The sequence below is a fragment of the Paenibacillus caseinilyticus genome (assembly GCF_027533645.1).
Taxonomy (GTDB): Bacteria; Bacillota; Bacilli; order Paenibacillales; family NBRC-103111; genus Paenibacillus_G; species Paenibacillus_G caseinilyticus.
On sequence record NZ_JAQAGY010000009.1, the window covers coordinates 230,687 to 272,186 of the forward strand.

General features: G+C 57.0%; 37 protein-coding genes, 2 pseudogenes and 1 riboswitch (1 of these 40 only partly in view). Of the genes and pseudogenes, 21 read left to right on the forward strand and 18 right to left on the reverse strand.

All coding sequences use genetic code 11. The features are described from left to right. The 6 genes from O9H32_RS16090 to O9H32_RS16115 form a co-directional block, all read left to right on the forward strand. On the forward strand, positions 1-186 hold the 3' end of the coding sequence (locus O9H32_RS16090) for a formate/nitrite transporter family protein (protein WP_269867135.1). The gene continues 606 nt to the left of window position 1, outside the view; the window shows 186 of its 792 coding nt (coding positions 607-792); its start codon lies off the left edge, out of view; the stop codon is at positions 184-186. 71 nt (positions 187-257) lie between these two features. Continuing rightward, positions 258-1,175: an L-lactate dehydrogenase gene (locus tag O9H32_RS16095; protein ID WP_269867136.1), complete on the forward strand. Its 918-nt coding sequence runs from the start codon at positions 258-260 to the stop codon at positions 1,173-1,175. Positions 1,176-1,404: 229 nt separating this feature from the next. Further along, positions 1,405-1,551, forward strand: coding sequence for a cytochrome c oxidase subunit 2A (locus O9H32_RS16100; protein ID WP_269867137.1), 147 nt, complete (start codon positions 1,405-1,407; stop codon positions 1,549-1,551). Positions 1,552-1,567: 16 nt separating this feature from the next. Continuing rightward, complete coding sequence (locus O9H32_RS16105) at positions 1,568-2,047, forward strand: cytochrome c oxidase subunit II (RefSeq protein ID WP_269867138.1); 480 nt, start codon at positions 1,568-1,570, stop codon at positions 2,045-2,047. Positions 2,048-2,062: 15 nt separating this feature from the next. Then, a complete protein-coding gene (locus O9H32_RS16110; RefSeq protein WP_406627330.1) occupies positions 2,063-3,745 on the forward strand; it encodes a b(o/a)3-type cytochrome-c oxidase subunit 1 in 1,683 nt (560 codons plus the stop codon). Positions 3,746-4,025: 280 nt separating this feature from the next. Continuing rightward, a riboswitch (cyclic di-GMP riboswitch) is annotated at positions 4,026-4,123 on the forward strand. Between the two features lie 65 nt (positions 4,124-4,188). Further along, positions 4,189-5,718: a GGDEF domain-containing protein gene (locus O9H32_RS16115; protein WP_269867139.1), complete on the forward strand. Its 1,530-nt coding sequence runs from the start codon at positions 4,189-4,191 to the stop codon at positions 5,716-5,718. Between the two features lie 139 nt (positions 5,719-5,857). Here the strand turns inward: O9H32_RS16115 and O9H32_RS16120 are convergent, their stop codons facing one another. Beyond that, positions 5,858-6,250, reverse strand: coding sequence for a DoxX family protein (locus O9H32_RS16120; RefSeq protein ID WP_269867140.1), 393 nt, complete (start codon positions 6,248-6,250; stop codon positions 5,858-5,860). Between the two features lie 171 nt (positions 6,251-6,421). Continuing rightward, on the reverse strand, positions 6,422-7,192 hold the full coding sequence (locus O9H32_RS16125; RefSeq protein WP_269867141.1) for an SDR family NAD(P)-dependent oxidoreductase: 771 nt from the start codon (positions 7,190-7,192) through the stop codon (positions 6,422-6,424). Positions 7,193-7,400: 208 nt separating this feature from the next. On the opposite strand from O9H32_RS16125, the gene O9H32_RS16130 reads away from it, so the two are divergent. Beyond that, positions 7,401-8,381 carry a peptidoglycan-binding protein gene (locus O9H32_RS16130; RefSeq protein ID WP_269867142.1) on the forward strand — a complete coding sequence of 327 codons (981 nt, stop codon included), beginning with the start codon at positions 7,401-7,403 and terminating at the stop codon, positions 8,379-8,381. A 152-nt stretch (positions 8,382-8,533) separates the two neighbouring features. Here O9H32_RS16130 and aroC read toward each other — a convergent pair whose 3' ends face one another. After that, positions 8,534-9,589: a chorismate synthase gene (gene aroC / locus O9H32_RS16135; protein ID WP_269867143.1), complete on the reverse strand. Its 1,056-nt coding sequence runs from the start codon at positions 9,587-9,589 to the stop codon at positions 8,534-8,536. A 17-nt stretch (positions 9,590-9,606) separates the two neighbouring features. After that, on the reverse strand, positions 9,607-10,953 hold the full coding sequence (aroA, locus tag O9H32_RS16140) for a 3-phosphoshikimate 1-carboxyvinyltransferase (protein ID WP_269867144.1): 1,347 nt from the start codon (positions 10,951-10,953) through the stop codon (positions 9,607-9,609). A 103-nt stretch (positions 10,954-11,056) separates the two neighbouring features. Between aroA and O9H32_RS16145 the strand changes: the two genes are divergently transcribed. The 5 genes from O9H32_RS16145 (at position 11,057) to O9H32_RS16165 (ending at position 16,093) form a co-directional block, all read left to right on the forward strand. Further along, positions 11,057-11,962: a LysR family transcriptional regulator gene (locus O9H32_RS16145; RefSeq protein WP_269867145.1), complete on the forward strand. Its 906-nt coding sequence runs from the start codon at positions 11,057-11,059 to the stop codon at positions 11,960-11,962. Positions 11,963-12,089: 127 nt separating this feature from the next. Further along, complete coding sequence (locus tag O9H32_RS16150; RefSeq protein WP_269867146.1) at positions 12,090-13,610, forward strand: spore germination protein; 1,521 nt, start codon at positions 12,090-12,092, stop codon at positions 13,608-13,610. Position 13,611: 1 nt separating this feature from the next. Next, the gene (locus tag O9H32_RS16155) at positions 13,612-14,703 is read left to right on the forward strand and encodes a GerAB/ArcD/ProY family transporter (RefSeq protein ID WP_269867147.1); all 1,092 of its coding nucleotides are present in this window, start codon (positions 13,612-13,614) and stop codon (positions 14,701-14,703) included. Next, on the forward strand, positions 14,700-15,938 hold the full coding sequence (locus O9H32_RS16160) for a Ger(x)C family spore germination protein (protein WP_269867148.1): 1,239 nt from the start codon (positions 14,700-14,702) through the stop codon (positions 15,936-15,938). Before O9H32_RS16155 ends, O9H32_RS16160 begins: the two co-directional genes overlap by 4 nt. After that, on the forward strand, positions 15,935-16,093 hold the full coding sequence (locus O9H32_RS16165; RefSeq protein ID WP_269867149.1) for a hypothetical protein: 159 nt from the start codon (positions 15,935-15,937) through the stop codon (positions 16,091-16,093). Before O9H32_RS16160 ends, O9H32_RS16165 begins: the two co-directional genes overlap by 4 nt. A gap of 19 nt (positions 16,094-16,112) precedes the next feature. On the opposite strand, the gene O9H32_RS16170 is transcribed toward O9H32_RS16165, so the two are convergent. From O9H32_RS16170 to O9H32_RS16180, 3 genes are all read right to left on the reverse strand, one after another. Beyond that, a complete protein-coding gene (locus O9H32_RS16170; protein WP_269867150.1) occupies positions 16,113-17,375 on the reverse strand; it encodes an LbetaH domain-containing protein in 1,263 nt (420 codons plus the stop codon). Positions 17,376-17,550: 175 nt separating this feature from the next. Continuing rightward, on the reverse strand, positions 17,551-17,727 hold the full coding sequence (locus O9H32_RS16175) for a hypothetical protein (RefSeq protein WP_269867151.1): 177 nt from the start codon (positions 17,725-17,727) through the stop codon (positions 17,551-17,553). 437 nt (positions 17,728-18,164) lie between these two features. Further along, entirely contained in the window at positions 18,165-18,665 is a 501-nt protein-coding gene (locus O9H32_RS16180; protein ID WP_269867152.1) for a DinB family protein, read from the reverse strand. 462 nt (positions 18,666-19,127) lie between these two features. Between O9H32_RS16180 and O9H32_RS16185 the strand changes: the two genes are divergently transcribed. Continuing rightward, positions 19,128-20,822, forward strand: a complete 1,695-nt coding sequence (locus O9H32_RS16185; RefSeq protein WP_269867153.1) for a methyl-accepting chemotaxis protein — start codon at positions 19,128-19,130, stop codon at positions 20,820-20,822. Between the two features lie 26 nt (positions 20,823-20,848). Beyond that, complete coding sequence (locus O9H32_RS16190; protein ID WP_269867154.1) at positions 20,849-22,087, forward strand: extracellular solute-binding protein; 1,239 nt, start codon at positions 20,849-20,851, stop codon at positions 22,085-22,087. Positions 22,088-22,182: 95 nt separating this feature from the next. Here the strand turns inward: O9H32_RS16190 and O9H32_RS16195 are convergent, their stop codons facing one another. From O9H32_RS16195 to O9H32_RS16215, 5 genes are all read right to left on the reverse strand, one after another. Next, a complete protein-coding gene (locus O9H32_RS16195) occupies positions 22,183-23,421 on the reverse strand; it encodes an extracellular solute-binding protein (RefSeq protein ID WP_269867155.1) in 1,239 nt (412 codons plus the stop codon). Then, complete coding sequence (locus O9H32_RS16200; RefSeq protein WP_269867175.1) at positions 23,418-24,746, reverse strand: diguanylate cyclase; 1,329 nt, start codon at positions 24,744-24,746, stop codon at positions 23,418-23,420. Before O9H32_RS16200 ends, O9H32_RS16195 begins: the two co-directional genes overlap by 4 nt. Before the next feature lie 166 nt (positions 24,747-24,912). Beyond that, on the reverse strand, positions 24,913-25,410 hold the full coding sequence (locus O9H32_RS16205) for an S-layer homology domain-containing protein (RefSeq protein WP_269867156.1): 498 nt from the start codon (positions 25,408-25,410) through the stop codon (positions 24,913-24,915). 39 nt (positions 25,411-25,449) lie between these two features. Then, positions 25,450-28,965, reverse strand: a complete 3,516-nt coding sequence (locus O9H32_RS16210; RefSeq protein WP_269867157.1) for a fibronectin type III domain-containing protein — start codon at positions 28,963-28,965, stop codon at positions 25,450-25,452. A 335-nt stretch (positions 28,966-29,300) separates the two neighbouring features. Further along, a complete protein-coding gene (locus O9H32_RS16215; protein ID WP_269867158.1) occupies positions 29,301-32,555 on the reverse strand; it encodes a carbohydrate binding domain-containing protein in 3,255 nt (1,084 codons plus the stop codon). A gap of 277 nt (positions 32,556-32,832) precedes the next feature. On the opposite strand from O9H32_RS16215, the gene O9H32_RS16220 reads away from it, so the two are divergent. Then, positions 32,833-33,582, forward strand: coding sequence for a response regulator transcription factor (locus O9H32_RS16220; RefSeq protein ID WP_269867176.1), 750 nt, complete (start codon positions 32,833-32,835; stop codon positions 33,580-33,582). 74 nt (positions 33,583-33,656) lie between these two features. Here the strand turns inward: O9H32_RS16220 and O9H32_RS16225 are convergent, their stop codons facing one another. Then, positions 33,657-34,448, reverse strand: a complete 792-nt coding sequence (locus O9H32_RS16225; RefSeq protein WP_269867159.1) for a PaaX family transcriptional regulator C-terminal domain-containing protein — start codon at positions 34,446-34,448, stop codon at positions 33,657-33,659. Between the two features lie 125 nt (positions 34,449-34,573). On the opposite strand from O9H32_RS16225, the gene O9H32_RS16230 reads away from it, so the two are divergent. Continuing rightward, positions 34,574-35,269 carry a metal-dependent hydrolase gene (locus O9H32_RS16230; RefSeq protein ID WP_269867160.1) on the forward strand — a complete coding sequence of 232 codons (696 nt, stop codon included), beginning with the start codon at positions 34,574-34,576 and terminating at the stop codon, positions 35,267-35,269. A 194-nt stretch (positions 35,270-35,463) separates the two neighbouring features. Here O9H32_RS16230 and O9H32_RS16235 read toward each other — a convergent pair whose 3' ends face one another. After that, a complete protein-coding gene (locus tag O9H32_RS16235) occupies positions 35,464-36,141 on the reverse strand; it encodes a TetR/AcrR family transcriptional regulator (protein ID WP_269867161.1) in 678 nt (225 codons plus the stop codon). A 147-nt stretch (positions 36,142-36,288) separates the two neighbouring features. On the opposite strand from O9H32_RS16235, the gene O9H32_RS16240 reads away from it, so the two are divergent. Together O9H32_RS16240 and O9H32_RS16245 are read left to right on the forward strand one after the other, a co-directional pair. Beyond that, entirely contained in the window at positions 36,289-37,041 is a 753-nt protein-coding gene (locus O9H32_RS16240; RefSeq protein ID WP_269867162.1) for an SDR family oxidoreductase, read from the forward strand. 42 nt (positions 37,042-37,083) lie between these two features. Beyond that, positions 37,084-37,938, forward strand: a complete 855-nt coding sequence (locus O9H32_RS16245; RefSeq protein WP_269867177.1) for an SDR family oxidoreductase — start codon at positions 37,084-37,086, stop codon at positions 37,936-37,938. A gap of 13 nt (positions 37,939-37,951) precedes the next feature. Here O9H32_RS16245 and O9H32_RS16250 read toward each other — a convergent pair whose 3' ends face one another. From O9H32_RS16250 to O9H32_RS16260, 3 genes and pseudogenes are all read right to left on the reverse strand, one after another. Further along, a complete protein-coding gene (locus O9H32_RS16250) occupies positions 37,952-38,290 on the reverse strand; it encodes a VOC family protein (RefSeq protein WP_269867163.1) in 339 nt (112 codons plus the stop codon). Positions 38,291-38,462: 172 nt separating this feature from the next. Further along, complete coding sequence (locus O9H32_RS16255; protein ID WP_269867164.1) at positions 38,463-39,170, reverse strand: DNA alkylation repair protein; 708 nt, start codon at positions 39,168-39,170, stop codon at positions 38,463-38,465. A gap of 112 nt (positions 39,171-39,282) precedes the next feature. Continuing rightward, a pseudogene (locus tag O9H32_RS16260) lies at positions 39,283-39,507 on the reverse strand (beta-ketoacyl-[acyl-carrier-protein] synthase II); the annotation flags it as partial. Position 39,508: 1 nt separating this feature from the next. Here O9H32_RS16260 and O9H32_RS16265 point away from each other — a divergent pair. Both O9H32_RS16265 and O9H32_RS16270 read left to right on the forward strand, forming a co-directional pair. Then, entirely contained in the window at positions 39,509-39,685 is a 177-nt protein-coding gene (locus tag O9H32_RS16265; RefSeq protein WP_269867165.1) for a hypothetical protein, read from the forward strand. Positions 39,686-39,688: 3 nt separating this feature from the next. Further along, positions 39,689-39,991, forward strand: a pseudogene (locus O9H32_RS16270) (MmyB family transcriptional regulator); the annotation flags it as partial. 193 nt (positions 39,992-40,184) lie between these two features. Here O9H32_RS16270 and O9H32_RS16275 read toward each other — a convergent pair. Continuing rightward, positions 40,185-40,823 carry an NAD(P)H-dependent oxidoreductase gene (locus O9H32_RS16275; protein ID WP_269867166.1) on the reverse strand — a complete coding sequence of 213 codons (639 nt, stop codon included), beginning with the start codon at positions 40,821-40,823 and terminating at the stop codon, positions 40,185-40,187. Positions 40,824-40,958: 135 nt separating this feature from the next. On the opposite strand from O9H32_RS16275, the gene O9H32_RS16280 reads away from it, so the two are divergent. Further along, the gene (locus O9H32_RS16280) at positions 40,959-41,309 is read left to right on the forward strand and encodes a winged helix-turn-helix transcriptional regulator (RefSeq protein WP_269867167.1); all 351 of its coding nucleotides are present in this window, start codon (positions 40,959-40,961) and stop codon (positions 41,307-41,309) included. Positions 41,310-41,500: the final 191 nt, after the last annotated feature.

Consider the following 41,500-nt stretch of genomic DNA (forward strand, 5'->3'; position numbering starts at 1 on the left):
ATTGCCAATATGTGCACCTTCGCCATTGCGCTGGTGCTGCAGCATCCGGGAACGATCACCTGGAGCGGTGTGTTCACCAATCTGATCCCCGTAACGATAGGCAATTTCATCGGCGGCGCACTCTTGATGGCAGCCATGTATTACTACGTAAATAAGCCTTTTATGGACGAGGAAGCACAGGAATGACCGGAGGGCCTCAGATCTCCGTGATCCCCTGTGTTCCGCCACACCAATCCGAACGGAAGGAATGAACGCATATGAAAAAAGCCACACGGATCGCTCTAATCGGCGTAGGCGCGGTGGGATCGACTACCGCCTACACCCTGCTGCTCCGCGAGAGGGCGGATGAGCTTGTGCTTATCGATGCCAACCACGAGAAGGCGATCGGCGATGCGCTGGACATGAACCACGGGCTGCCCTTCCTGGGCCGCACGAAGGTATGGGCCGGCACGTATGAGGACTGCAGCGAAGCGGAGATTATCGTGATCACCGCGGGCTCCGCACAGAAACCGGGCGAGACGCGCATCGATCTGTTGAAGCGTAACGCTGCTATCTTTGACAGCATCATCGGCGAGATTCTGAAGTACAATACGCACGGTATTCTGCTCATTGCCACGAATCCGGTCGATGTTATGAGCTACTTGTCGCTGCAGAAGTCGCAGTGGCCCGCTCACCGGGTGATCGGGACAGGAACGCTGCTCGACAGCGCCCGCTTCCGCTATCTCATCGGCAAGCACCTCAGCATCGACCCCCGGAGCGTGCATGCCCATATTATCGGGGAGCACGGCGACTCCGAAGTACCGGTCTGGAGCCTCGCGAACGTCGCGGGAGGCGAGCTTGGGATCGGGGACGAGGCCAGGGAGGAGATCTTCACGAACACCCGGGATGCCGCTTACCAGATCATCTCGGCCAAAGGCGCCACCTTCTATGCGATCGCGCTCGCGATCGACCGCATCTGCACGGCGATTCTCCGCGATGAAGGCGCAGTGCTCAACGTCTCGACCTTGCTCCAGGACTATCACGGGGTCTCGGATGTGTACCTCGGGGTTCCGTGCATCGTGGACAGACAGGGTGTCCGCTCGGTCATGCAGCTGCAGCTGTCGGAGCCGGAGTCCGAAGGACTGCAGCGCTCGGCGAAGAAGCTGCGGGAGATTATCAGCTCGCTCGGCGTGTAGGAAATGAACAGCCGGCGGCTTCCACCGAAGCCCGGCCCGGTCACGCTTATACCGCGTGGCCGGGCCGGGCTTTTTGGGGCTGCCTGCAGGGCATGCTCGTTGGTTCAGGCATTTAGGGTAGATTTCATTATCTTCCCTTCTATGGGGATAATTGGGTCTATCCCCCGTGCATACTAACGCTAGTCGCAATATAATCCGGTTTGTGCTGGGGAGAGGAGGCTTGGAGATCATGTCCGAACAGGAACAGGGGAGCGGTGGAGACCCGACGGATCCCCGCGAGACATTGAGAGGAACATTTGTCTCGGTATTGTTCATTGGCGCTTTCTGCCTTGTACTGTGGCTCCTCTTCTTTGTCATTTACATCCGCCAAGCTTAATCCAAGGAGGAGACGTATGGAACACCGTCATTCGATGCCCCGTTACGAGAAAATTTGGCTGCTGACCGGCAGCGTTTCCCTGATTGTCTTCCTGGTCATCCTCGGGGTGATGGCCTTCGGGATGGGACTCGACGCGCCGGGTCATATGCAGACCATCGCCCCGAAGGAAGTCGCCGTCACCGCGCCGTTCAATCAGCCCGCCCTGAAGATGACCGCCCCCGGGGAATACGATGCATACATGGTGGGGCAGATCTTCGCGTTCAATCCCGGGGAGCTTCAGATCCCGGCCGGCTCGAAGGTTCACTTCCACATTACGAGCCCGGATGTCGTACACGGATTGCTCATCCCCGGCACGAACGTGAACATGATGATCGTCCCGGGACACATTACGGAATTCGAGTATACGTTCAAGCGAAAGGGCGATTATCCTCTCCTATGCAATGAATACTGCGGGATGGGACATCACCTCATGATGGGCCGACTGCGCGTAACGTGAGTTCAGGAGAACACCTTGACATTGAAGGAGGAGATTCACATCAACACGAAGCCGTTCCTGTTCGACCGCAAGGACCGGAGTCTGATTCTGGCCCACCTCGGCATCGCCTTCCTGGCCCTGTTCATCGGCGCCATTGCCGGTCTGCTGCAGGGGCTGCAGCGTACCGGATTCCTCACGCTGCCCCCGCCGATCGGCTATTATCAGCTGCTGACCGCGCACGGCGTGATGATGGCGCTGATCTTCACCACGTTCTTCATTATCGGCTTCCTGTATTCGGGCGTCTCGCGGACGCTCGGCGGCGCGATGACTCCCGGCTCCCGCCGCTCGGCCTGGATCGGCTACTGGCTGATGGTCATCGGGACCGCCATGGGCACCTATGCAATCCTGACCAACGACGCTTCGGTGCTCTACACCTTCTATGCTCCGATGGCCGCTTCTCCGGCATTCTATATCGGACTTGCCCTGGTGGTGGTAGGGAGCTGGCTGAGCAGCGCGGCGGTCTTCATCTGTTTCGTCAAGTGGAGGAAAGCTCACCCGGGCCAGGTCTCTCCGCTGTTTGGTTATATGGCAGTCGCCACCATGATCCTCTGGGTCATCTGCTCGCTCGGCGTAGCCGCCGAAGTCGTATTCCAGCTCATTCCTTGGTCCCTGGGGCTTGTGCCTACCATTAACATCGAGCTCAGCCGGACCCTGTTCTGGTATTTCGGGCATCCGCTCGTGTATTTCTGGCTGCTGCCGGCCTATATTTATTGGTACGTCAATATCCCGCATATCGTCCGGGGCAAAATCTTCAGCAATTCGCTTCCCCGCCTGACGTTCATTCTGTTCATCCTGTATTCGATCCCCGTCGGCTTCCATCACCAGCTGATGGAACCCGGAATCAGCTCCTTCTGGAAATTCGTCCAGGTGTCGCTGACCATGATCGTGGTCATCCCGTCGCTCATGACCGCCTTCTCCATGCTGGCTACCTTCGAGCTCGCCGGAAGAGAACAAGGCGCCACCGGCCTGTTCGGCTGGCTGGGCAAGCTGCCGTGGAAGGATGTCCGCTTCTTCGCCGCCTTCATGGGTATGGTCATCTTCATACCGGCCGGCGCGGGCGGGATTGTCAATGCGAGCTACCAGCTCGACCAAGTGGTGCACAACACGCTCTGGATTACAGGCCACTTTCATCTCACGGTAGCCTCGACCGTGGCGCTGACCTTCTTCGCCATTTCGTATTGGCTGGTCCCCCTCTTGACAGGACGAAGCTTGACGCCCTTTGCGAACCGGCTCGGCATCATTCAAGCGGTGATCTGGGGCATCGGGATGCTCTTCATGTCCGTCAGCATGCATATCGTCGGGGTGCTGGGCGAACCGCGCCGGATCGCCTACACCACGTATATGGACCACCCGATTGTGAACAGCTGGGCCCCTTACCGGACGCTCATCGGGATCGGAAGCGGGATTCTGTTCGTCGGTGTGCTCCTGTACCTCTATATTGTCGTCTATCTGTGGAAGTTCGCCCCGGCTGCCGAGCAGCCCGCAGATTATCCGCTAGGTATCGTGCAGGAAGCGGCGCAGGGAACGCCGGCGATTCTGGAGAGGTGGTCGGTCTGGATCGGCGTGTCGATCCTGCTGATCCTGTTCGCCTACACGATCCCGGTAGCTCATATGATTCAGCATGCCCCGCCGGGCGCGCCGCCGATGCGCACCTGGTAGGCCATGGAGGCCAAGAAGGGACCCGGATCAGCGGGTCCCTTCTTTCCGTACTTGCAGAACCAGATCGGGCACGTCCCTCTTCGCATAGAAGGTTACGCTTTCACAAATGGCTCTAGAAGCTCAAGCGCAGCTTCCTCCAGCTCCTGAATCATAATCTGAAATCCGGCGAACCTCACTTCTGGGCGTTCTTCGCATAGCGGGCGGCAATTTGTTAATTTTTTCACTTTGACGTAACGCCTCATTCCTTCTATGATAAGGAGTATCCATACAACATCAATCTACTTGTAAATAGCAAACTTATTGAAAAATAAGGACGCAAAGCCTCGGGCCTACGGAAGAACTCTCTCTTCGTTCTTCTACGGCGGCCGGGTTGCCGAAGTGGTGTGCACAAACCATCACCTGCATTAGGGGATGGTTTTTTCTACTTAGAAGGGGCGCTAACCATGCCAACGAAACCTAATACCCTTTTCCTGCCCGTCTTTGGATTGTTGTTCGTGCTGCTGCAGACGTTCATTTCATTAACGAACGGCGAATATTCCTTTACTCTCTACCTTATGGATATCCTCGCGCCGACAGTCTCGCTGCTGGTCATGCTCTTCGTGATCCGGCAGCATAGCGGGGCAAGGAAGACGTTCTGGATCCTGATCGCCGTGTGTCTCCTCTGCGAGACCATCGCCCAGTTGATCTGGGGCTCCTATGAGTGGATCTGGCATGCCGAGGCACCCGACATCGGCATCGCGGATATTTTCTGGCTCTCCCAGTCGCTGATCTACCTTATCGCACTCTACGGATGGGTCTGCCATACCGGAGGAATCAAGCGGTCCTTCCTGGATTCCGCCATCCTGCTCGTCAGCTTCTCCGTCGTGAGCTGGGAATTCCTGATCGGACCGATCTATGAAGGGGAGAAGCATCTCGATATCGTAACCCTCTCGGTAGACTTGTTCTATCCGGTGAGCTCGCTGCTCATGGCGTTCATTATCTCTACCTGGATGCTGAACGGCGAACACCGGCTGAACCGCCGAACCACCATCGCACTTGTACTGGGCTGTCTCGGCTATGTCTTCGGGGACTCGCTGTATATTCTGCTGATCGACCTGCAAGGGATCGACTGGCTGGAGCCATGGATCGATACGTTCTGGACCGGTGCCTGTTTCTGCATGGCTGCGGCCGGCTTGTATTCCCTCTCCGCAGAGCCCTTGGAGCAGAAGGCGGCCGAAAGCCGCTGGCAGCGGGTAGCCCGGTTCTCGGTGCCCTATATAGGGCTGCTCCTGCTCGTCGGCATCCTGTTTTTTTTCAAGCTGACTACAGATGTGTTCGTCTGGGGGCTGGCCCTTACCGTACTGCTTGTGCTGGTCCGTCAGGTCATGTTCCTGCTGGAGCGCGAAACCCTGAGCGACCGGCTCGGCGAGTCCTACCGCCGGCTGGAGCAGATCGCAAGCTGCGACAGCTTGACGGGTCTGCTGAACCGGAGGGTATTCGAACAGGAGCTGGAGCAGAAGCTTGCCGGCGCCGCTGCGAAGCCTGTCGCGGTCATGTACTTTGATCTCGACAAGTTCAAAAGCATCAACGACACCTATGGCCACCGTATAGGCGACCTGCTGCTGCAGACCGTAGCGGCCAGGCTCACTCCCCAGGAAGGAGTGAGTATTGCACGGCTCGGCGGGGATGAGTTCGCCCTCAGCTTCTCATCGCCGAATATCACCACCAGCCGCTTGGATGAATGGTCGGCCCTGCTCGTAGAGACGGTCTCCGCGCCATACGAGCTGGACGGCCTGTGCATCCGCACCTCACCCAGCATAGGGATTGCCCTCTACCCGCAAGATGCACAGTCCGTACCCGGATTACTGGATGCGGCCGACCAAGCCATGTACGAAGCCAAGCGCCGCGGCGGCGGAACCTTCGCTTACTATCGCAGCCAGACCCAACTGGTGCGAAAGACGGACCACTCCCGTTCACTGCAAGAAGTCCGCTGACGCCGCCCTCCAACAAGAATGGCCCCCTGCCCGAGTTCCCGGACAGGGGGCTTTTTCATGTGATGGAAGCACCTTAGCTTGCCTGCCGGTCATAGGAAGAATCACGGCGATATGCGGCGCAGACCACCTGATCTGGTCCTTACTTCGTTCCGATCGTCCGTGAAGAGCCTGCGGATCCTGCGCGGCCTGCGGGCTTCCTCAGCAATCCGATCGCAACCAGGGCACATAACGTAAGGACCGGCATCAGCACGTCCGCAGCCATACCCATAGTGAGCAGCGTCACGACAGCACCGATCATGATGACAGCGAGCAGCGCGGCCCCGTAGCGGGCCCATGCCCGGAACAGCAGAGCCACCCCGCCGACCACCTCGAGCAGGCCTATTGCCAATCGGAACCAGTCCGGGAACCCCATCTGCTTGAAGCCTTCCACCGACATCGGTTCCCCGATCAGCTTCAGCACCCCTGCCTGCACGAACAATACCACCACCAGCACAAGACCGACCCACCCTGCAATCTTCCAGCCCTTCTTCATAACCCACTCTCCTCTTCCGTTCTTCGTCATCTTCTGTTACTTATGCTAACACGAACAAGAAGGGGAGATTTCTTCCCGATTGCTATATCTTAGGGCGGGCACAGCCCAATCTCCCCCGGCTTGCACGCTGTGTGCGTATACCGGGGGATTCCTGTCCTGTCCACCTAACGGTCAGAAGCCATAGATCGTCATGCCGCCATCCACATAAAGCGTCTGCCCCGTCATGTAGGCCGCCGCTTCCGAAGCCAGGAACACGGCCGGACCGACCAGGTCCTGCAGCTCCCCGATGCGCTTCATGGGGGTACGGGACAGCACTTCACTGACGAAGGCCTCGTCTGCGAGCAGCTTCTCGGTGAGCGGCGTCTTGAAGTACCATGGGCCGAGGGCATTCACCCGGATGCCGTGCTTCGCCCACTCGAGCGCGAGCACCTTCGTCATCTGGATCAGCGCCGCTTTCGTCGAGCCGTACACGACACCGGTCCGCAGGGCGGTATATCCTGCCACGGAGGCGATGTTTACGATGGATCCCCCTCCCGTGTCCTTCATCCGCCGCGCGACCTGCTGCGAGAGGAAGAACGCCGACTTCAGATTCGTGTCCGCGATCTTGTCCCACTCCTCCTCCGTTACCTCCAGGGCAGGCGTACGAATGTTCATCCCGGCATTATTGACGAGAATGTCGATCTTCCCTGCCCACTCCTCCGCTTCCCTTACGGCTGCCGCGAGCTGCTCCCTGTCCGTAATGTCGGCCGGAATCGCCAGCGCTCTGCGCCCCGCAGCCTCCACGGCGCCAGCTACAGCCAACAAGTCCTCCGGCGTCCGGGACAGCAGGATCACATCCGCCCCCGCTTCGGCCAAACCGATCGCAAGCGCTTTCCCGATGCCACGGCCCGCTCCGGTCACAATAGCTTTCTTCCCTTCCAATTGAAAAGACGGCAAATACATGTAAGCTTCCTCCCAGCAATGCTAGTCTTATAGGCCCTGATATGGACAGCATCTTACCACGAAAATAGAATTTACGCGAACCGCCCGAAGGTTCAATGTCCTTGAATATGTTTAAAATGTAAATGTTTACAACAAAATCTAGCAAAAGTATACTGAATCTAGCAAGTCGATTTCTTATTATCCAACTATTCTTAGGAGGTATTCATTCATGTTCCCGAAAGTGCTCCTGAAGAAAAGCAGTGTAGTCACGGCCGCTCTATCCTTATCCCTCACGGCTTCCCTCTTCGCCGCTCCCCTGCCGACAGCCCGTGCCGCCACTTGTGCCGATGTGCTCACACCGATGACGGACCCGCTGGCGATCAAGATGGAGAACGGACAGACGCTCATCTGGGATAACGTCAAACCCGAGCTGATCACCGCCCGCGACCGTTACATCAATCTCCTGAAGCAAAAAGGGTGGACCATCACCTTCAATTCGGCTTACCGTCCATATCAATATCAACGGCATTTATACGAAGTCGTTCAAAATAAAAGCGTGTGCGGAGCCGAAATGTCCAAACACGGCCTGGGCACCTTGGTCGCCGCCCCTTCTTATACGGCTCCGCACACAGCGGGCTTGGCTTTCGACGCGACAGTACGGGATGGCAGCGGCAATGCGCTCAACAGCATGACCTCGGTGAGCAGCCAACTTATTGATGTCGCGAAGCAGGCAGGACTCTACTTCCCTCATACGACTACAGACGGCGTACATCACCAGCTCTCTTCCGGCGGATCTTCCTCCCCTGTACTGCAGGTAGGCAGCTCCGGTCCTGAAGTGGTTACGCTACAGACCAACCTGAACCGGGTCGGCTACAGCCTGAGCGCGGACGGCGTATTCGGCAGCGGGACGGAGAGCATCGTGAAGCAGTTCCAGGCCGCCCATGGACTGACTGCGGACGGCATCGTCGGCTCCGCGACTTCCTCCAAGCTGAGTGCGCTCGCAAGCACCACCACCGTCCTGCGTGTCGGCAGCTCCGGCGACGAGGTGAAGGTGCTGCAGCGTCTGCTCACCAAAAAAGGCTACTCGGTGACCGCCGACGGAGCCTTCGGAACAGGAACCGAAAGCGTGGTCAAACGGTTCCAATCGGCGAACAGCCTGACCAGCGACGGGATTGTCGGCTCCGCCACTTGGAGCAAGCTCCGCTCCTAGGAAGCAAGGCCCGGCCGCAGCAACGGGCTCAACACAAATACGCCACGTTGTGCGTAAGGCATAACGTGGCGTATTTGTCTTAGGGACGGGGGTTAAGCCGCCCAATAGCTCGAAGTGTGGCTGAGAAGCCGCCAAGCTGCACTTTTTGCATCTTACCCGTGCATGGCGGCTTGCCGCTTGTAATGATCCTCCACTACAAGACAGGCCATCGCTTCGACCACGGGAACAATTCTCGGACAGATGCAGGGATCGTGCCTGCCTTCCGTGCGGATCTCTTGTTCCTCTCCATGGATGTTGACCGTTCGCTGGGCAACCGAAATCGAGGATGTCGGCTTCACGCTGATCCGGAAGACAATCTCCTGCCCCGTGCTGATCCCGCCAAGGATGCCGCCCGCATGGTTGCTGAGGAATCCTCCGCCGTCCATCGCATCGTTATGCTCACTGCCTAGCATGGAAGCCGCTTCGAATCCGTCGCCGAATTCGATCCCCTTCACCGCGCCGATCGACAGCATCGCTTTGGCGAGCTCCGCATCCAATTTGTCGAATACGGGCTCCCCGAGCCCCGGCATCACGCCCCGGATCCGGCATTCGACGATGCCCCCGCAGCTGTCGCCGCGCGAGGCCAGCTCCTCAATCTTACCGATCATCTCCGCCGCAGCGGCAGGATCGCAGGCACGGACGGCATTGCGCTCAATCGCTTCTTCCTCGAAGGTCCGGCACGCAATACCGCCGATCTCCTGCGTATAGGCCAGCACCTGTACACCCCTTCTCTCCAGCAGCTTCCGCGCCACCGCACCACCGGCCACCCGGGCCGCCGTTTCTCTTCCCGATGCCCGCCCGCTGCCCCGGTGGTCCCGGATGCCGTATTTCTTCAGGTAAGTGTAATCGGCGTGGCCGGGGCGGAACGACTGCTGAATATCGCTGTACGCCTCCGGCCGCATGTCGTGGTTATACAGAATGACCATGAGCGGCGTCCCGGTCGTTCTGCCTTCGAAGATACCCGACAAGATCTGAACCCGGTCGTATTCTTTGCGGGGCGTGGTCACGGAGGATTGGCCCGGCTTTCTCCGGTCCATCTGGACCTGAATGTATGCTTCGTCGATCTCGACCCCTGGCGTCACTCCATCCACGATGACGCCCACAGCGGCACCATGCGACTCCCCGAAGGTGGTAATTCTGAAGCTTTCGCCGAACGTATTCCCTGCCATTGGTTAGTCCTCCCCCTCTAGTATTCTACTTCCACCCCAAGCTCCGACAGCTGTTCAAAATAATCCGGACAAGTCTTGGAGACACAGCCCGGGTCCATAATCCCGATGCCCGGAACCCTTAGACCGATCAGCGACAGCGCCATCGCCATCCGGTGGTCGTCATGGGAATCGAGCAAGGCCGGCACGGGCTGGCCGGGATAGACGGTCAACCCGTCGTGATGCTCCTCCACGCGAAGACCCAGCTTCCCCAGCTCCCCGCAGATCGCGGCGATCCGGTCGCATTCATGATGCCGGATATGGGCCGCATCCGTCAGCGTGATCGGGCCATCGGCGAAGGGAGCCAGGGCCGCGATCGTCAGCGTCTGATCCGACCACTTCTTCATGCTGAGGGTGAACCCGCCCTTCAGCTGCCTTGCGCCCCGCACTTCCACATAGTCCTCGCCTCGATGAACGGTACACCCCATCCGCTCAAGCACATCCAGAATTCCAATGTCCGGCTGGCGCGTACGCTTGGCCTCCAGTCCTTCGATCCGCACGCAGCCCGCGGTCAGCGCGGCCGCAGCCCAGAAATAGCAGCATGTCGAGACGTCCGGCTCCAGCACGGTGGATTGCGCTTGATACCTCCCCGCAGGCACTGCGATCGTCTGACCGTCCGCGGAAACGTCCGCGGTCACACCGAAGGAGCGCATGGTATCTAGCGTCATCCGGACATAGTCCCTCTGCACCACCTCACCGTCGATGCGCAGCGTAATCTCTTCTCTGGCATAAGGGGCGGCGAGCAGCAGTCCGCTGATGAATTGACTGGATGTGGAACCCGGCAGCGTCACTTCTCCGCCCCGCAGCCCGCTTGCGCGGAGCAGGAACGGCATGCACCTCTCTTCCCTCTTATACTCGAATGCCGCACCAAGGTCCGTCAGTGCGCCGAGCAGAGGGGCCAGCGGTCTTTCGCTTAACCGCCGGCTTCCCTTCACGGTCCATGCTCCCGTGCTGACCGCCAGGGCTCCGGGCAAAAAGCGTGCAGCCGTACCGGCGGCTCCCAGATAGAGTTCGCCGGACGGATTCGGCCAGTTCCCCGCGCAGCCCCCGACATAAGCCGTCTCCCCTTCGACGTCTACCTGCACCCCCAGCTTCGTGAGCGCGTCGATGCACCAGTAAGAATCATCGCTTCTCAGGATCCCGCGCAGCTCCGATCTTCCTTCCGCTAGGGCGGCGATGACCAGCGCCCGGTTCGTCAGGCTCTTACTTCCGGGTACTCGAATCCTTCCGTTCACCGCGCCCTTCGGAGGGCTGATCTTGACTTCTCCCTTATCGTTATTCGTCGACCAAGGGGAACGGGCTTCCAGGTCCGGTTGATTGGAGATCATGCGGCCACCTCTTTTGTATAAGTTGTATCCCGATTATAATAAGAACGTTGAAATAAATGAAATCGAAATTTACCCACAATGTCATAGAGGCGGTTTATATCATATGATGAACCTGGAATGGTACCGGATCTTCCTGCATACGGCGCGTCACCGGAATCTGACGAAAGCCGCACAGGAACTGCACATTACACAGCCTTCCGTCAGCTATGCCCTGAAGCAGATGGAAGAGGCATTAGGCCTCTCCTTGTTTCACCGGCTGTCCAAAGGTGTGGAGCTGACAGAAGAGGGACGGGCGCTGCTCGAGTACGTGGAGCAATCGTTCGCCCTGCTGGACTCCGCACAGAAACACCTCCGGAACCTGAAGCGGTTAAGCGAGGGCGAAATCCGGATCGGGGCGAGCGATTCACTGGTCAAGCATCTGCTCCTGCCGCACTTGAATTCGTTCCACAAGGAATACCCCCGCATACGGATTCGTCTCTCCCACGGGAAGACCCCCGACATCACGCAGCGCCTCAAAGAAGGCGAGATCGACTGCGCTCTGGTGCATATGCCTGTTCACGATCCGCAGGTGGACGTTCACACCCTGGCCGTACTGGAGGATTGTTTTGTCGTTGGCGAAGCGTATCAAGCTATGGCAGGCCGCCCCCTTCCCACGGGGGAGCTCGCGGAGCTGCCGCTCATCCTCTTGACGCCGGGAAGCAGCACAAGGGTATTCGTCGAGCAATGGTTCGCCTCCCAGGGACATGCCGGGGTGAAGCCGGATATTGAGCTCGGGAGCATCGACCTGCTGGCCGAGTTCGCGGTGCTGGGCTACGGAGCCGCTTTCATCAGCCGGTCTTTCGTGCAGTCGGAGCTTCAGGAAGGCAAGCTGATCGAGCTGCAGCTGGAGGATCCGCTCCCCCCTCGCAGCATAGGCTTTGCCGTCCGGCGGGACAGGAAGCTGTCTGCGGCGGCCGAAGCGTTCGTCCGGATACTCCGCGCCGAGCAAGGACCGTTCCCCGGCTTGTAGTGCCGGTCCGGGCGGTGCAGGGACAGCCGGGCGGGCTCTTGCGGCCCCATTCATACATGTTTTGCACAGGATGGGCAATAATACCTTGAGAAACCATGGGACGTTCCTTGGGGTACGGAGGAAGATCATGAACAGGATGAACGCAGGACATCCGGAGAAGGAGCCGAAGCGGCTGTCGACGGATCTGACCCACAATGTGAATGAGATCAAACAAGCCTTTTCTTACCCCGACAATCAAGCCCTGTCCATCCGGAACTTGTACGTGGAATCGCTGCAAGCGGAAGCGGCGCTCCTCTTCATCGACGGCGCGGCCGATACCCAGGCCATCGAGACACAGATCATGGATCCGCTCTTAACGAAGCGGGATATCCCCCCTCGGGCGGAAGATAAACTGACGGTGATCCTGCGAGAAATGCTTACGAGTGCATCCGGCAGCACCCTCCATCTGGTACCGGACCTCACCCGCGATCTATTGAAGGGGTATACGCTCATCCTGATCCAGGGGGAAGCCGCGGCCCTCTCCATGGCAACGCCCGGGTTCAAATCGCGTTCAATCGGCGAACCACAGGTGGAACACGTGCTCAAGGGTCCCAAGGAAGCTTTCATCGAATCCGCGGCCGTGAACCGCTCCTTGATCCGCAAGCAGATCAAGGACCGCCAATTGATTGCGGAAGCACTGCCCCTGCGCACCAAGGTGACCAGCGAAGTATCCGTCATGTATATCAAGGACCTGGCGGACCCGGAGCTCGTGTCCGAAGTGAAGCGGAGGATCGCGGAGATCGAGGCCGACTCGATACCCGAGCTGTCCATCCTCGAGCAGTATATCGAAGAACGTCCATACTCTCTGGTTCCGAGCATCTTGCTGACCGAGCGGCCGGACCGGGCCTGCTCCTTTCTGATGGAAGGCCATGTGATCCTGCTCATGGACAATTCGCCTACGGCCATGGTGGTGCCGGTCACCTTCTGGTCGTTGTTCCACACCCCGGAGGATCAATACCTGCGGTGGGCTTATGGGAACTTCATCCGCATCATTCGTATACTGGCCGTGTTCGTCGCCCTGCTGACGCCGTCCCTGTATATTGCCGTGAGCACGTTCCATGAAGAGATGCTTCCGACCGATCTCCTGCTTGCCATCGGAGCCACCCGGGAGCGGGTCCCCTTCCCGGCCCTGATCGAGGTGCTGCTGATGGAAGCCGCCTTCGAGCTCGTGCGGGAAGCAGCCGTACGGATCCCTTCGATTATCGGTCCCACGATCGGGATCGTCGGGGCGCTCATTCTAGGCCAAGCGGCGGTGGAAGCCAATATCGTCTCGCCGATCTTGGTCATCATCGTCGCCATGACGGGGATCTCTTCCTTTACCATTCCGGAGATCAGCTTCAACTTCGCGGTGCGGATACTCCGCTTCGTGATTCTACTCGTCGCTTCCTTCATGGGCTTCTTCGGGATCGCGCTGCTCTCGACCTGCATTATCGCCTACATGGTTTCGTTCAAATCGTTCGGGGTTCCCTTCTTGTCGCCGCTCTCTCCACATGAGCCGTCGTCCAAGGATCTGATCGTGCGGCCCCCGGTCTGGAAGCAATGGCTGCGGCCGTTCAGCGTGAACCCGAAGGATCAACATAGGAAGAAAAAGCCGGAAGGAACTTCGTAAGATGAAGAAAAAATCCCAGGGGAAACTCGGAACCAGAGAATTCACTTCTCTGCTGCTGCTTGCCGTCGGGTTGAAACTATCGGATACCACGCCAACCCTGCTTCTGGAGAAGGGGGAGACGGCCGGCTGGATCATCCCTCTCCTTGCTTTCGTGCCCATAAGCATCTCCCTGCTCGTCCTGCTCTCGGTTCTCCGGAAGTATCCGGACAAAGGGCTCATGGAACTGATCTCAGAGCTGGCCGGGAAATACGGCGGGGTCGCGATCGGCTTGATCTTGTTCGTTGCGACGCTGGCGTCTACGGCACTCGAAAGCCGCAGCTATGTGGATATCGTCAATACGATGGTCTACCAGAGAACGCCGATTCCCGCCCTGTATCTCATGATGATGCTCGCGGCCTATTACGTGGCCAACCGGGGCTTCGAGGCGATCGGACGGACGGCCTGGATCATTATTCCATATATTGAAATTGCGGTGCTGATGCTGGTCTGGTTCGTATACCGGGATGTCGACTGGCTGCATCTCTTCCCCATCGCCGGGCCTGGCGGGACGGTGCTCGTCAAGGAGAGCATGTCCCACATCTCGATGTACAGGGAAATCATCCTGCTCACCGCTTTCATCCCTTTCGCCAAGTCATATAAGGATTTTCGCCTCGCTACGGTTGTAGGCTCCACGGTGTCGGTGTTCAAGATTGCGCTGATCACGGCCGTGTACGTCGCGGTATTCGATTATCCGGCCGCCCGGAATATTGCCTACCCGTTCCAGCAGCTTACGCGAAGCGCCTCGATCGGCCAGATCATCACACACGTGGAGTCGCTCTTCCTGGCGTTCTGGCTCATTGCGACCATCATTTATTTTGCGATTCAGGTGTATATCCTGGCATTCCTATTCGCCCGCATGATGCAGTTGGATGAATTCGAACCCCTCATTCTGCCGCTAGCCGGCCTGGCCCTGCTCCTCGGGCTTCTGCCTGGGAATATCTCGCGGGTGATGCATTACCGGGACCTGTTGATGCAGAACAGTACAGCGATCTATCTCCTGCTGCCGTTTCTTCTATGGGCCTTGGATCGTTATCGGAGGAGGGTCAAGCATTGAAAAAGGTAACCCTGCTGCTCCTGCCGATGCTGCTGCTTACGGGCTGCTGGGACCGGCTGGAGCTTGAGGAGCAAGCTTTCGTGGTAGTGCTGGGCCTTGACAAAGGAAAGAACAACATGGTAGCCGTCACCTTCCAGATTGCCAATCCGCAGGTGGGATCGAGCGACAAAGGCGCAGCGCCGAACGAACCGCCGAGCGATATCGTCACGTTCACCGCCCCGGATATCTTATCGGCCAAAGAGCTGGCCAACAGCGTCATTACAAGGAAAATCAGCTTCGCGCATTTGCGGACGACGGTCGTAAGCCAGGACTTAGCCAGAACGGAGCTGTATCATCACGTGATAGGTTCGTCCATCCGCGATCCTGAGATGCGCCGCGAAATCCATCTCATCGTGTCCAAAGAAAGAGCGTCGGATTTTATTAAGAACAACAAACCCCGGCTGGAAACCCGCCCCCACAAATATTATGCCTTCATGCAGCAGCGGTGGAAGGATACGGGCTTCGTTCCCTATTCGACGCTGAACCGTTACCTCCAGCGGCTCGGGGGAGACTCTCTGTTCTTGTCCATCTATGCGACTACGGAGCCGGGCCGGCCCAAATACTCGAAGGGCGAGGATAACTATCTGGCCGGGCAAATTCCGCAGAAGGGGGGAGACCCTGTACAGATCATGGGGTCTGCCGTATTCAGCGACGGCAAAATGATCGGCACCCTGACCGGCGAGGAAACCCGGCTCGCCTTGTTCCTGCGCCGCAAATCGCTGACCCATTCCTTTATATCGACCTATACCGATCCGGCCAATGGCAACTACCAAGTGACGGTCCGGTATATCAAGGACGGCAATACGAAAATCAAGGTGAACACCGGGGTCGAGCCTGCGCAGGTATCGGTCACCCTCCCGCTGAGGGTCCAAGTTCTCTCCATTCCAAGCCTTGCCAACTATGCGACGGATGCGGACAAGCAGAAGCTGCTGAAAGAATCCCTTGAGAGGCAGATGACGGAGAAAATACAGCATTGTGTGGCCAAAGCGCAAAAGGAGTTTAAAGGAGAGCCTTTCTTGTGGCACCTGCATGCAAGGAAAACATTTTGGACCATGCCGGAGTACATACAATACGATTGGTCCAAGCATTTTGCGAAAGCCCAAGTGGAGGTCAAAGTAGAGTTGAAAATCGAGAACTTCGGCAAGCAAATCGAGACGCCTAAAACCTCTGAGAAGGCAGGAGGATCCGAGGAATGAATCTGGCTTTGGGCGGTTTTGCTTTGTATTTGACCTACTATACGTTCACCTATGCCAGGAAAGTATGGAAAGACAACAAAAAAGCAGCCGGACTGACGCTCGTCTTGTTGTCCGGCTGCTTTGTGCCTCTTACGCTCTATCTCCTGCTGCGCTAACGCGTTGGAGCGGTGTCCATTACCATTCGACGCTATAAAGCTTCTTGCCGCCGCCCCACACTTCCCGCTCCGGCACCACGGTACCGTCCGGAAGGACAGAGTCGGTCACGAGACTGTTCTCCCCGACCTTCACTCCCTTACCGAGCTTGGAACGGAATACGACGGCACGGGAGCCGATGCGGCTGCCGTCGCCGATCTCGGTCGTATTGCCGCCGGCTAGGTGGGGCCCGCTCCCGCCGTGGACGATGGCCCCGGGGTGCAGCGTGACCCGGCTGCCGGCCGCAATCTTCGTCGCCAGGAGCGCGTGGAGCGTATTGCCGCCGAGAAACCGGCCGCGGCTGCCGATCACGATCTCGGGCCCCTCATCCGCCCGCAGGGATACCCCGTCGCGCAGGCCCCGGATGTCGGCGATCTGCACGTTGCCGATGATACGGAACTTGTACCGGCCCGTATCGGGCTGCTGGGTCGGCACCCCGCCTACGGCCGGCAGGACCCTGCGTTCGTTGCCCGGCAAGCCTCCCGGATTATAGCCGATCCCGCGCACCAGGCTCGCATCCTCATGGGCGAGTCCGGAGTAGCCGGCGGCCAAGGCCGTATTCACTTCCACGACATCGTCCATGAACGCCATATCCGCCTCCGTCAAGTACTCTACCTTGCCGACGGCCGGATTCTCCGCTTCCTCCTGCGTCCGGACCCGTTTGCCCGCGAGCACCTTCATCCCGCTCTTCAACGTGACGCCCGGGTCTACTCTTGCCAGATGCATCACCATGCTGCCGTCGGATATCACGGCACCGTCCACCCAGGCGTTGAAGCCGATGAACGCCGGGACCGCCCCCCACCCGTACGTGCCGGGATGGGCAGCCATATAACGCTCTATCGCTTCCGTACCCGGATTACGATAATCCGGGCGGCTCGTTTCGGCGGCAATCCTGGCCGGCTGTGCCGCCTCCACCACAGCCCCGTGGGCTATAATCGCCCGCTCTCCCAGCTCAATATCGCCATTCGTAGCCCTGAGCACCGCATTGTCCTGCACATTGGCGCGTTCGCCGATCCGCACGCGGCGTCCTGCCGCCGCCTCCATCCGTGCGAACGGCGCCACATAGACGCGGCCGCTAAGCTCCAGCGTCCCTTGCTTCGACAGCTCGGCCGTCGGATCGACGAACGAAGCCTGTCCTCCCGGTTCAATGCCTGCCGCGGACACGGCGGCAAGACCGGAAGCCAGCCCCAGCAGCACGGCGCAGGCCGCGGACCGCCGGGCAAGCCCGGTCATGTGTTTTGGCATATACGGTACCTCCTTTTTTACCGTTACTATGCCAAAAGCAGGAATGGTTTATGCCAGGGGGAAGAGATTACCCAGGTGAACGGGGAGCAGATTGCCCATGCAGACGGCGGGAATATCACCATGGATATACTGCTGAAGCTCGCCGCCCGGATCCCCTCGTCTTGCACGCCCGCTCTTACTTCAGCTTAAATGTACTCTTGATTTGTTCTATTCCTTGGAACATCCGGTCGTACTCCATCCGGGCCTGACTATCATCCACACTGAATTGTACGTCGGTCGGGGTCAGCAGGACGAACACGCGGTCCGCGCGCTCTCCAAGAACGAATACATGCCCTCGGATGGTTTCTTGCATGCTGGGACTCACTTCCTTCCATTCTTCCCTGGACCATATCGATATCGTGAATAGAATCCCCCCGTAAATAGGGGGAGATGCCAAAAAGCCACCGGTTTAAGTGGCCGAGGGACTATCTTGCGGCATACTAGGGGCTTCCTATGTATGTGACACTTGGAGTTCGGGATAGCAGCGGCAGCGGCTATCCCTGCCATAAGCCCGAAGGGGCCCAACACAGAAGAACTTCCGTTCCACCGACAAGGCGGGACGGAAGTTCTTCTGTGTTCCTCTGGACTTCTCTTTTCCTCTGGACTTCCCGTTCGCCGGACTCAGGCGCATCCACAATGCGTATCTGAGTCCAAGCAGCATGAACCGGACTCATCCACTCCCGCCGGCTGAAGGAAGCTAGCAGCCGCCAGCCGCAACCCCAGCGTGAAGCCGGGGCCGTCCCGCTGCCATTATACCAGCGGAACCATGCCGCGCTCCAGCCAATCCTCCCGCGTCGGGCCGTACACATCCGGCACCCGTAGGCCCGCCTGACGCATCAGCACGGTCATCTGGCCGCGGTGATGCACCTCATGCTGGATGAGAATGCGCAGGCTGAGCCCATTGGGCCATTCCTCGCCGTACAGGTCCACGAGGGTGGACAGATCCGTATCGGTCCATTGCGTCCGGACGGCTTCCAGCATGGAGGCGGAAGCGCTGCGGTAAGCATCCGCAATGACCGCGGCGGAACCCGGGGCCTGCTCCTCCCCTTCCACGGCAGCGAACTCCAGGCCCGTACGCGAGAGCATCTCGTGGATCGTCGTAGCCAGATGCCATCCGAGCTGCCCGAGGCTGCGGTAGTCCGGTCCGATCCGCACGCTGAGCGAGGGGTCGGTCAAGGCATCCAGGATGCGCTGGGTGACGGCGGATTCGTTCGTCCATTCGGTGATAAAGTCGTTAACGTGCTTAAACATGGTCGGATAACCTCCTTGGAAGATCAACGTCTTCGGCGTCCTTGGCAGGACGACAGCTTTTATGAAACAACAACAGTACATGAAGATGAAGAACAAGCTGTGCGGGTGATATATTCTGCGATGCGGATCAAGTCCGGGAGCCGGCTCCCCGTACATGCTTCTATCTTACCAGTGCTCCACTGACAGCCCTATGTCAGCAATGCAGGCCAGTGGATTCCCTGTCCAGGTTAAGACACCGCAGGGAGATTGGACAGCCGCTGAAGCCTTTCAACGATAAGCTCAGCGTACCCCCAGTCCAGAGGTAAATCATGGTGAAAACCGGTTTCCTTTAGTCTTAGAGAGTCTATAATCCATTCCTTTGGCAGCAAAATACAGCCCTTTTCCTCTTCAGCATCTGATACCAGTCTCCGATAAAGAAAAGTAAGCATTTCCATACTTGAATATACCCGGGGGGTTATCCACTTGGCTTTACGACTTCGAACCAGATTACTGCTTAGTTTCTTCTCCATCATCGCCCTCTTCCTGGTTACGGTCACCGTAACGACTGTGATGAATAAGCGTGTCTCCAACCTCACCAATGAAATCCTCGCTTCTCAGAAGCGCATGGAAGTCGTGCAGCGGCTGAATTTGTTCGCAAGAACCGCTAACGACAACGGAGCACACTACGTGCTAGCACCCGATCATCTCAAGGGGGGATACAAGTCCCGCTTCGACGAAACGGTCCAGTTTCTCGATAAGGAGCTCGCCCGCCTGAGAGAGATCACGACGGATCAAGAAAGTCTCGCACAGATCGACCAATTCGCCGCAAAATGGACTGCTGCCATTGCAGACAAGAAGAAGCTGATGGAGCAGGCTGACAAGAAAGAAATCACCTGGGCTGCGGCGCAGGAGCGCTACACGAAGGATTCATTTGATCCCATCGCCTTCTCTCTGCTTGCGTTCCTCAAAGGGGAGCAGGCCCAAATCGAGCAGTACGAAAGCGACATTGGCAGCACCAACCAGAGCGTACAGCTCGTGAACTACTTGCTCGTCGGCATCGCGATCCTGCTGTCCGTCGGCATCGCCTTCCTGCTCTCGAGATACCTGATTACCCGCACCCGCCTCCTGATCCAATCGGCAGGCGCCGTCGCGGAAGGGAATCTGCAGGTACCGCCGCTGCAGTTCAAAGGCCAGGACGAGCTGGCCGAGCTCGCCTCCGCCTTCAACGCCATGACCACCTCGCTGCGTTCGGTCATCGGCAGCGCGGACCAGGTGGCGCTGCAGGTCGCCGCATCTTCCGCCGAGCTGCAGGCCAGCGCGGAGCAGACGAGCCAGGCCACAGAGCATATCGCTTCGATTATGCAGGAGATTACCGATGGTACGGAGCGTCAAGCATCCCAGGTCGGACAGAACCTGTCGACGATTACCCATCTGGCCGAGAAAGTGCATGAGATTACGGCGAACGGGCAGGCTGCCCTCCTGACCGTCACGAACACGGCGGATACCGCACAGCAGGGGAAGAACGATCTCACCAACGCCATCCGTCAGGTTCGCGCAATCGAAGTCAGCAATGGCAAGCTCGCCCGGGTGATCGAAGTCCTGCAGCAGCAGGCGTCCCAGATCGGGAACGCCACGCAGCTCATTATGGAGATCTCTTCGCAGACCGATCTGCTCGCGCTCAATGCGGCGATCGAAGCGGCGCGCGCAGGCGAACAAGGCCGCGGCTTCTCCGTGGTGGCCCAGGAAGTGCGTAAGCTGGCCGAGCAATCCCGGGTATCCGCGGACCAGATTCACGGATTGATCGCGGGCATTCAGCAGGAAGCCGGTACCGCTGCAGCAGAGATGGAACACGGTACGCTGGAAGTGCAGAAGGGAATCCAGCTCATTGAAGTGGCAGGCGATTCCTTCGAAGGCATTCTGGGGCTGATCCGCCAAGTCGAACAAGATATCCAAGGCGTGACCGCATCTACGGGCAATATCATGACGGATACCGAACAAGTCGTCTCGGGCATCTCCGTAATCTCCCGGATTGCCGAGGAGAACTCCTCCGGCACCCAAAGTGTAGCCGCTTCTACCGAGCAGCAGCTGGCTTCCATGGAAGAAATCAGCGCCTCTTCCGGCGCACTGGCCTCCCTGGCCGACGAATTGAAATCCCTGATCGGCAAGTTCCGGTTATAATCTTGAGGATAGAAGGTGAATGCAGCGTGAATAAACTTCCTATGTCCATCCTTGGCCTTACCAGCGTGTTGCTATTCAGCGCCTGCTCGGGAACGCCCGCACAAGATCCTGTTTCGTTGACCTTCCTGAGCACCTATGAGGGCAAAGAGGCCGAATTCATCAAAGCGCGGATCGCCGCGTTCGAACAAGAGCACCCGAACATCAAGGTGACGACGCTCGATGTCAATTTCGGCGCAGCCTCGAACAGCTTCAAGACAGCGCTGCTCGGAGACCAGCAGCTCGACTTCATGCGTGCGGATAATTCCTGGGTCCCTGAATTTGCCGATTTGAACTTATTGTATCCGTTGGAATCCTTCCTATCCGAAGAGGACAAGAGCGACTTCAACCCCACCGCCCTGCGCTCCGTGCAGTTCAAGGAGCATCTGTATGGACTTCCGTCCGTTATTGAAGCACCTGCCTTGCTGTATAACAAGCGGCTTCTGCAAGAGGCCGGCTTCTCCGCTCCTCCCCAGTCGATGGACGAGCTGTACGCCATGGCCAAGGCTCTGACTACGGGCGGCAAATACGGCGTGTTCGTCTCCGACGATTCCTACTTCGCTCTGCCTTATATCTGGGCGTTCGGCGGGGAGACGATTACGGATGACCGGAAGGTCGGCATTGCCTCGGGCGAGTCCGTCCAGGGACTGCAGTTCATGCAGAAGCTGAGAGAGGACAAAGTATCCCAGCCGTACCCGGACTTCAAGGAAGCGTACAACACCATGATGGGGGACTTCAAAGAAGGCCGGTCCGCCATGATCCTCAACGGCCCTTGGGCTGTGTCCGATCTTCTGACCGGAGCGGAATTCAAGGATGCGGGCAACCTGGGCATCACGGCCATCCCCAAAGGACCGAAGGGCCAGGGTTCCCCGGCCGGCGGACACAGCATGGTCGTCTCCAAGTACAGCAAGCATCCGAAGGAATCGTATGAGCTGATCCGCTACCTGACGAGCGCCGAGACGCAGCTCCTGCAGGCCAAAGAAGTCAAGACGCTTCCTGCGCGGACCAGCCCCTATAAGGATGCTGCTCTCGCTGGGGACGCGATCGTCCAAGGCTTCAAGAAGCAGCTCGACGCGGCCAAAGCGCGGCCGCTGATCCCGGAAGGCTCGCAGATGTTCTCCGACTTCACGCCGAATCTCGGCCAGATCCTTACAGGCAAGCTGTCGGCCCAGGAAGGCGCCAAGAATATCGAGGCAGCCTGGAGAGACATGCTCAAGCTGGACCGCTAGACTAGGGCTTCATGGAAGCCGGAATGCCGTTAGAAGATGCAAACAGCCGTGCAGGCGAATCCCTGCACGGCTGTTTTTGCATTCTTACGACGAGCTTACCTGTTCCGGAGCAGATTCTCCCAAGAAGCTTCGATGTTCCGTACCCCCTCGGGAACGGACACCTTCCCAAGCAGCATCGCGTTCAGATTCGGGGTGAAATCCATGAACAGCTTGGCGCCTTCGGGAATCATCGGGCGTGCCTTTGCCGTATCGAGCTGCTGCTTAAAGCCTTGAACCAGAGGATCAAGCGCCAGCCTCTCATCGACATATGCAGCCGATTGCGTAGGCAGGGTCTTGAATTCCTTGCTCTGCAGCACCTGCGTCTCCGTACCGGTGAGGTAAGCGATCAGCTCCAAGCTTTCTTTCGGATACTTCGTGTACCGGTTGATCACTAGACTGTGCCCTCCCACCGGGGAGCCCTGGCCTTTGGGCCCTTGCGGAACGGCGGCGATGCCGAGCTGATCCTCATGCAGGAACGCCCTGCCCTTCAAGATGTCCCCCATCGCCCAAGGACCGTTGATGATCATCGCCACCCTGCTCTCCTCCGCGAAGTCCTTCATCATCCGCCCGTACCAGTCGGAGAAATCCGCGTAAGGCTGGGTGACGCCTTCCCGCCTTAGCTTCACCATGAATTCGAAGGCCTTCTGCGAATCTGCCGAGGCAATCTCGATTTGCCGGTCATCCGTGACCATGCCTCCACCGAAGGCCCACAGATAGGGAAGTGCAAAGTAGGAATCCTCCGTCAGGAACAATCCGTACCGGCCGTTGCCGGTCATCGCTTTGGCCATCGTCAGCAGCTCGTCCATCGTGGCGGGAGGGTTCGTGAATCCCGCTTCGCCGAGCAGCCGCTTGTTGTACAAGAGAGCCGGCACTTCGATCACCGAGGGAAGCCCGTAGAGGGAGCCTTGATACCGGGCGGACTGCAGGGCGGACGGAATATAACCGGACCAGGCAGCCTCGGAAGACAGCTTCTCCAGCGGATAGACGATACCGAGCTCCGCATACTCGGGAATCCAGGTGTTATCCGCGCGGAAGATGTCCACTGCTTGGTCGCCAAGCACTGCCGTCTTGAATTCATTGGTGGCGAACGGGAAGGCGCGCTGCTCCATTTTCACTTGAATGTTCGGATGCTCCTTGGCGAAAGCCTCGATTCTTTTCTGGAAAAACTGCGTTTCGGCTGGAGACGTTGTTGTCCAGAACGTCAGAGCTGCCGGCTCGGCAGTCCCTTCCGGACTCGAACAAGAGGAGACGACAGCCAGGGATAAAATCAGCATGAGTACAGCCTGTTTGGTCATGTAGAGAGTTCCCCCTCGCTTCGGCGGTTCCGTGTTGTATAGGTCACAATCCGGTTTCGACCGCTGCGCTTCGCTTCGTAGAGCGCTTGATCCGCTTCCTGCAGCAGGTCATCCGGATCACCGGTGATCGACGCAGCCGCTGCAGAGATGCCGATGCTTACCGTGACGCTGCCGCTGACCTCCGACTGCCGGTGAGGGATAGGCCGCGACGCCAGTGCTTGCCGGAACCGCTCGGCCGTCCGGATGGCTTCTTCCTCGCCTTGACCCGGCAGGAGCACCACGAATTCTTCTCCTCCGTACCGTGCGGCGAGATTCCCGGGACCGACCTGCTCTTGCAAGATCCCGGCCACCTGCCTCAGGCATTCGTCTCCGGCCTGATGACCGTACAGGTCGTTATAGCGCTTGAAGTAATCAATATCGAACAGGATCAGGGCTATCGGCCTCGAGTCCGCGGCAAGGCTTCTCCATTCCCGCTCCAGGGTCTCGTCGTAGCACCGCCGGTTCGCGATTCCGGTCAATCCGTCCCGGGTCGACAGCTGCTGGAGGAAGAGATTAGAGTCAATGACGGTCCGCAGCGAATGCGTCATCCGGTTGAAGGCCTCCGCCAGCTCCTGAAGTTCATCGCGACCCCGGAAGCGCAAATCCGGGACCTGCAGGTTGCCCTCCGCTACCGTCTGGGCCGAGTGCTTGAGCAGCCGAATCCGCCGGAGCAGATCGTTCGAGAGAATGAATGCAATGAAGACCGACAGCAGGATAGCCGACGACGCCAGTGCTATGTTCACCCACAGGATGGTCCGGCTGCTGCTTCGGATCTCGCTGTTGTATCCATCAATCCGCGACTGCTCGTTCTTGAAGAAGGCATGGAGCGAGAAGGCGATGGGATCGAAGCCGGTCTTCGTATAATTCTCCTGCGCCGCTTGGACCTCCCCTTGCTTTTTGAGAGCCATGATCTTCTGCCTGTTCTCCACATAAGCCCTCCACTTCTCCCGGAAGCGTTCAATCTGATCGCTCGCTTGCGGATCGGTGGTGATGGCCGATAGACGCTTGATTTCTTCGTCCACATACTTCACGCTCGCATCGAACTGCGACTTGAAATCCTCTTCCACATAGAGGGGGGCGAGCAGGTAATGGGCCCCGTTGTCGTTGGCGGTCCGGGCGAACAAATCCAGCCGCTGTACGACCTCCAGCCTCACCTCCGAAGCCATGCTTTCACTCGTAGAATGTACGATGCGCCGGGTAAGGGTGACGGACAGGACTGACGTTATAACGAACAGTAGGATGATGGCAAAAAAGCTCAAATACAGTTTCTTGCGCAGTGTAAACACCAAGTCGGGCCCCTCCGGTCCATAGGATGCAAGCATCCCGGATGATCATTTTATTATTTCCCATTATTGGATTCTAGTCCATTCCCAAAAGCAGGAACCTGCCGGTCACAAAAAAACCGCTGCACCCACATCTGGGAGACAGCGGTAGTTGCCGGGAAGTATCAGGTTACCGGATAAATTCAACAAACCTCAGGAAACGCTCCAACACGGTGACCGCCTCGGCCCGTGTCGCCTTTCTTTCCGCATGGAAGGTGAAATCCGGATATCCTTCCATCAATCCCGTATGATGCATGAGAGCCGCAGGTTCCGTATAAGCCGCTTCCATATTCCTATAATCCTTGAACGTTGAAGCAATCGCAGGCACACGGTGCGGTGTTCTCTGAGGGAACTCATGACGGGTCACATTGGCCATCATCGCGGCCATCTCAGCGCGCGAGACCGGCTGTCCGGGATGGAATGTACCGTCTTCATAACCTTCGATGACGCCATAGTTCTTAGCCGTCTGAACTTCTTTATAATACCAGCTGTCCGCGCTCACGTCTCCAAAATAAGGCGGGGTCTCCAGATCGGGCTGCAGATCGAGTATACGGACCAGCAGCGAAGCGAACTCCGCCCGTGTTACTTCGTCGTCCGAAATAAACGCATGTTCGGTTCGGCCGAACACAATCCATTTGGAAGCAAGCCGCTCAATGGACTCCCGCCCCTAATGATTCTGGATGTCCGGGAACGTGGTATGATAACCTACCACTCCATACACTCCCCCGTTGCGGAGCATGAGCAGTTCCGTTTCGCTCTCCTCTACGCCTCTGCGGTAAGGAGCATAGGACAGATGTGAGAGTGTAGTATAGAGGAGACCCGTTACCCGGTCCATATCCATATTCGCGGCAGGCTGAAGCAGCCGCGTGATGTACATGCCCTTCTTCCAGGTCAAGAGCTCCTGCTTCCCGCTCTGTTCGGTGAATATGGTGAAGCTTCGAAATGCATCCCGGATCTGCAGAGCATTCATGGATGCGAGCTGCTCCGCCCGGGTCTCCTCCTCGTCAGACAGCCCCGAGGACTGGAAGCCGATCATGACTTCCGGCTCACCCGGATCGACCGAACCCTGCTGCGAACTCAGCACCAGCATTTCCGTCTCCATCCGGTACGCTCCATCCACATAAGCAAAGTGGAAGTCCGTATCCATGGCTTGATACTTGAGGACCAGTCTCTCCGGGATCCGAATGAGGTAGCGGTCCGCCTTCAACAATATATCAAAAATAATTTCGTTCTCCTGAGCCAGTACGGTATCAAGCTCGGCATTCAATACGGAGTCTCCGATCTCTGCCGTTACCGTATTGTCTGTAACCCCGAAGCATCCGTCAATAATGATGCGGTTCTGGATTCGCCTGATGCTGCAAGCATTGCCTCCTGCAACTGGGGCCCCCCCAGCCCCGCCACCTCCCCAGCTCGGTTTAGCGCTGGGGGATGCGGTAACGGCCTTCAGGATATCACTTTCCGCCGACCGGTTACCGGATCCATCCTTGGCCCTCACCGTCACTTCATATTCTGTGGACGGATTCAGGTCCGTGATCACATACCCGGTTCCGGCAGTGGTACCTATGACGACTCCGTCTACAAGCACTTCATACTCGGTTACAGCCTCATCCCCATCCGGAGCATTCCACTCCAGTGTGATGGTGGTCTGGGTGGTGTCCGTAACCGTGATACCCGTTGGAGGATTCAGAGCTGTTGGATCAGACACTGGCGTGCTGCCATCCGGCGGCGTGCTGCCTTCCGGCGGCGTGCTGCCTTCCGGCGGCGTGCTGCCTTCCGGCGGCGTGCTGCCATCCGGCGGCGTACTGCCATCCGGCGGCGTGCTGCCATCCGTTGGTGTGCTGCCATCCGGCGGCGTGCTGCCATCCGTTGGCGTGCTGCCATCCGGCGGCGTGCTGCCATCCGGCGGCGTGCTGCCATCCGGCGGTGTGCTGCCATCCGTCGGCGTGCTGCCATCCGGCGGCGTGCTGCCATCCGGCGGCGTGCTGCCTTCCGGCGGCGTGCTGCCATCCGGCGGCGTGCTGCCATCCGGCGGCGTGCTGCCATCCGGCGGCGTGCTGCCATCCGTTGGCGCGCTGCCATCCGGCGGCGTGCTGCCATCCGGCGGCGTACTGCCATCCGGCGGCGTGCTGCCATCCGTTGGCGCGCTGCCATCCGGCGGCGTGCTGCCATCCGGCGGCGTGCTCTCTGTAGTAACCGGCAGCACCTCGCTCGGCTGCGACACATGGCCCGCGGTATCCTTCGCCTGCACGGTGATGTCGTACGCCGTATTCGGGTCCAGACCGGTCACGACATAGTTCGTATCCGTCGTCGTACCCACGATGACGCCGTCCACGAGTACGTCATATTCGGTTACACCCACGTTATCCGTCGCGGCCGTCCACTCGATGGTTACCGTGGTGTCGGTGATGCCTGTCTCCGTTACGCCCGTCGGGGCCGTGGGCTCCATCAAATCTGGCGGCACCGGCGTGCTCTCTGTAGTAACCGGCAGCACCTCGCTCGGCTGCGACACATGGCCCGCGGCATCCTTCGCCTGCACGGTGATGTCGTACGCCGTATCCGGGTCCAGTCCCGTCACGACATAGTTCGTATCCGTCGTCGTACCCACGATGACGCCATCCACGAGCACTTCATATTCGGTTACGCCCACGTTATCCGTCGCAGCCGTCCACTCGATGGTTACCGTGGTGTCGGTGATGCCGGTCTCCCCCAGCCCTGTCGGCTGTGCGGGAGGAGTGACGTCCGCCAGCTTCACGATGAGCGGCGAGCTCTGAGCTGACCGGTTGCCATCTCCATCGATGGCGGTTACGGTCATCGTATAGCTCTGCGATACGGATGCTCCTGTTACCGGCATGTTCAATCCGGCCGTGGTCCCGAGAGAGACTCCATCCTGGTACACTTCATACCGAGCAACTCCCGCATCATCCGTTGAAGCGGACCAATTCAGCCTGAAGCTGGACTGGCTCTCCTGCGTGAACCCCAGATTCGCAGGCGCACTTGGCGGAGCCGACCCATACATCGTGGTCAAGCTTACGGTATTGGAATACCCTGACCGACTCCCCCCTTCCACGAATAACTTGAAGAGATACGGAGTATGAGGTGTCAGATTGGATACCGTTGCCGAGCCGGAAGAGGCGGTAAGCGTTCCTGTGTTGGCGGCGGTCCACGTCCCCCCATTGTCAGCCGACTGCATCATGGTGACACGCGAGGCACCCGCGGCAGGCGTCCAAGTGAAAGAAGCCGTAGTATTCGTCACGGAGGTTCGAGCCAGATCCGATATGGCTGCTCCGGAGAGAGTGGTTACATCGAGCACCTCGGAGGAACCTTGAGAAGCTCCTCCTGTAACCACCAGCCGGAATTTATAGCCAGAACCGGGTACGAGGCCCGTCACTTGTCCGGACGTCGAGGAAGCGGACAGCGTCTGCTTCAAGCTGGAGTCAGTCCAGCTGGTTCCGTCAATGGACTGCTGAATCTTCACCGAACTGGCCCCCGAAGAAGCGTTGAACGCAAAATCCGCTGTATTCGTGGTCACCGACGTGGAACTGAAGTTATAACTAGTCTGCTGTGTGGATACCGAATTCGATTGAAGGTCAAACTGATAATAAGTACCTAGATCCCGGTTATACCCGTCAGTTAACGCATCTTCCGGAAAAGCGGCCCACATCCGCTCGTTCCCGGCCGTCTCCTCCAGCATGAATGACGCAAATTTCAGAGTAGACGGATTGCCGATCGCGTTCAATGGAATTTTGAATTTGATGAACGGCGAATTGGCATCCCGGTAATAAGCAAAGCTTCCCGCCGTGTTCACCCAGGACGAGCCGTTATACTGCTGCACATTCAAATAAGTCTCGTCCACTTTCCAGCGCACATGATATCGGGCACTGAAGGGCAGGGTTGGCTGCTGGGTCCTGTAAGGGGAACCGAGGGTGGTTCCGTTGTCCCCTCCGATGTACATTTGAACCCACTTCTGGCTCTGGTTCGTAAACCGGACATCGTCTTTATTGATCTCATCGCCCCGATAAGCGACATACAGATTCGTAGTGTCCCAAGTAATATACAAATAATAGGTCGGCGTCAGCGTAGAAGTGAAGAACGTCTCATTGGCATAGAAGTCGTTCCCCCCGTTCAATGCGATCGTATGACCGTAAGCGGCATAGGCCCGGTTCAACCCGGTGGAACATTGCAAGAATAAAAGTACGGGTATCAATATATAAGGAAGCCATCGTCTCATCATGCTGCACATCTCATGTTGAACCTCCCAAAAATCCGTTCCGGATGGAATCCAAAACGAACGAATCACCACTATTTATCGTCATGATTCCAATAAAACGTTAGTTGTAAAGTAATATAATAATATCTAATTCGACAAAAATAGACATTCTCCTCCTTTCCCATTCCCTCTAAAATTGCGGCAATAACAAGAGGCCGCCGGTAGTCAGGCAGCCCCTTGTTTCATTGAAGTTTGTACGTCCTCTACCGGACCGGTTTATCGATGCGGCAGATTGCCCAGCAGTCCCCTCCCTATTTCAAATAAGGGCCCGCTTCGCCGATCTTGCCCGGTGCCGGGTTGCCCGGCAGATCGAGTACATATACGCGCAGGTTGCCCTGTCCAGACACCGAGGCCGCAAGCTTGCCGTCCGTCACCGTTCTGACATCGCCTGTAATGGCATCCTTGTACGTTCCGTTCGGAATCCCGCTGAAGGTGGCGGACCCGCTGACCGCGATCAGCGCGAAGCTGTCGATGCCCTTCGGCGTGTCCGTGAAGCGGCGCTTGTAAGCCATGCCCCCTGCGACGCCTTCGGTCGAGTATTGGCCCTTCTGCAGAGCCGGGATCTGGCGGCGGATCTGATTCAGCCGCTGCAGATGCTTCACGAGCGGCGAATTCAGCGTCTCGGCCACCGCGCCGGAAGCCGACGCCACCTTGCCGAAGTCGCTTGCTGTGACGCTGCCTTCGATTCGGTCCCCGAAATAAGCGCGTCCGGTCGTCGCCAGAGGGCAGGTCGGACCGCAGTCGATCGGCTTGCCGGCCTGGAATTCAACCTCCGAACCGTAGAAGAGGGTCGGAATCCCGCGGAAGGTCCACATCAGACTCATATTCTCGGCCCAAGCCGCCGTGCCTCCTGCGTAGCGGGTGGAGGATTTGTTCGGGCCATAATCGTGACTGTCGACATAGACGACATTGTAGGTCGCATCATTATAGCTGTCATCGGAATCTTTGCCATTCCAGAAGGCATTGCCAGCATCGCCAAAATTCATATGCATGCGCATGTCGATGACACTCATGCCGGACGCCTTGGTATGATCCGGCGCATGGTAAGCGTTGCCCTTCAGGAATGCGTTATCCGATGTCGGCTGATTGCCGGTGCCGAGGTTGTTCTCGTAGTTGTACATCTCCAGCGCCGCCGCTGCGTCATCGGCGCTGTATTCCTTGCGTTCCTTCCAAGTGAAGAACTGCGCCGAGTGGTTGACCGAGCCCCGGTTCCACTTGTCGTTCACGAAGGACCCTACTTCTCCGAACATGAAGAAGTTCTTGCCCTTCTCGCCGAACTTCGAGACGGCGTGGTTCTGGGCATCCGGCAGGAAATGACGGTTCCATGTGGTGCGCGGGATATGAACCGCAGTATCGATGCGGAAGCCGTCCACACCCATATCGATGTACTTGCGGTACACATCCTTCAGGAAGTCCTGCACCGGCTTCGACTCCGTGTTGAAGTCGGCCAGGTCTTCATGGATCCAGCAGCTGCGCGAATCCTCGCCTTCCCAGTTGCCGATCCAGCACTGGTGGAACAGGTTCGCAGGGAACATCCCCGTCGTCGGGTTCGGCCACTGGCAGTTGTAGATGCGGTAGCCTTCCTTGCTCGTCGACCCCGTCGGCACGCCCCAGTTCCGGCAGGTATTGCCCGCAGGCTCCGCGGTTGACCACAGGTCGCCGTTATACGGCTTGCCAGCCGCGTTGACGTTCAGTCCGTTATACTCGGCTCCCGCCTGAGGCTCGTCGTAGAACCAGCTCCACTGGCTGTCGCGCACCCCGAATACTTTGGGAGAGAACAGGTTCTTCTCCCCCCACCGGCTGGAGTGGTTGTACACGACATCCTGTATGATCTTGATGCCCTTGTTGTGGGCGGCGTTGATCAGCTCCTGGTAAGTGGCGCCGGGCGATTCGAGACGCGGATCCACCCGGTAGAAATCCCAGCCGTGGTACCCGTGATAATCGTAATCGGAGCGGTTCAAGACCACCGGCGTAATCCAAATGGCGGAGAACCCGAGCGCTTTGATGTAATCGAGCTTCTGCATCAGCCCCTTGAAGTCCCCGCGGAACATCGGATCGTTGTTCGCCGCGTTGCCGCTGGTGACATGGGCCGAACCGCCCCGGTTGTTGGCGGCATCCCCGTCGAAGAATCGGGCTGTCATGACGAAGTAGATGGAATCCTCCCGCATATCCGTACCGAGCGGCGTTCCGCCGGGAAGCGGCGGCGGCGCGTCGCCTGTAGTGGCCGCTGCCGCTGCGCTGGCTGCCGACTTGTTCGCCGGGCTGGCCTTGTCGTACGCCTTGACCGTGTAAGTATACCGGGTCTGCGCATCCAGGCCCGAATCCGTGAACGAGTTGGAAGCCGCTGTGAACACCTTGGTGCCCTGCGTGCCCCCGGTTCTGGTGATCTCGTAGCCGGCCAGACCGCTGCCGCCCGTATTATCGGCCGACGCCTCCCAGGTCAGCGTGATCCGCAGTCCGTCCGCTGCCGCCTTCGGGTTCTGCGGAACCGCCGGCGCGGTCACATCCGGCGGCAGCTCGACGCAAGGGCTGGCGGCATTCGCCGTGACGACGCCGTCTTTCACGGTAGTGAGCCCGGTGCCGAGCGTGTAGTCGCCCCCGCCGTTGTTATCCCATACGGAGCCGTTGTTGAACGCGGCCTTCAAGCTGGCCGCTGTGCCGAGCTCTACGGTTTTTTTCGTCCATCCGGTACAAGCCGTCTCGTTCATCGGCACGCCCGGCGTGGCTGTCCAGCTGCCGCCGGCGGGCATATAGTGGACGTTGACTGAGGTCCACCCGCGCGTCTTGCCGTAGTAATAGACCTCCGCCCGGTTGCCGCTGCCTGCGGCCGAGGTTGCCGCTTGGATCGCGGCCGAGGGGACCGAGGCATTCCCCGCCTTATCCTTGGCTGCAACCGTATAAGTGTAGGTCGTGGAGGCGGTCAGCCCGGTATCCGTGAAGGTGGTGGCCGTAACCCCAGACTTGATCAACGTGCCGTTACGGTAGATATCGTATCCGGCCACGCCGCTGCCGCCCGTCTGATCCGCAGAAGCCGTCCACGAGAAGGTGACCGAGGCTGTGGTGACGCTTCCCAGGCTTAGTCCGGACGGCACGCTCGGCGGCGTCGTATCGTTCCCCGCACTGCTGCATGGACTGCCCGCACCGGCGATCAGCTGTCCGCTCTTCACCTGATGGATGCCGCTGCCGAAGCTGTAGTTGCTCCCCCCATTGTTATCCCAGGCCCCCGATCCGTTATTGAACACAGCCTGCGCGGTAGTGCCTGCAAGCTCGATAGTTCCCCTGGTCCAATTCGTACATGCCGCCTCCATCGGTGTCCCCGGTACGGTCGTCCAACTGCCGCCGCCGTTGTGATGCATGTTCACCGTACTCCAGTTTTTGAAAGGCGTGTAGTAGTACACCGTCGCAGTTGCCGCCGCATCGGCCTTGGCCGGAAGGACGGACACGCCCGGTAACAGGGAACCGCAGAGCGCCATGCTCAGTAGAGCCGATACCCACTTTCTCGACATACAGCATTTTCCTCCTTTAATTTAATCGAGTTATGCCTCATTCCCTCAAGGAATCGGCCACAAGGTTCATGTTACCGGTCCCCGTTCAAGTTCAGTTCAAGTCGGCAAAAAAAATGGACGGATCCGGCTCTCATCCGCCATTTGACACTTTGGAGGTCAATATATTCCACTTTTCCGTTCAAACCTATGGGGTGTCATTCTCTTCAGGCGGCCCATATAATGGGGTATAAGAAGAAGAAACCGGTTTTTATATTTTGGTAAACGCTTGCATTTGGAGGTGTGCACGTTGCGGGAGCGAATTATCCTGATCGACAATAACCTGGAGCGACGCAATGATCTTGCCTGCTATTTGACGGGCCATGGCTTGGAAGTCATCGTCGAAGCCTACACAAGCCCTGCCTTGTCCAGCCTGTTCCATCAATACCCCGCCGACCTGATCCTGCTCGATCTGACGAGGCCCCAGCTGTCAGGACTTCGACTGTGCGCCGAAATCCGCAAGACAATCGACACCCCCCTGCTGTTCACCAGCAGCCATAACGAGGACGATCTGAAGATCGAAGCGCTGCGGACAGGAGGGGACGATTACATATCCCGGCCGTGCAGCCCGGACGTCCTGCTGGCCCGCATGAAGGCTCATATCCGGCGGCACCGGCGGGCGTTCCCTATGCACCAGCGGCATCTCCTGCTCTATCCCGGTCTGGAGGTGGACCTCTTGGCCCGCCGCGTGCTCACTTCCGGTAAGGAGGTGACCCTCTCTTCCAAGGAGTTCGGCATTCTCTCCCTCCTGGCCAACAACCCGAATCGCATCTATGCCGCCGAAGCGCTCTACGAACTATTATGGCGGGACAACCGGCTGAGCGGTCTGCGGACAGTAATGGTACATATCTATACGCTGCGCCAGAAAATTGAAGACGACCCGCGGGAACCCCGGTATATTCACACGGTAAGGGGGGCAGGCTACAAGTTTACTTCTCCCCACATGCGGCAGGACATCGCCGCTCCCGCCATTGCCTCCCGTCTGCCGTGAGACATATGGGGAGCACATCATGAACGGCGGCCTTGGCTCACATGACGGGCAGCATGGTCCGGACACTCCTGCGTTTACACCAGGAATTGATAATATTCTGAAGAACTGGGGATGAGGGTGGCGAACGACTGAAACGAACGATACAACTCAGCGAATACACGGTGACCCATCCAATCGTATGGAAGCAGCGACTCCGGAAGCATGGGATCCCTGAGGCTAATCTCGCTGATCACCTCTCCGATATGCAAATAAAGGACAAACAGCTCTAAGGGATCCATCCCGCCCCTGATTTCCTTCTCCAAAGCCGGCACGAATTCGTCTTGATACCATTGCCACTTCTCCTCGTGCAGGCGATGGATCTCGGCCAGAGGCCAAATATCAGCTGCCCGCTCGGGCGTAATATCCCCGAACAAAATCGACGCTTCCGAGATGGTAACGTATTCCTCCATGGAGACCCCTTGAATCAATGACAAAAGCTGCGTTCTGTAATCCCAAGGAGAGACATATACGCCTTTATAGAGTTGACCGAAGCCAAGCTGCAGCAGCTGCAAACGGAATTGATCTCTTCTTTGCCTCTCCCGCTCCGGTACCTCGAAGTGCACGAAATACCATTTGCGGCTCCACTCCACATCGTATTGCCGAGGTTTTCGGTTCACGAAGGATAGAAACTGCTCCCCTCTGTCCATGATGGAATACAGGGAACGCTCTTCCGCTTGAATATACTTTTCTTTCTTCATTCGTGAGAGGACATTCCTGATCGACTGCTCCTTATAGCCGCGTTTTGTATAAATTTGCACCAATTCTTTAGCATGCATGCAGCGCTTTTTTGTCAGCAGAAAAAGTATCTGCTTCTCGATTGACAGCATTCCGTTCTTGATCCCCTTCCAGACTACTTGCATCCTTATAGTACAGTAATTTGACAAAAAAAGAAATGAGGAATATACTCGCATTGTCGTCAAGCGAATAATATTCAGTATACGGAGGAGATAAAATGAACCTGATTTTTCACGGACACTCTTGCATTCAGATCTCGGATGGAGAGCACTCGATCGTCATCGATCCGTTCCTGAGCGGCAATCCCGTTGCCAAAGCGAAAGCCGAGGATATACGGGTTCAATACATCTTGCTTACCCACGGACACTCGGATCACACCGCGGATGCGGAAGCGATCGCCAGAGCTAACGATGCGACCATTATCGCCACCTTTGAGCTCGCTGCCTATTACTCTTGGAAAGGCCTGAAGACGATCGGAATGAACATCGGAGGAACGGTAGACTTGGGATTTGCCAGCGCGAAGCTTGTTCACGCCTTCCACAGCTCATCAATTATAGCGGACGATTCCCAAAGCATCGTCTATGCAGGCATGCCGGGCGGATTTATGCTGGATTGGAACGGAGTTACGCTTTATCATGCCGGCGACACCTCCCTGTTCGGAGATATGAAAATGTTCGGCGAGCTCCACGATATTGATTACGCGGTACTGCCGATCGGGGATTTCTACACCATGGGACCCAAGGATGCTCTGATTGCAGCCAAGTGGCTGCAATCAAAGAACGTGATCCCGGTGCATCACAGTACATTCCCAGGCATCGTGCAAGATACCGCAGCCTTCACCGCACAGCTGAAGGAACAAGGAATCGAAGGCTTCGCTCTCCAGCCAGGAGAAGAGCTTGCACTTGTAAAATAATAAAATGGGGGGCAACGCCCAACTACAGCAGATGGCTGTAAGCCAGCCGGTTCTATTCCCCATACAAATGAAACGCCAGAGCGCGCAGCTCTGGCGTTTCATTTGTATGGGTCAACTGAATCTCCGGCCGCTTAATCATGTAACTTCCTGCCACTCGGCATAATGGCCGGATTCTTCTGATCAGCGCCCGGTCATCAGCGGTCCATGATAGGTGGAGCGGTTTGCGGGTTTTGGAGGGCAGGCAGCAGAATGCCATCGATTAGCGCTGTGAAGAAAAGCTTGTCGAACGGTTTGCGCTGGATGAGTCCGCGGAAAGAAGCCATGGAAGTAATGACCTGGCAAGCCATCTCAATGTCTGCATGAGCGGGAATTTCACCGCGAGCGACGGCTCGGTTCATAAGCTCGCGATTCACAACAGCCCATGGCTCAAAAATCCCGGCTGTTCCTGATTCGGCAAATGCCGGATGCTGCAAAAAGGAGCCTAGTCCCGCTAGGACTCGAAATTTCCGTTCTTCTTCCGCGACCGATTGCGGTTTCAAAAGCACGAGAAGATCTTCGCGCAAGGTTCCTGTATCAGGCAAGCTCTCGAGCTCAAGATGATTTCGGTTCATCCATGCCAAGGCATCTCGGACTAACTCCGCCTTGGAAGACCAGCGGCGGTACACCGTCGCCTTCCCGGCCTTTGCCCGAGCCGCGACCATGTCCATTGTCATCCCGTCGAAACTCGTATCGGCGAGGATGTCGATGGCCGCCTCAAGGATTTTATCATCCCGCGTGTGATCACGTTTTCGGCCTAATTTTTGTGCAGGCTTTTCTGCCGCGACCTCAGATAATTCGCCCCTCTCGGACATATTCTTGTTTCGTTTACTCATAAACTTTTGCCCCTTTTACAATATACATTACGGAACTTTTTAGTTTCGGAACTTTACAGTTCCGTTTTTGTGTGATTTAATATCATTATCCCACATCCGCCGGGAAATACATAGCTGGTATCCCATACCAAAGAGGAGACTCCAACCATGCACGACAAACCCGTCGCCCTGATCACCGGGGCCAATAAAGGAATAGGTTTGCAAATTGCGAAGGATCTTGCCGCACATGGCTTCACCGTGCTTGTCGGATCACGCAGTCTCGAGAATGGAGAAGCGGCCTCCCAAAGCATCGGATCGGATGCGCACGCTCTCCAGCTCGACGTTACAGATCAGGACTCCATCGTTGCTGCGGCCGAGCGTATTCGGAACGAATTTGGCCGTCTCGATGTGCTTGTGAACAATGCGGGCATTTCCCACGCAAGCAGACCGGGTGATCCGTTTCCGAGCGGCGGCGCAGCGAGCGGTCTTTTGACCGTTGCTCCGCTCGAAGACATTCGTGCGGTTTATGAAACGAATGTGTTTGGTGTCATTGCTGTCACCCAGGCCATGCTGCCGCTTCTGCGCGAGGCTCCGGCAGCACGCATCGTCAACATGGGCAGCACCGGCGGCTCCCTTAGCTGGAACTCCATTCCGGACAACTCGCATCGAGCGATGTTTGGGGCCTATTCGGCGTCAAAATCGGCTGTTCATGCGGTGACACTCGCCTTTGCCTTTGCGCTTGAATCGACCACCATCAAGGTCAATGCGGCATGTCCAGGCTTTACCTCGACTGCGCTCAATAATTATGCCGGCACTCGCAGTGTTGAACAAGGAGCGCGTGAAGCAGTCCGGCTTGCGATGTTGGGTGCGGACGGTCCAACAGGAACATTCTCGGATGAGGATGGACCCGTCGCGTGGTAATGAATATACAACAATACTTAGCAGCTTAAGGGGGAATACATGATGCGTGTTTTCGTAACAGGCGCAACGGGTTATATCGGTTCCGCCGTCATCCGCGAACTCATGGATGCGGGTCATCAGGTCGTCGGTCTTGTACGCTCAGACCATAGCGCTGCGAAACTACAAGAAGCCGGGGCCCAGGTGCACCGCGGCGACATCGACGATCTCGACAGCCTTCGCAGTGGTGCGGCTGCTGCGGATGGCGTCATTCATCTGGCATTCAATCACGACTTCTCGAACTTCGCTGGGGCACTCACAGCAGATCTGCACGCCGTCGAAGCGATGGGGGCGGCGCTCGCAGGGTCCGGTAAGCCGTTCGTGATCACCACCCACGCCAATGGAGTGGCAGCGGAGAACGCAGCGTTATCGCTGGCTGAGCGCGGAGTACGGACATCGATCGTAGAGCTTTGTCCTTCGGTACACGGTGAGGGTGACACCGGATTCGTGCCGAGACTGATCCACATTGCCAGAACGAAGGGTTTCGCAGCCTATGTGGATGAGGGGACCAACCGCTGGCCGGCTGTGCACCGCCTTGACGCCGCGCATCTATACCGCCTTGCGTTAGAAAAGGCCCCCGCCGGTTCACGACTACATGGGGTCGCAGATGAAGGGGTGCCTTTTCGCGACATCGCAAGTATTATCGGAAAACACCTGAACGTGCCTGTAGTCAGCATTTCACGTGAGGAGGCAGACGCCCACTTCGGCTTCCTCAGCACACTTGCAGCGCTCGATATCCCGAGATCCAGCGCTGCGACTCAGGCACTTCTGGGATGGCGGCCTGTGCAGCCTGCACTGATCCCCGACCTCGAGCAGTCTCACTACTTCAACAACGGTTTGGAACGCTCCCGTCCATCCTAGGGAAGCATCGCGTTTAACTGAGAACCTCGACAGTAAATCCACCCGGGGCTTTGACATAGAAAGTCCAAGCATGTGACCTTTGTGGCGGCTCCACATCAAAACCATCATCCTTCAAGCGTTGATTGATCTCGTTAACCCGTTCCTCGCTCTCCTGAATGAAGCCGATATGAAAGGTGCCCGGATAGCTGACTTCATTTCCCTTCATCAAGGTAAGCGCTATCCCGTTGTCGTCAGATAGTACAGCGAATGCATGACCGCGCGTAGTCCGGATTTGTAATTCGAAATATTTCTCCAAGAAATCACTGGCCGCTTTAACGTCGTTGACCGTGAGATTGAGATGGTTCAGTTTCATACGCTGCACTCCCTCTTCTTAGTGATTTATGGATTAAGTACCCATATTTTAACATAATTTTATGCTAATCTGTTCAATAAAAGAAGGAGGAGCAGCTTTTCACGGCAGCAATAACGGATCTAAAAGACCGATACTCGATTCATATCTTCAACGGTTTGTTTTCCCGGAAGGGTTAACACCTAACATGCTTGCGCTTGAAGCCAAGTCTCCCTCTCTCTACCGTCTTTTGAATATTTTCGCCAGCGTTTAGGAATTTGCTTTTTCCCGTATCGCTTCTGACTTCTACCGGGCCTACGGCCTTCGCGGCTGCGACCGCCTTATCATGGAGTGGTAAATAGGAAGTCGCCACGGTGTATACAAAATTATTCATTGAATACTTCGTTCGCTCGGGAGCAGTGTGAATCGTATTTTCTACTTGTTCAAGCATATGGGCAAGTTTGCTTTCCGAGAATTCGTTATCCGCTCGACTGCCCAACAGCCAGCAATAACAGCTCCAGCCTGCGGACATTCTCAAATCTTCGCCACTTGCGATCCACTTATCGGCAACAGCTTGCGCAATATCCGCTTCCGACAAAGTGACCGCTACCACATAATCGGACAGCATATAAAAATAGGCCGAATCCAGCCATCGGTCATAATCCGCCTCCGTCATTGCACTTGGATCAGCTATGATTCCGGCAAAGTACATTGCGTCGTAATTCCCCGTGGCATAAAGCTGCTCCGCCAAAGCTTGATTGAGCTTGGTCTTCTTGAAAATCGGCTTCATTTCTCCTGTCGCCACACCAAAAAGCGGCTCCCGCGCTCCATTGGATAAGTACATTTTCTTGAGTCGTTCCTTGCCGAGAGCCTCAAGTTCCTGCATCACCATTTCTAAATTCATCGTTTTACACTTCCTTTGTTTGGAGGGTTCGGCGGTCTTCCCTAAGCATAGGATACCTAATTCCATTCAAGGATACTACGGCCATCCCATCTTCTGCCGATCTCACTCTGCCTCACTCCATCCTGTCCCCATTCTCATACTTCCGCAGCACTATGACGGCATTGTGCCCTCCGAAGCCGAAGGAGTTCGAGATCCCTATCTTCATGCCCGCTGGGCGGGCCTTATTCGGCACATAATCCAGATCGCATTCCGGATCGCCCTGCTCCAGGTTGATCGTGGGCGGAACGATTCCTTCCTGCAGGCTCTTCACGAGAGCAATCGCCTCGGCGCCATCGGCCATGACCAACCCTCACGGGCCCCCGCTCCGCCAGCACCCGGCCCTGGCCCATCAAGGTCTGGATGCCGCCGCTTCCGGAGCCCATGTACACCCCGAGGCGGTCCCGGTCCAGCTCTTCCAGCACCAGCCCGGAACCGCCAAAGCCTGCTCTGCGGCCGCGACCGCAAACTGGGTGTAAGGGTCCATCTTCCGAGCTTACTACGGGCAGTACATGGGCGATGAGTGGTACGATCTGTTTCTCGAGGAGATGAAGGAGCTTCATCCCGAATTCCTTCCTCTGTGGGAGCAGAGCAAGGTCAGCTCCGCCCCCGAGGTGCTGCTCGAACTCCGGCATGCCGGGGCCGGCAAGATGCAGTTTCACCTCACTTTGCAGGTGCACGGCACGGCAGATCTGCGCTGCAGCATCTACACCCCGGCGCCGGATTCCCGGACCGAATCCAAGCTCCGCCGGTGGATGGAGCAGCATATGACGGCCTCCGAATGAATCAGCCGGCACAGCAAAAACAAGGCTAAACCCGCTGCCAGTCACAGCCGGGTTTAGCCTTGTTCTATAAGTTTACCCGTCAGCATGGAAACTAGGGTTACCTTTCGCCTATTGAAAAACTTCAACAGGCTTTTTACTATTCACTTTGGTGGAGTTGCTCTTATGGATTGCGGTTGGAGAACGATACCCCCATTTAGTAACGTTTGGCAACTTCCTTAGCATGTGCAATTGCTTTTTCTTTAATAGCGAGAGCTAGCTCTTGTGATTGTAATGCCGTTCCTTCAACTAAAATTGCCTCAATAGATTGAATCCCATAGAACTGTAAAACCTTATTCAGATAGCCATATCCCATTTCAAGTGGAGCCAAAGGACCTTCCGAATAAACAGAACCACTAGCTTGAATGTGTAAGGCTTTCTTACCGGTCAACAGACCTTCAGGGCCGTTTTCGGTATATTTAAAAGTCTTACCCGGAATTGAAGTCGCATCAGTGTATGCCTTCAAAACCGGTGGGATCGAGAAATTCCACATCGGGGAAACATACACGTACTTATCAGCAGCCACGAATTGATCAACAATCGACTCAAGACGAGACACTTTTGACTTCTCAGCATCAGTCAGTTGATCGAAAGATGAACCCGACCGAAGCTTTTCCCAACCTCTTAAAACATCAGCATCAAATTGCGGAATATTCTCTTTGTACAGATCCAAATGAACAACTTCATCTCCCGGATTTGCCTCGACGTACGCTTCGATAAACTCTTTCCCTACCGCGAGGCTATACGATGATTGAGGATCGAGAGGATGTGCGGTGATGTACAATACAGTTGCCATGAATCAAACCTTCCCTTCTGTAATCAGAATAATTATACTTCTGTAGATAATCATAATATATGCACTTACTTATTTAAAGTAGGAACAATAATGTGGTATAGTGTTAAAAATGATACTGTAAGGGAGGCTAGAAGTATGCGAAAGAACTCTGACCAATGTCAATTCGTTGTGGCGTTGGATTCGATCGTCGGCAAATGGAAGCCCATTATCATTTATCACTTGCTTCAAGGTAAACCTTTGCGGTTCAATGAGCTAAGGAGATTGCTGCCCAATATCACTCAAAGGATGCTTACGCTCCATCTGCGCGAATTGGAAGAGGAAGAGATCGTTAAACGAGTCATTTATCCGCAAATCCCGCCGAAAGTGGAATACTCCATCACGGAATACGGCATGAGCCTGTCACCGATTTTGGAAACGCTACATCAATGGGGAGCTTCCCATGTTGAGCGGAAGAAGCTCAAAAGGGAACAAACAGAAACGGACTAGCGTTCGACATTACGCTAGTCCGTTTCTCTCTGGTCCGAGTCACAATAATATGAAGCGACTCAAACTTTAATCGAGTAGGAGGGGGCGCCTAGCCCCCGTCCTCTCACACCACCGTACATGCGGGTCCGCATACGGCGGTTCCAAAAGGTTAACGAAGTTCCAGATATCGAGAAAGCAAACTCTTCAGCCCT

Excerpts from the sequence above, each read along its gene's own strand:
- O9H32_RS16165 (WP_269867149.1), top strand. The coding sequence starts at position 15,935 with ATGAATCTGGCTTTGGGCGGTTTTGCTTTGTATTTGACCTACTATACG.
- O9H32_RS16180 (WP_269867152.1), bottom strand. The coding sequence starts at position 18,665 with ATGTTTAAGCACGTTAACGACTTTATCACCGAATGGACGAACGAATCC.
- O9H32_RS16215 (WP_269867158.1), bottom strand. The coding sequence starts at position 32,555 with ATGTCGAGAAAGTGGGTATCGGCTCTACTGAGCATGGCGCTCTGCGGT.
- O9H32_RS16145 (WP_269867145.1), top strand. The coding sequence starts at position 11,057 with ATGATGAACCTGGAATGGTACCGGATCTTCCTGCATACGGCGCGTCAC.
- O9H32_RS16125 (WP_269867141.1), bottom strand. The coding sequence starts at position 7,192 with ATGTATTTGCCGTCTTTTCAATTGGAAGGGAAGAAAGCTATTGTGACC.
- O9H32_RS16100 (WP_269867137.1), top strand. The coding sequence starts at position 1,405 with ATGTCCGAACAGGAACAGGGGAGCGGTGGAGACCCGACGGATCCCCGC.
- O9H32_RS16235 (WP_269867161.1), bottom strand. The coding sequence starts at position 36,141 with ATGAGTAAACGAAACAAGAATATGTCCGAGAGGGGCGAATTATCTGAG.
- aroC (WP_269867143.1), bottom strand. The coding sequence starts at position 9,589 with ATGGCAGGGAATACGTTCGGCGAAAGCTTCAGAATTACCACCTTCGGG.
- O9H32_RS16240 (WP_269867162.1), top strand. The coding sequence starts at position 36,289 with ATGCACGACAAACCCGTCGCCCTGATCACCGGGGCCAATAAAGGAATA.
- O9H32_RS16195 (WP_269867155.1), bottom strand. The coding sequence starts at position 23,421 with ATGACCAAACAGGCTGTACTCATGCTGATTTTATCCCTGGCTGTCGTC.
- O9H32_RS16255 (WP_269867164.1), bottom strand. The coding sequence starts at position 39,170 with ATGAATTTAGAAATGGTGATGCAGGAACTTGAGGCTCTCGGCAAGGAA.
- O9H32_RS16130 (WP_269867142.1), top strand. The coding sequence starts at position 7,401 with ATGTTCCCGAAAGTGCTCCTGAAGAAAAGCAGTGTAGTCACGGCCGCT.
- O9H32_RS16265 (WP_269867165.1), top strand. The coding sequence starts at position 39,509 with ATGACCAACCCTCACGGGCCCCCGCTCCGCCAGCACCCGGCCCTGGCC.
- O9H32_RS16245 (WP_269867177.1), top strand. The coding sequence starts at position 37,084 with ATGCGTGTTTTCGTAACAGGCGCAACGGGTTATATCGGTTCCGCCGTC.
- O9H32_RS16120 (WP_269867140.1), bottom strand. The coding sequence starts at position 6,250 with ATGAAGAAGGGCTGGAAGATTGCAGGGTGGGTCGGTCTTGTGCTGGTG.
- O9H32_RS16175 (WP_269867151.1), bottom strand. The coding sequence starts at position 17,727 with ATGCAAGAAACCATCCGAGGGCATGTATTCGTTCTTGGAGAGCGCGCG.
- O9H32_RS16155 (WP_269867147.1), top strand. The coding sequence starts at position 13,612 with ATGAAGAAAAAATCCCAGGGGAAACTCGGAACCAGAGAATTCACTTCT.
- O9H32_RS16275 (WP_269867166.1), bottom strand. The coding sequence starts at position 40,823 with ATGGCAACTGTATTGTACATCACCGCACATCCTCTCGATCCTCAATCA.
- aroA (WP_269867144.1), bottom strand. The coding sequence starts at position 10,953 with ATGATCTCCAATCAACCGGACCTGGAAGCCCGTTCCCCTTGGTCGACG.
- O9H32_RS16230 (WP_269867160.1), top strand. The coding sequence starts at position 34,574 with ATGAACCTGATTTTTCACGGACACTCTTGCATTCAGATCTCGGATGGA.
- O9H32_RS16170 (WP_269867150.1), bottom strand. The coding sequence starts at position 17,375 with ATGCCAAAACACATGACCGGGCTTGCCCGGCGGTCCGCGGCCTGCGCC.
- O9H32_RS16280 (WP_269867167.1), top strand. The coding sequence starts at position 40,959 with ATGCGAAAGAACTCTGACCAATGTCAATTCGTTGTGGCGTTGGATTCG.
- O9H32_RS16115 (WP_269867139.1), top strand. The coding sequence starts at position 4,189 with ATGCCAACGAAACCTAATACCCTTTTCCTGCCCGTCTTTGGATTGTTG.
- O9H32_RS16250 (WP_269867163.1), bottom strand. The coding sequence starts at position 38,290 with ATGAAACTGAACCATCTCAATCTCACGGTCAACGACGTTAAAGCGGCC.
- O9H32_RS16095 (WP_269867136.1), top strand. The coding sequence starts at position 258 with ATGAAAAAAGCCACACGGATCGCTCTAATCGGCGTAGGCGCGGTGGGA.
- O9H32_RS16105 (WP_269867138.1), top strand. The coding sequence starts at position 1,568 with ATGGAACACCGTCATTCGATGCCCCGTTACGAGAAAATTTGGCTGCTG.
- O9H32_RS16150 (WP_269867146.1), top strand. The coding sequence starts at position 12,090 with ATGAACAGGATGAACGCAGGACATCCGGAGAAGGAGCCGAAGCGGCTG.
- O9H32_RS16225 (WP_269867159.1), bottom strand. The coding sequence starts at position 34,448 with ATGCTGTCAATCGAGAAGCAGATACTTTTTCTGCTGACAAAAAAGCGC.